Genomic DNA, 57,671 nt, shown 5'->3' with positions numbered 1-57,671 from the left:
TTCTTCACTCCGCCCGCGAGCCTTCCAAGCGCACCCTGACGGATCGGCTCCTCGATGAAGCGCCACGACAGCTCGGCCAGCACAATGGTCGCCGCGACTTGAACCAATGCCCGGATAAGGTGAAACTCGCCCGCTTCCGCCGCTTGCGTCGTCAGCGCAATAACCGGGTAATGATATAAATAGATGCCGTAAGACCGTACGCCAATCCATCGCAGCGGCCCGCATCCGATCACGCGCGAAATCCGGCTTGCCGGATGCGCCAACGAAGCCACTACAGCCGCTGTCGCAACCGACAGCGCCATCATGCCGCCGCGGTATAGGCCGCTGTCATACTCGCCTGCGGTAACGATCATGTACAAGACGACCGCCATCCCGCCGAAGCCTGTAATGTCGAGCACGATCTTCGTTCTGCGAGATGCCATTTCGGACAGCTTCCAGCTCGGCCAGATTGCGGCCAGCGCAGCGCCGATCAACAGCGCGAACGCCCGCGTATCCGTTCCATAATAGACGCGGCTCGGATCAAGCCCCGGCTCATAGAGCACGGCCATCAAACCGGCCGAAACGCCGGCCAAGACCAGAATCGCAAGCGCCAGCTTGCCGCGCTGCGGCAACCACCGCACCAGCAAAGCCAGAGCAAGCGGCCATACCAAATAAAACTGTTCCTCAACGGCAAGCGACCACAAATGGCCTAGCGGCGACGGCGGCCCGAAGCTTTCGAAATACGACACCTCGTGAAAGATCAGCCGCCAATTACTCGTATAGAGAAGGGCCGAGCCGATCTCGCCCCTCAGCCCCATTAGCCGCGCCGGATCGGTCATCAGCAGCCAGACCGTAACGAATCCAAGCATGAGCACCATCGCCGGCAGCAGCCGCCTTGCCCGTCGAATCCAGAAATCGCTTAGGTTCAAACGTCTCGTTTTGCTTTGTTGTTTCAGCAATATATCGGTAATCAAGTAGCCGGATAGGACAAAAAATATGCCGACACCTAACAGCCCGCCCGGCAACCAAGATAAATTGAGATGATATGCGATAACCGCAATAACGGCGATCGCCCGCAGACCATCCAGTCCAGGCATATAACGTCCGCTGTTTCCGATTGGTTTTGGCATAATAGCATTACTCCTTCTGGCTTTAGGGGCCCTGTCCCCACTTGCTGACTAAATTGGCCTGTCTCAAGGCTACATCGTTGATTATAAAACCGCGACGAATCGATATCGTTACAGAAGAGTTACATTTCGGTTTTAAATCCGGAATCATGGGATCGGCAGCCTCATTCAACCAAAACGAATGACATCCAGTACCGCCCTCTCCGCCCATCTCCTGAAATAAAAACGCCCGTCTCCTTGCAGGAGATGAGCGATTACAGGCTGCATTGGATTGCAGTAAAGGAAAATCTAGTTCTACCGTTAATTCTATCGAAATTCAAACCGCTTTTAAACTAGGTGCGAAACAAAATTTTCATCGTTTATGTACAAAAGAAAACACTCCTTTTCAGGAGTGACTGAGTGTCGAGAAAGTCCGATAGGCCTGTCTATTCTCTTGACAGCGAACCTGTAGGCTCTAACGGACATGGATGTCCGTTAGAGCCCTGAAATGATCAATTTCAGTTTATAACGGTCATAAATGACCGTTATAGCTATTTTTATAGGAAAAAATCCTATTTTTCGAATCTAACGGACATTTGTGACCGTTAGATTCGGTTTTTTCGCTTCTATAACGTTTAACGGACATAGATGCCCATTAGATGGTTCCGGTTAGCCCCTCGAGATTTTCTCGACAGCCTGACACTCCTTCTCAGGAGTGTTTCCGATATGTATTATCCGAAATAATTCGCCAGTCCCCGGGCAATCGCCGCCGCCGCCTTCTTCTGGTAGGCCGACCCGCGAACGATCGATTCATCCTTGCGATTGGACAGAAAAGCCAGCTCCACGAGTGTTGCGACGGTATCATTCTCCCGCAGCACGTGAAGATCGCCGAAAGAGACGCCGTGGCTGGGCAGCCCGCCAGCCCCCGCCAGCTCGGCTTCCACCGCTTGGGCGAGCGGCCGGTCCTTCTTCTCCGAGTAGTAGAAAGTGAGCGATCCTGTGTTCTGCCTCTCCGACGAGTTGAAGTGGATGCTCACGAATGCATCCGCATTCGCCGACTCGCTGACCCGAACGCGCTCGGACAGTTCAGGCTTTCTGTCGGTCGTCCGCGTCATAAGAACGGTCGCGCCGAGCCTTTGAAGCTCCTGTTTTAAATAAATGGCGGTGCTGAGCGTAAGGTCCTTCTCTTCCGTCTCATACGTCGTGCCGATCATGCCGGGATCATTGCCGCCATGTCCCGCGTCGACGACGATCACTTTGCCCCGCAGCCCTTTGCCGGCATGCTTCGGCTGCGCAGCGCCTTTGCCTACGTAAGCCTTGGCTACCCAGCCCGTTTGTTTCGCGGAGGTGCGGATTTTGAGCCAGTCGCTCTGACTGCCCGTGATTGAGATTTGCTCCCCTTGCGAGAGAGAACCGATGATCTTATAGCTCGTTCCCGGACCGGAGCGTATCCGCAAGGAGTCGGCCAGCACCGTCGCCGTTGAGCCGGGGCTTGTGCTGACTTTGCCGCTTGAGGGCGGCGAACTGACCGTCGGATTGGATGCTTGGCCTTTACCGTCCAGCTTGCGGAGCAGGTAGCCTGCCACCCAGCCGGATAATTTATTCCGTTTCACCCGCACCCAGCCGTCGCTTTCCTCATCCGTCACGGTTACGATATCGCCATTGCGCAGCTGGCCGACTATCGAGGCTTGCAAGGATGGTTCGCTGCGCACGTTCAACGCAGCCGTGCTTACTTTCGCTTGATAGGGAAAAGAGGATGTTGCCGAGGCCATCGAAAGGCCGAGACTGCCGAGCAGAAGCGTCATAACGATAACTAGGCTGACATATCTACGCATAGAATCTCCTTTCAGTGGATAAAAAAGGTAGACTCTTATTATATCAGCAGTTGCTAGATTAGGGGATACCTATTTTTACAAAATATGAGCTTCTGTCGGATGAAGTCGATGCCTGATTCGATTTCCCTATCCCTTGGGAATATCCAGGCCAAGCTCCGCCGCTCTGGCAAGAGCCTCCGGTGAAAACTTGTTTTTGCCGTACTTCTCCCCGAACTCCTCCGCCGTAAGCGGAATCCAGCGAAAATCCCGGTTCTGGTAGATCCAAACCTTCTTGCCCCAATCCACGTGAATCGTGCGGCTATTCACTTTTTTCACCACGCCGATCTCCGTAATGACGTTGGTGTTGTTGAACGTTTTGACGCATAGCTTATTCAGCATCTGGCTCATAAATTTCCTCCTTTGGGCATTCATAGCGTTGTCCTCATTATACCCGTTATTTAGGCACAATAGCTTAAAGGATAGGGCTGACTATCGCAAAAAAAGGCGTCTCCAAAGAAGCGCCCCTCATCCAAGCCGTTTAATCCTTATAAGGGTCAAACTCATCCGCGCCTGCCATGCAGACGCCGATCGGCTTCAACACGTGGAGCACATCGATCGTCTCGCTGTGCGCGTCGAGTACATCCTGCAGCTTGCGGTAAACGAACGGGCTCTCGTCGGTGCCCGCTCCGCGGAGCTCGACGCCGTACGCCGCCACGGCATGCTTCATCTGCTCCGGCGTAATTTGGCCGCCGCTGCGGGAGCGCGTGCGCCAGTTCATTTTGCCGGCGGCCTGCGTCCGGCTCATGATTCGGCCCGCACCGTGCACCGTACTATAGCACGCATCGCGATTCTCGGCGGTATCCTTCCCCCTCACAATGACGGAGATATCGCCCATGCTCCCGCCGATGAAGCCGAGCTGCCCAGGCGCGGAAGGCGTCGCGCCTTTGCGGACGACGACCGTCTCCTTGCCGCCATGCTGCTCCTTCCATGCGTAGTTATGGTGGTTGTGCACCTCCATCTCCGGCTCCGCTCCGAGTATGGCCAGCACCTGCTTCATGACGTAATCGCGGCCGGCGTAGGCGTAGCGGCCGGCAAGCCGCATCGCGCGGTAGTACATGACGCCAAGCTCGCTGTCCATCTCTAGCAGCACCGGCGGCTGATCCATCTTTTCCCCCGGTGCATGGCCGAGAAAGCCGCGGCCTGCGGCCAAATTAAGAAATCCGCTCGCCGTCTTATGCCCGAATCCTCTGCTGCCAAAATGATTCGCCACCCATAGTCGGCCCGTCGCAGGCTCCTCGAACAGATCCACAAAGTGATTCCCGCTCCCCACCGTGCCCAGCTGATCTCGCGCAAGCGCCAGCAGCTTGTCGTGCTCCTGCTTTCCGACAGCCCGATAAACCGCCCAATCGGGATCGTCAAACAGCTCATGATCGACCCGCTCCTCGTTCACCCGCCCGACGCCGAACGAAACCCGGCGCGATATCGCATTCATAATCCCCGCGATATCGCGCTTCACATCCACTGCCATCAAGCCCGTACGAACCGCTTTATTCCCGCAGCCAATGTCATAGCCGACCCCCGAAGGCGAAATTTGCCCGTCGTACACGACAACGCCGCCGATCGGCTGGCTGTAGCCTTTATGGTGATCCGCCATCAACAGCGTCCGCATGACCCGTCCGGTTTCCGCGCAGGTCCGCGCCTGCGATACGGCCCCGTCATCCGGCGTCCCCCACACGCGAACCCCGCCAATTGTTGCATATGCCATTATTCGTTTCACCCTCCCCAAGCTTCTTTGATTGCCATTCGAAACAGCCGATCCAATTGCTCATCCTGCGTGCTCGGCGCGTTCGGTACGGACGGCGCCTCATGCTCCAGTTCTGCCAGCTGCTTCTCCACAAACGCGTTAATGATCGTGATTTGCGGCTCGTAATCCAGCTCATCGCCTGCGATTTTGCGCGCCAGCAGCTCTTCCACGACGTCCCGTAGTTCCTCTTGATCCGGCAGCATGGCATCTGCTAACTCCTGAAAGGCCATCGGCGGCATCGTATTGCTGGCACGAATCCACAAACAGGCCAGAATCGGACGCAGCACATAAAAATATTTCTTGATCCTCACCTGCTCGCCTTGCAGATACATCCGATAGTTGCCCCGCGCCATATGCAAGTAGTGGTAGAGGCAGGACCGCGGCGAGAACGTCAGCGGCGACAATGCACGGATCCGCTCCGCAGCGCCAGTTGCTTCCCAATACGGAATCGGCGACTGCAGCCATTCCAGCAGCGGCGGATTCGATTTGCGAAACAGATTCAAAGCTTTGCGGATATCCCAGCCGCTTAGATCCAGCCGATCGTTGATCGGCCGCTCGATCACGTCCCGCCGGTCGAAGATCGATAAATACCACTCCGCCGGCCTTACATAGAGGAAACGCACATCGTAATCGCTGTCCTTCGACGGAAAGCCCCATGCCCGGCTGCCGGATTCGCAGGCGTAGAGAATGCGGACCTGCTCTTCCTCTTCAATGCGCCGAAGCTGTTCTTGTATTTGTTCAGTCGTATACATGATCGTCATCGTACCAAGCTCCTTTATCCCGTTGATCCCATTATGGCCGCTTCCGCCTCCCGCGAACACGGCAAAAGTATGGCGACGGCAGAGAAACATTGCCATTTTCCGGCGCTTCCAGCCCTGTTACAATGAAACTATCTGATTGTTCGTGATGAAGAGGAGGCTCCCCCGTGGCTAGAGAGAGCTTTGATAAAGAAATCCAGTTTCTGCGCATGCTCGTCCTTACGAGCGGCGCCTATAACCGCCAGCAATTCGCCGAGCGGCTCGGCATCTCCGTACATACGTTTGATAAAACCATCCGCAGGCTGAAGGAGATCGCTGCCGCCACGCAGCAGCAGACCTCCGAGGAGCAAAGCAAGGAATTTGCCGATGCGGTCCGTTACAGCTATTACGATTCCGCCGACCCGAGGCTGCTGTTCCTGTTCCGGGCCAAATCGCTCAAGGACTCCGAGAGCCAGCGCCTGGCGCTTCTGCTGGCCGCCATGCACGAGAAGCCGCAGACGGCGCTGGAGCTGCTCGACCTATGCTGCAGCGGTCCAACTGCCGATGCCGCCTTATTTCCGGATGAGAAAACGATTCGCTCGGACCTCAAATATTTGGAGGAAGTCGGCGTCGTCAAGCGCGAGCCCGGCGCGCGCCCTTACCGGTACCGCATCCAGAACGACCTCGTGCGCGGCTTGAATGACGACGAGCTGCTCGATCTGCTGCATTTCGTCGATGTGATGGCCAATACGCAGGTGCCGTCGGTTCAGGGCTACCTGCTGCGCGATCAATTGAAGAGGTCCGTCCGGCGCCAAACCGAAGCGAACGCGGATGAAGATAGCGCAGCAGCCGGGTTGTCCTTCCTGTATAAGTACCATTATTACTCCCGTATTTTGGATGAGGCGCATCTCTTCACGCTGCTCGCCGCGATCCGGAATCGCAGCAAAGTCACCTTCGTTTATTTTTCGCCGAAAACCGAGCAAAGCTATGCGTCCAAAAACACCAACCCGTTGTTTGAGCGGGACTCGGGCGGCAAACCGCAAACGGCGCTGCCGATCAAGGTGATCTACGATCATCAATACGGCCGCTGGTATATGCTCGCCAACAACAGCCGAGAAGGAATCCGAAAATACCGGCTGGAGGGCATGACGCAGCTGGCCGAGGGCGAATCGGTGCCGGAAGAGCTGTTTGTCGAGAAGCGGCAGGAGCTGGAGCAGCGCATCAAGCACAGCTGGCTGATCGATACGGGCGGGGCGGTGAAGGTGCGGGCAAGATTTTTCAACCCGGGCGATCAGTCGCCGAACTTCGTCCGGGAACGCGTGCTGCTGCAGGGACAGTGGGGCGAAATCGTGGAGGAGGAGGCGGACAGCTTCATCTACGAGATCATCGTCAACGGCACGACCGAGATCCGGCCATGGCTGCGCAGCTTCGGTTCCAGCTGCGAGGTGCTCGCCCCAAGACAGCTTCGCGAGGAAATGATTGCGGAATGGAAGGAGATCGCCGCGTACTATGAATCCGTTTGAAAAGATTTTTAACTACCAGGTCATCTCAAGGCTGGAGAATTCCGGCACGTTCATGGTAACCTCCCATGAGCGCTCCTGGCTCAAGCTGATGCTGCGGCATCCGGCGGCAGCGGCCGCTTTCTCAGCCGAGACGCTTACGAAGCTGCACGGCATTCTAGGCGAGGAGCAGTCGCTGGAGCTTGAGCTGGAGGAGCATTTCGTGGAGAAAGCGCGCAGTCTGGAGAAGCAAGTTTATCATCCGTTGCTTCGCAGCTTAAGCCGCGCCATTATAGGCGGCAGCGGCCTTACCCTGTCTTACAAGATCAAGAACGATAGAGTCCATGAGAGGCAGCTCGGCGTACCCTACAAGATGGAGTATTCCATGGTGAAGCGGGAGTGGTATCTGCTATGGTACAACCTCAGGCACCGTTCCTTCATGAGAACGAAGCTCGCGAATATTTCGCTAGCCGAACCTGCAGACCTGGCTCCCGAACGAATCAAGCAAGCGATCGCCTTCATCCGCGGGCAGCTCGACAAGCGCAAGGAATATGCGGTCATCGAGGTGATGCCTGCTTATAACCGCGAGCTGTCGCGTATCCTCTACGCGTTCTCCTGTTTCGATAAGACCGTCGATTACGATGAGGACAACGGCGTATATAAAGTCAATTTAGGTTACCTTAGCGACGAAAGCGAGTACGTCCTGTCCAAAATTCGCTTTTTGGGCAAACGCGTACGCGTTGCGGAGAGCGATTATTTGCGCAAGCGCATGCTGGAATCGTCCGGCAAAGCGTTAGCGAGGTACGGCGTGCTGTTGCCGGATCAAGACGAGCAAGCATCCTCCTAACACGCCTCTATATAAAAAGGCCGGTGAGCAGCGGCACGCATGCAGCGTCCCGGCTCACCGGCCTTTTTTCTAATCAACGGAAATATCGATATACTCCGTTACCCTGCCCTTCAGAATATCAATGAGCTCCTCGTCCATAAACTGGTAATCATCGGGAATATCCAGACAAATGAGCCGTTTCCCCGCAAGTTCTCCCCGAAACTTTTCATTGAGCCTCCGAACATGCTTCTTTTCCATCGCAAATACGACGTCTGCCCAACCGATATGGCCGCTCGTAACTTTCACTCTTGCGGCGTCTTCCGTTCCCGCCGATCTGACCTGATAGCCGGACGCGTGCTCGAACACCTTCTCTGCCGTTAGGCCGCGCCACTTATTGCGGCTGCACACGAATAATAGTTTAATGCTCCATCCCTCTCTCAGTTCAGCGCTTTCTCCCAACCATAACGACAAAATTGTAATACTTATACACACAGTCCACATCCGCAAAACTCGCTTGTTCCAGCCAGTCCAGCTGCGTCTGCAAGCCGGCCATCCGGTCCAGCTTGGTGCGCTCGTATGCAGCCGCGATTTCCGCTGCCGACAATCCGCTGGCCTCCACTTTCCGCTTCCAGTCCGTTTTGTAGAGGGCATCCACATACGGCGTATGGCCCAGCACCTGATCCGCATTGATAAAGACGCCGCCCGGCTTTAAATTAGCGTAGCTCGCCTTGTACAACACCCGCTTATCCTCATCCGAGAGATGGTGGATGGAAAGGCCGGACACGATCAGATCGAACGAACATTCCGCTGCGAATTTTGTATAATCTTCACAACGGTACGTGACGCCCGGAACATCCTTGAACCGCTTTCTTGCAATGTCCAGCATATTGTCGGACAGGTCTATGAGCGTTAGTTTCGCCTGCGGATAACGCTGCAGCAGGAAGGAAGAAAGCAACCCCGTCCCGGCACCCAAATCCAGAATGGACGGGGCCTCGGTCTCCGTTTCAGCCAGAGCGGCGGCTATGCCGTAGAAGTCATCAAAGCAGGGAATCAGCTTCCGCCGCTGGCCGTCATACACGGCTGCAGTCTCATTGAACGAGTTGCGGACGTCCCGCGCGTTTTTATCCACGATTAACCATCCCCCTTGCTCATCATGCTGCCCGAATCGACATCTACTCCCATTATAATCCGCTGAATAAAAGCCTTGAAATATCCTGTGCCTATGAGCTCCATTCCTTTTGCCTATACTGACGCCATGCTATAGCCGCGGATCAACCTCTTTCTCTTTGGCCGTCTCGTATAGCAAATTGGCTGCTGCCGCTCCGTAGGCCTGATGATCCGGCGTAATTTCCGCAAATTTGATAGCAAGCATCTGCTGGCCAAGCTTATACTCATTTGCCGAGGTGCGCAGCTTCTGAGCAATGTTTTTCTGCTTCATCAGCTTCTTGTATTTGTACGGAAACCGGTAGTCGTACCCGTAGATGATGGAGAGGTAGCTGCCGTTTCGAACCTTCATATACGGGATGCCGCCTCTCTCGTAGACCTCGGGCTTGATGACGACACCTTCCATATGATTCTCCACGGTCAGCTTGGCAAAGAACGCTTCAGCCTCCTCATAGCTGGCGGGATCGTTCAAATCGATCTTAAGAAAAGCATCGTCGGACAGAAAACGGAACATCTCCGACGCTTCCCATTCCGGCAGCATTTCATCTCCGTTCTCATAAACCACTTTCAGCAGCGCAAACGGTTTATACGCAAGCTCTGCATCCTCCGCGTAAAGCTCAAGCTGTTTCTTGTAGATGCGGTAGGCATCCACATGCTCGGCTAACGGCGCGTACGACTCCAAAATTTCGTTCATATACTTGAAGTTCTGGTAAATCCGATCGCCGTATTTCTCGCTTAGAGCCGACTTTGCCATCGTATGCTGATCCTTGCGGAATCCGCTCTCCGCGTATGCCTCACGCATGTTGCCGAATGCTTCTTCAAACCCGTTCTGCTGGAGAAAGGCAAGCTCGGTTTCCAGCGCTCTCCCGATCGGCTTGAATTGCTTCTCGATCAATCCTTCGCCCAACGCTTTCCATGGCAGCAATTCACCGTCCAAAATCAGCATTTCGGCATGATGCGCCTTCATGTAATCGCCAAACTTGCTCAACAGCTGCTGATAGATCCCCGTCAAATCAACCTGGCCCGGATTGATTTTGTAGCCCCTTCGGCTGACCGCGAAGCACTGGCTGATGTCGCGATGAAGATACACATTGCACCTTGAACCCATGTATTTTGGCTGCAGGACAACCTCGTTCAACCCGCGATCCGCAAAATAGTCCAACCCTTTACGCAGCGACTCCAGTTCATTTCGCGCTTCGTCTTTGTTCGCCGGAGACATCGTACCCGAAATGAAGTTCACCTTGTTGCGCGATACATAACGAAGTCTGCGCGTTTCATCCTCTCCGAGATCCTGCAGCGATACCTGTTTCTCTTCCTGGAATAAAACGGGCAGCTCTTCGATCAGGACGGGCGGCTGGGATTTATGCGATTTATAAAAGGGCTTGAAGGAAATCATGACCGAGGTTAAGCCGTTTCCATGCACGCTTCCGGTATCGATATGAACCTTGTTCTTAATCCGAAAGGCCCGCTTTGCCGCGATATGTCCAAATACATGGAAAGGCTGGTTGCTTACCGCCTCCTCGGCCAGGAAAGCAAGTTGCGGCTCGAGCGGAGCGCTGCGATCGATTCGGAAATTGCGTTGGCGGCGAACCGAATTGCGGTCCAGCTTCCCGATATACTTGTTGCGGCAAGGCGCATGCGTCACGTAGAAGGACGAGCCCGATGTTCCGTTGAATCGGAAGAACGGCTTGGAGAGCGCGACCAACTCGGTGAATTTCGAACGCAGTCCATCGTCGCCGCGAAGCGCCTCGGCAGAATCAAAGTACGTATGGAGAAGTTCATCATCCACGCCTTGAATGTCGCCCTGCAAATACTTATCGACGAAATTTTCGTGATTGCCTAAGACGAACAGGAAGTTCTCCCGATTGCGATAAAGGAACTCGATCGTTTCCTTGGTCCGCTTCCCTTTATCGATCCAGTCCCCCGCCAAAATAATCTTCGTCCGCTGCACGCGCTCCGTGACGGTCAGCTTATCTTCTTCAAGCCCATAGCCGTAACCGCGCAGCAAACCTCGCAGCTCATCGACAGACTCATGAACGTCGCCAACGATCACGTATTTCTGATCCGCGGGCAGCATCGACGCTTGATAGTCGGCCAAATTTTCGATGACAACCCGATAGTCCGGATTCGCTTTCCTTTCCGTGACCGAATAGAAATCCTTTGCCTTTATCCGGTGAATGTTGTCATACCCTTCCCGCGACAATGCGCCCAGAACGTCTTTTTTCAGCCGGTTGATATGGGAGGTAATCAGCTTCTTGGACCGGTCCGAAGCATAATAGTCTTCGCGGTTGCGGTAATCAAAGAGAATGACCTCGAGGTTATAGTTGTTCTCGAAGGCGATCTCCCTGACCCGCTTGCGGAAATCCTCCGCAAGTCCGGTCGTATCGACAATGACAAACTCCGCATTGATCGGATAGGAAGTGACCATTCGCAGCTTCTCGAACAACAAGTGAAACGCCTGCCCGCTTGCTTCAAGCATCACGTTATCGTACTTATCGTAAGCATAGCCAAGCACTTCCTGGCGAAGGTTGTCGGAAGAAATATACTGCACATTGGAGCGGCTGTTCGTCACCGCATCGGAGAATTTGAGCTGAGGCATCAGCACTTCCGCAGCAAAAGTCGTTTTACCGCATTCCGTTGAACCGATTAACATAAATATCGTGTGGATTTTCGTGACCAGCTCCATGCTTAAGCCCCCCTCCTTTGCACAATGGCACCTTGGGTCGTCTGAACCCCATCAACGCCATCGCCTACGGCAATATATTGAACATCCAATGGCTCTTCTTCAATCACGGCACGGAACCATCGCTGAAACGCATTCGAGCCCATTTCCCATTTGTGGTCGTCATGACGAAAGCCGCTTAGCTCGTAATAAACGTTGAAATCGGCATTCGGCGTCGTAATGATAAGCCGGTCAAAGGCGATATTACGGCATATTTGCCGAATTAATCGGGCTGCCTCTTCCTCCGGCATATGCTCGATCACTTCGGTCAGAATGACATCCACCGCTTCGCCATTGTAGGCATCCAGAAAGTGATCGACGGAGCCGAACAGCGCAATGTTTTCTACCTGCTTCGTCTCCGCTTTACGCTTAACAACCTCGAGCGATTCCTCGTTCAGGTCGATCGCGTAGTAGCTGTGCTCCAGCTTTCCCGCAAACGGAAGGGCATAATAACCCTCTCCGCAGCCGATATCGACAATGGCTTTATTAAAGCGCAATGCATTGCCGATGTAGCTGCGTCTCTGAAACGCGGTCCCTCCGAAATCGAAACGAATGTCATACCGGCTTGTGCTTTCCGCCTCAACCTTATATTTATTAAACCGTTCCCGGGAAGACAGGAAGTTCCGGACGAACAAGCTGCGGATATAGAACGGCGCATCGATCACATTGAGACTCTTCATGTATTTATCCAGGATGCTGTCCGAAATATCGATATACTCCTCGCCGAACATCGAAAGGAATAAGCAAAGCACGCATACCACATGCAGCAGCTCGTAGATGCTTCGGCTTGTCGTGATCGACAGGGAATAGCTTTTATAAGCAAGGTGCTCGGTTTGAAACGAATAGTCTTTCAAATGCTTTTGAAAAAACTCAATGTACCTCATCATCTCGATATGGATCATATTGATGTAAAACGTGTGCCGGCAGCCTTCCGTGTCCAGCTCGTTTTGAGCTTTAAGAGGCGCGGAAAAAAATTCGTTGATCACATTTAGCGGGAGAATCGGCGTATTGTACCGGGACACATTCAAATACTCGAAAGACTCGCTTTCATGCTGCTTGAACGAAATCTCATTGTCCGCGTCTTTGAAATAGACGTTAAACGTTTGTTCGTCCCCATACCAGCCGTACGCCATGCCTTTGCGTATGGCCCGAAGCAGCATGCCGGTCTCCGGATTTTTTTTGATGAGGAATGAAAACCTCGGATTGGTGGACGTCAGCTGTACGATAGCCACATTCATCTTCCCCTTAATCGTTCATTTGTTGTCTTCATCATGACAAAAGAGAAGCGAACTGAACATGGCGTAAGTATGGCGACGTCCCCCAAATTACGATCATCGATTATTCCAACCCGTCCAGCGCCTCAAGCGACTGCAGCACATGGTCGATCAGCTCCGGCAGATCCTCTATCTGCTCCTCGTTGATTTTACGGTTGAAATGCAGCTCGATTTCGTTGTGATAGCTGACCGGTTGCTCGCCATAGGCGAAGCTAAGCGTCTGCGTAGGCGGCAGCTCCGGCTGCCATAGCGCCGTCAGCTTCTCTTCGATTGCTTTACACGTCGCCGCCGTATCGTGAATCGGCATAAAGAACCGCAGCCGCAGCGTGCAGCCGGGGTTCCCTCCTTGATCCAGCAGCTCAGCCGCAATATCCTTCAAGGATGCTTCCAGCCGGATTTCGGCCGTAACGCCGGCTCCGTTCGCGAGCGTAAATTGAATGGCGAATACACGCGCCATGACCGCCATTTCCAGCCTGTCAATCCGATGCGTAACCAGGATTTGGCCAGAAATGTTATCCAGATCGTAAACTTGGTTCTCGATCGCTACCTTCAAATTATCGAATACAGTCGGATCAAACATCTCGAATTCACTCCTCTCGCTGTTCGTGTTCTTCCCTACTACGATTACTACGCAAGCAAGCGAAAAACCTTCCAGATCCTTGCAGGAAAGACAAAGTTGACATTCCGGTCCACTTTCGTATAAAGTATTCTCAAGCAATTACAACATAAAGCAATGATGGAAATCAGCAGCGTTTCAAATCCTGCTTCCAGAGAGCCGGCGGTTGGTGCAAGCCGGTACAGGTTGAACGTGAATTACATTCCGGAGCTTCTCGTCCCGAAACTGCAGGCGCCTGCAGAAGGGGCAGACGGCCGTCAGCCGTTACTTGACATGGAGTGGAGAATGCCGCGGCGTTCTCAATTAGGGTGGTAACGCGATGACTCGTCCCTGTCTATGACAGAGGCGGGTCTTTCTTTTGTTTGACACTTTTTTTGGAGGGATTTCCGATGACCAATGATGTACAAAGCAAGTTCGATTTAGTCGATGATCTGGAGTACAGAGGCCTGATTCACCAACTGACCGACGTGGACAATTTCCGCAAAAAGCTGCAAGACGAGAGCGTCACGCTCTACAGCGGGTTCGATCCGACGGCCGACAGCCTTCATATCGGCCACTTGCTTCCGGTTCTATGCCTGCGCCGCTTCCAGCAAGCGGGCCACATTCCGCTCGCCCTGGTCGGCGGCGGCACCGGTTTGATCGGCGACCCGAGCGGCCGCTCTACCGAGCGCTCGCTGAATACGTCGGAAACGGTAGCCGAATGGTCGGAAAAATTGAAAAACCAGCTGTCCCGCTTCCTGGAATTCGACCGTGAAGGCAACCCCGCCAAGCTGGTCAGCAACTACGATTGGCTCGCGCCGCTTGACGTGATCACGTTCCTGCGGGACATCGGCAAAAATTTCACCGTCAATTACATGCTGGCCAAGGACTCCGTCGATTCGCGTCTTGCGAACGGCATTTCGTTCACGGAGTTCAGCTACATGATTTTGCAGTCGTACGATTTCTACAGGCTCAACCAAGACCATAACTGCACCCTGCAAATCGGCGGCAGCGACCAATGGGGCAACATTACGGCAGGTCTTGAATTGATCGGCAAAATGGGCGGCAGCGGCGCTTTCGGCATGACGATGCCGCTCGTCACGAAGAGCGACGGCAAGAAGTTCGGCAAAACCGAGTCCGGCGCCATCTGGCTCGACCGGAACAAAACCTCCGTGTACCAGTTCTACCAATTCTGGATCAACACGGACGACAACGATGTCGTGAAGTTCCTGAAATACTTCACGTTCTTGTCGAAGGCGGAAATCGAAGCATTGGAAGCCGAGCTCCAGCAGCATCCGGAGCGCCGCGCTGCACAGCGCGAGCTTGCCCGCGAGGTAACGAAGCTTGTGCATGGCGCCGATGCCGTCGTCACGGCCGAGAAGATTACGCAGGCGCTGTTCTCCGGCGAATTCGTACAGCTTAGCGAAGAAGAACTGATCGAAGCGCTGCGCGATATGCCGACGACCGTATTCGCTGCAGATCAAGAAGAGAGCCACCTGATGAGCCTGCTGGTTGAAGTCGGCGCAGCTCCTTCGAAGCGCCAAGCGAAGCAGGACATCGACGGCGGAGCCGTTTACGTGAACGGCCAGAAGCAATCGGGCAGCGACACCGTCATTCCGAAAGACCAGCGTTTGCATGGCAAATACCTCGTCATTCGCCGCGGGAAGAAGAACTACTTCCTGGCCCGGTTCGAATAAGACAAAGAAACCCGTCATGATCGCCATGTCGGGTTTCTTTATGAGCGCATATTATTTTTCCCAACCGCTTCTATTCCTCCCCGCTTCTTAATATAGCTTCTACTATTCTAAAGGGCGAGGTGACCGATCATGGAATGGTATTTGAAGGTCTTGAACAACTACGTTGTCTTCGAAGGAAGAGCCCGGCGCAAGGAATATTGGATGTTCGTTCTCTTCAACGTCATCATTTCCCTCGTGCTCTCAGGCCTGGCCCGCATGCTGGGGATGAGCTGGATCTCCTCGATCTACTCGCTGGCCGTTCTGTTGCCGGGCTTAGCCGTAGCGGTTCGCAGGCTGCATGATACTAACCGGAGCGGCTGGTGGCTTCTGATCAATTTCGTACCGCTCATTGGCTTTATTATTTTCATCGTCTTCATGTGTCTGGAGGGCGATCCTGGCGATAATCAATATGGGCCGAACCCGAAAGCTTTCGCGCCATAAGGTTCTGCGGCAAAAAAAGCCGCTGTCCATCTGGACAGCGGCTTTACCTGTTTTAAGGAATGAATTGCTGCACGATCCGTACAACCTTGCCGTTCTTCAACGTGAGATGATACGGAAACTCGCTTATGTCGATCTGGCTATCCGCATGATAGATCGATTCGAACTTCGCGAGAGAAAAGGCTTGGTTCCACTCCGCCTCCTCATTTACGAGGCTGCCGCCGCGATCGTAAATCTGCATAAGGACAGCGGCGTTCGGGTCAACCTCCAGCGTCTCCGCCGTCTCATCGTCGTTCACGATGTAGTAGCCGTCCGGCGCATAGTCTAAGCCGGCATCCGGTTCTTCCTTAACGAAAGCCGCATCCGCAGCTTCACCCTCGTACCACTCGATCGGGTCGGCCTGCAGCAGCAGCTTGCCGTCTAACTGTTCCATCCCATTGATGTAGACCGTAATCATGTCAGGAGTTTGGGTTACAGGCATGTAGCCCTTATTGTCGACTGCGTATGCAGTTGAAATACAGGCCGCCAATCCAAGAATGGTCAGCGCGATGCCTAGCGCATGTCGCTTCATAATCGCCATCTCCTCGCTCGCGAAACGGATGCGAGACTTGCCGTTTCAGCGCGGCCCGCCTCTATCTTTACTATACTTCTTTTAAATAAAAATGATAGATTGAGAGAACTCGAAAACGTTAAAGATTAAGTAAAGCTTTTGTCGCTTCGGAACGAATGCGTCGGCGTTCCCTTTACGCCAGGCTTCCAGGCAAAAAGCCCGCCGGCGTGCGGCTCGCCGCCGCGCGTTTCCTCCGTCAACCCGATGCTTGCCGTCGTAATGTACAGCGTCTCCAGCCCGTCGCCGCCGAAGATGCAGGAGCTTGCTTTGGCCACCGGAACGTACACGGAATCCAGCTTCTCGCCCGTCGCCGGATTCCATCTGGACACCTGCCAGCCGTCCCAATGCGCAATCCAGAGCATGCCTTCGCCGTCGATCGTCATCCCGTCCGGGAAGCCCTCCTCCGGCTGGAAATCAATCGCTAACCGCGGATTGCGGATCGTGCCCGACTCGCGATCATAGTCGAACGCTGTCACCGTCTGCTTCATCGAATCGATATAGTACAGCACCGATTCGTCCAGACTCCACGCGATGCCGTTCGAGACGCCTACGTCCCCGTGCACCTTGCTGCAGCTTAAATCATTGTCGAGCACGTAGAACGACCCTGTGACATCCTCCTCGACATCCTGCATCGTCCCCGCCCAGAAGCGGCCGGCTGAGTCGCACTTGCCGTCATTGAAGCGGTTTTCGGGCAAATGCGCTTCCGGATCGACGATCGGCGTAAGCTCGCCCGTCACGCAGTGATAGCGCTCGAAGCCGTCCCGCGTCGCCAAAATGACGGCGTTGCCGTCGGCAGCGTCACAAACGACGGCGCCTACCGGCTTGCCGATGTTGAACGTCTCGTTGCTCCCCGTAGCCGGGTCAAAGCGGCTGAACGAGCCGCCAGTAATATCGACCCAATAAAGCTTCTGCTGTTCTGCATTCCAGCACGGCCCTTCGCCCAATATGGCTCTGGCGTCGAGCACCAGCTCCGCCTTGCGTGAATGCTGCTGCTCCCGTGACGATTGTGCTTGTGATTGCTGCATCTCCCGTAATCCCCCTTACAGATTGGTTGTCATTCCAATTATTCGCGATGAGCTCGTTCCACCCCTGCAAGCTCATCACCTGCTCCCTTGCCAATGAAGCGAAAAGGCGCCCGCTTCCGGACGCCCTGTCAGCTTCGGTCAGTTTACTTGACCGTTTCGCGTTTTTCCCAGCCCTGCTTGAAGAGCGGCAGCCAATTGCCGACCTGGTACGGATGCTTGTCGATTTCCGCCAAATTCAGCTCGACGCCCAGACCCGGTCCTTCCGGCGGCAGCAAGTAGCCGTTCTGCACCTTAAGCGCGGGCTGCAGCACATGCTCCTCCCAAGGCTCGTTAAACTCATCGAAAATTTCATGCAAATAGAAATTCGGCGTCGCCATGTTCAAATGGCTGCATACGACCGAGCAGACCGGCCCTTGCGCGCTGTGCGGCGCCGTGACGCCGTTATGGGCGTGCACCATGCCGCAAATTTGCTTCGAAGCCGAGATGCCGAGGAACTGCGGCTCCAGCTGAATGATGTGCACCGCGTCATGCCGAAGCAGCTCGGCGAACTGTTCCCGCGAGTAGTAGTCCTCGCCGCAGGCTACCGGCACCGGACTGCGCCGCGCCACCTCGACCATCGAGCTGATCAGATGCGGCGGAACCGGCGCCTCGAACCAGGTCGGCTCATATTTCAGCATCGCATCGGCAAACTGCAGCGCCGTACTTACGCTGAAGCGGTTATGCCCTTCGATGAGAATGTCGACGTCCGGGCCGACGGCTTCCCTGACCGCCGTGATGTTTTCGATCGCCGCCGAGAAGTCTTGGCGGCTGACAGTCCGCCACGCCGCGCCGAACGGATCGAATTTCAAGGCCGTATAGCCTTTATCCACGACGATCTTCGCCTTCTCGAAGAAATTCTCCGGCGTATTCGGACCGCGGTACCAGCCGTTTGCATAGCAGCGAAGTTTATCGTGGCAGCTGCCGCCCAGCAGCTTGTAGAGCGGCTGATTCGTCACCTTGCCCATGATGTCCCAGCAAGCGGTTTCAATTGCCGCCAGCGCTGAGCCTTGAATTTGCCCGCCGTCGGAGTAGACGTCGCGGAACAGCTTAAGGCTGATCGTTTCGGTATCGAACGGGTCGCGTCCGATAACGAGATGCTTCAGCTCATGGATGGCGGCTTCGACGGTTTTGGCAAAGCCGTTCAACGTGCCTTCGCCGAGTCCCGTAACGCCTTCATCCGTGTCGACGAGCACGAACAGCCAGTTTTTCCAAGGGTTGCCGAGAATGTACGTGCGGATATCCGTAATTTTCATCTGCTTGCTATGCCTCCCAATCGCTTGATAGATTCAAAGTAGCATAGCGCCCCAAGAGCGACAAGATGTCTAACTTGTATACATCAACTTCATCAGAGCATGATTTTCTTTACGTACTCGATATGCCGCTGGATGAGCCTCACCGACAGCTCATGGTCCGTGCCCGCCAGCGCGTGCCTGATTTGCCAATGCTCCTCCATGCTTCCGGCTAGCCGCTTCTTATTGCGGTCGAAGGTGGTCCGCACCACAAGCAGAAACTTGTCCTGGATGCGCGACATCACCTCCGTGTATTCCTCGTTATCCAGTCCGGCGATGATCATCGCATGAAATTGCCGATCCAGCTCCACGTAACGGATAATGTCTTCGCGCTCGATCGCTTCGGCCTGCTTCGCCAAGTTGGCGTCCAGCCCCGCGAAGAACCCCGCATCCATCTTCCCCGTCAGCCGCCGGACGGCAAAAGTTTCGAGCGACAGCCGCAGCTCGTAGATTTCGAGAATTTTCTTGAGCGACACCTCTTGCACGGTAACGCCCTGCTTCGGAGAAAGCTTCACGAGTCCCATCATCTCCAGCCGGTCGAGCGCGGAGCGGATCGGCGTCTTGCTCATGCCGAGCAGCTCGCTCAGCATTTTTTCGGACAGAAACATCCCCCCGTGCCACTCGCCGCTAACAATCCGTTTCTTGATCGCCTCGAAGGCCTGATCACGCAGCGTCACCGTAGCAGCTTGCTTCTCCATTTGGCCGCCCCCTTTCGAATCGTCTCTCTATGTTATACTACATCAAATTAGTACTTCACACGCATGTTAACGTTAGTTCGATCGGGCCGCCTGGTTACTATTGCGAGCTACGCGCGAAAACGGCAGCCATATTTCTGGCTGCCGTTTCTACGCCTATCCAAGTCGGTTTATTTTTTACTTGCAACGTAAGCATCATACTGTTTCTGGGCTTCCGCCTGAACATCTCTGATGCCCGCGGCTTCCAATTCCTCCATCATCTTCGGCAAAGTAGTCGCGGGATCAAGCGTTCCGGTATTAAGTCCGCTTGTGTACTTATCTGCAATAACTTTGATGGCAGCAACCTGTGCAGATACATTGGTGATATCGAAAGCAAATCCGATCGAATTCGTAGCTTTCAAATCCTTATAGCTATCGAAAATTTTCTCCCACATTTTCGGATCTACTTCGACGCCTTCGGAAGCCTCTACCGTGCTCAGAGAGTAAGAACCTTGGGAGAAGGCCCATGGAGCGTAGTTATCGCGGCCAAGTTGCGTCCGGACAGCAAGACCTTCCTCATTCTTATTCCAGTGTTCGCCCAGTATGCCATAACGGAGAATGTCGCGATATTCCTGATTGGTGTTGATCAATTCCTGAAGTTTGAGAGCTTCGTCGATATGCTTGGAGTTAGCCGAAATCGCATTCATCGCGCCACGGATGGAAGCGGTGGAGAGGTACGGACCACTGTATTTGGATATCAACTGAGTGTACCCGTCGCCACCGGACCAGATCGCATCCGCTCCATAGAAACCCTGGCCATTCTTGATTGCTGAATATTTGCCTACATCGTCAACGGTAGCTGCATCCTTGTTGATGTAACCGGCCTCGTACCATTTGTGCAGAGCTGTAAGACGGTTGGTAAGGTCAGGATGCTCATACGTGATCACAATTTTGTTTTCGTCGGCTGTTCCGATCGCGGAATACGGAATTCCGAGCATGGCATCATTGTTAATCATGTCATAGCTGCTGGCAATTCCCGCAAAACCGGCCTTAGTCATCTTCAGAGGGTATTCCGCATTGGCAGCAGCTGAATCGCCGGCTTTCCATGCATCCTTAGCAGCCTTGAGGAAAGGTTCGATCTCAAAGAAGTCCATTTTATCATTGACTGTCATCTTCAAGTCATCTACGAACAGAGCCTTATCGAAGCGCCAGTAAATTTCAGCGGCATAGTCCTTCTTGACCGGAATGGCATAAATCTTGTCGTTTACTTTAGCGCCATCCCATACCACTTCAGGCATGGTGTCATAGAGTGCCGGGGTCAAGGTCTTCACTTTATCGGTGATGTCCGCAAAATAGCCTGCCAGAGCTTGTACGGCATAGTTGTTGAACCACTCGCAAGTAAACACCATATCAAATTGTTCGCCGGATGATAGGGCAAGTTTCGTTTTTGCATCATCATAATACAATGTCTTCACTTTTACGTTGATGGCCGGGATGGAGATCTTGTTGAGCGCTTCTTCAACTTTTGCCTGATCTACAGGTACTTTGCCTGGGTCACCCATGATCCAGATCAATTCTACAGGTTCATTCGCGCTCTTCGATCCGCCATCGGAATTAGCAGAAGTTCCAGAGTCATTATTGCTGCCACACCCCGCTGTTGCGAACAAGCCACATGCCAATGTCAGAGCTAATGCTTTCTTTTTCATAGACGCCCTCCTCATAATATATGCACCGGAATAGTCCGGGTACTGCCTCTTCTAAGGCTTATCCCTTCACCGCTCCAATTGTTAGGCCGGAGATAAAATATTTCTGGAAGAACGGATAGGAAAGGGCAATCGGAATCACCACGAGCATGACGATCGCCATGCGCATGGATTCGGATGGAAGTTTGCTGCCAGAGCTGTCCGGTGACATGTACTGGGCGCTGCGGCTCAGAAACTCCATGTTTTTCTCAATGCTGATCAGAACATACTGCAAAGGATACAGCTCCTGATGGCTGGACTGGATGTAAAGCATGGCGCTGAACCAGTCATTCCAATAACCAAAAGAAAGGAACAGTCCAATGGTCGCCAGTACAGGCAGAGAGATGGGCAGCACAATGCTGAAGAAGATTCTCATTTGACTCGCACCGTCGATCTTGGCAGATTCTATAATGGAGTCAGGGATCGTAGTTTGAAAAAAAGTCCTGATGATAATCACGTAGAAAGAGGATACGGCAATAGGCAAGATCAAGGCCCAATAGGTGTTTGAAAGCTTCAGCATCTGGGTGTTGACCAGGTAGGATGAAACCAGACCGCCATTAAAAAGCATAGGAATGAAAATAAAAATCGTAAAAAACTTTTTGAGTTTATAGGTTGGGCGGGATAACACATATCCCATGGTTGCATTGAGGAACAAGCCCACAATCGTTCCAACCACCGTTACAAAAACCGAGACAAAAGTTGCGGTGCCGATGGAACTGCGCTCATGCCACAAATAGGAATATGCATCGAACGACCATTGCGACGGAAAGAAGCTATAGCCTAACTTTTCTATAGACTCATTGGACGTGAGAGAAATAATGCCTACAAATATAAGGGGAATCACCGATATCAATGCAAGTAAGATAAATACCGCACTGAAGATGATGTTGGTCGGAACGGATATACGGTTGAATCTCTCCGTTGCACTCATTTCTCTCCGATTTAATTGCATTCAGTTACCTTCTTTCGGCTAAAATAGCGAGTTCTCGGAGTTCATTCTCTTCACGATCCAGTTGGCTGCCAAAATAAAAATCAAGCCAAGCACCGACTGTAACACGCCGGCTGCGGAAGCAAAGCCGATATTGTTGAGACCCGTAAGCGCCTTGTATACATACACATCAATCGTCTGTGTCACATCTACCAACGGGCCGGAGTTTCGCGGCACCTGATAGAACAAGCCAAAATCGCTGGAAAAAATACGTCCAACCGATAAAATAAACAAGATCAGGATGATAGGCTGCAGCATGGGCAGCGTTATGTATTTGACCTGTTGCCATTTGGTGGCGCCATCGATTATGGCGGCTTCATATAAGGACTCATCAATTCCTGCTATGCTTGCTAAATATACGACCATTCCATACCCTATAGATTTCCACAGGTAAACGATTACCAGAATATAAGGCCAGTATTTGGGCGTCATATACCATTGAATGGAATCTCCCCCGGAATGTTCGAGCATGTTGCTGATCAGGCCGTTCTCTGAACTCAGAAAAGCAAATACGAAGTAACTCACGACCACCCAGGAAAGGAAGTGCGGAAGAAACATGGACGTCTGGGTCCATTTCCGCATCATTTTGGAACGCAGCTGGGAGATCATCAAGGCTAACGCGACAGTGACAAAGGTGCCCAATAGAATAAACACGACATTGTATAAAATCGTATTTCGGAACATGATCCAGGCATCCGGAGTCATAAAGAGGAACTTGAAATTGTCGATGCCTGCAAATTTGCTCTTAAGCAAACTTCCGATAAATCCGTTTCCCGGTATGGGCCTGTAATGTTTAAAGGCAATAATGATCCCGAACATCGGCACATAGCAGAATGCAAGAAACCATATTGCAGTAGGAACAGCCAGAAATGTCAATTCAAAATCATCCTTGTTGAACCGTCGCTTTACACGCAAATAAGTTAGCCTCCTCGCTGTCTAATGGCTCGACACTTCCATTTAAAGCGCTTACATTTTAGATATTAAATATATATTGATACCATAAAAAAATCAAGCAAAATTTACATTTACTATAAAATAATGGTAGGTTAATAGTTAATTCGCTGAATATTTACAAGCTGTTCACAAGTGCTGCCCGACCCGATTCAATGCGCCCCGCGGCACCGCGAACGCCTGCGCCCGCTTCAGATTGACCGGCGCGCCGCGAACGATCGTCAATGCCTTATAATATTCGATGAACGGGAACCCGTACGTTTCTCCACGCGCGTAAGCGTACACGTTCATTGCCTTGACCCAGGTTTCGTAAGCTTCATCTGGAATATCAATGAACACTTCCGGATTAAAGTCGTACGGATCCTCCCAGTTGTCCGCATAATATAATTTGCCGACCCAATGGGCCGGGAGATCGCGCTCGATCGTTTTCAGCCCGGCGTAGAAGCGAGCGTCGTTCACAATATCGAACGTATTCGAATGGTCAATGTGAATGCTGCCTTTCCAGTGCGTGATAATAATATTCGGTTTGATCTCGCGGATGATGTCCGCCACCTGGTACTTCACTTCGTCATTACGGGCAGCTCGGCGTCTTTGTAAGACAAGAAACGAACGTCAGCGCCGACGATTTCGGCGAACTTCTGCGCTTCCTCGATTTTTTGCTTGCCGTATTCGTCCGGAGTCAGCCGCGGGTGCCCTTTCTCCCCCGGCGTCAAATGCAGGAAAGTCGCCCGATGCCCTTCTTGGGTATACTTGGCGATAACAGCCCCCGCCGTCAAATCCATATCCCCCGCATGTCCGCCGATTGCCAAAATATGCGTTTTTTGATCCGTCATCGTTTTTCATCCCTTTCGTTCTATGAGATTAGTTGATGCTAATCCGTCAGCGATGCCGCAATCGCATTATGCATGCGTGCGCGCAAGCCGGCAATCGACTTGTCTCGGCCGAAATGCACCCGATTGGTCAGCAGAATTACCGCTAAGTCGCGCGCCGGGTCAATCCATAGGCTCGTACCGGTAAATCCGGTATGTCCGAAACTGCGCGGGGAAAACAAATCGCCCGACGCATCCATTGGGTCGCCATGCAGCACCCAGCCTAGCCCCCGGGCTGCCCCGCCCAGATGAGCCGTATCATTGCACACGGCCGCCTCCACCGCAGCACGGGAAAACATGGAGCCGCTGCGATCCAGCCAAATGGCAGCGTAGCTTGCCAGATCGGCCGCTGTGGAGAACAAGCCTGCATTGCCGCTGACACCTCCAAGCGCAAACGCATTCTCGTCATGCACGCGCCCCCATCTGAACGTTCCAAGCTCCGGATCGTACTCCGTCGCGGCAATGCGCGGCTTCCACGGCTCCGGCGGGTTGAAGCAGCTATTAAACATGCCGAGTGGCCGAAACAAGCAGGTCTCCGCCGCCTTATCCAGCGTCATCCCAAGCAATCGCGAGACGAGACGCCCGAGCACGATATAACCCAAACAGCTATATACGACTTTCGTAGCCGGCTCGCAAACGAGCGGCTCGGCACAGATAGCAGCCATTATATCGTCAGGCGCAAGTCCGTGTGAATAGAAATCACGATGCGCGGCCATTCCGGAAGTATGCGTAAGCAGCTGCCGCACCGTCACTTCGCCCTTTCCATTCGCAGAGAACGCCGGAAAATAGGCGGATACCTTGTCGCCATGTGCAAGTTTTCCCTGAACGACCAGCTGCAAAATGAGCGGCAGCGTAACGACAACTTTCGTAAGCGACGCGCAGTCGTATACCGTATCCGAAGTGGCGGAAATTCGCGTCTGTCCGTCGATCAGCGAATATCCCGCCGCGTGCATAGCCGTCATGCCGCGCCTTAGCACAAGCACCGTCCCGCCGGGAATCCCGCCTTGTTCGACTTCGCTGTCGAGCAATTGCCAGGCGGCTTCAAGACGCGTTTCATCAATTCCCATCTGCTGAAACTTATCTGCGGTCGCCATCTTATCCGACACCTCCTGTACGCTCGACGCTTTCTTCGAAGTATTTCTAAGCAAACAGATACATGAGCAGGAGTAGAATCAGACTGAGCATTCCAGTATTCACGAGCAAGGACACAAAGCCTGTGTCAAAAATTTCCAACGTAAGCGATTACAACAAAATCATATTCGATCTGAAATTTTATTTCAACACAATTTTGTTTGTTGAATTTTTATGCTACCCCAGCGGCAGGCGGCATTGAAGTTAGCTGACCTGATGGGCTCGGCTTCCTCGTGTTATCATTTCAGCCAATCGACAAGCTAGACGGATGGCGGGGGGACATCATTCATTTTGCTTAATGCCATCATGGCGGCGCCCGCCGCTGCGTCCCGTTTCGGAAGAATGCAGGCCATCTCCGGGTAACGCTGGGCAAGGTTATACAGAAACGCTCCCTGCAAGCGGGCGTTATGAAGAAGTACGCTGCCGTCCATGGCCAACGTCCCCCGCTGCAGGGACAGCCTCTCCGCAACCGGAACAACAAGCCCGACCAGCGATTGTGCGCTCCGATCGGCGATGCGCAAGGCAGCCGGGTCTCCCTGTTCGCAAGCCTCGGATAAGATCGGCGCCAATGCCGCAATTTCTTGCTTGTTCCGATTCCGATCATAAACGAAGCCGACAAGTTCCCCAACCGACTTAAAGCCGAGTCGATCGAACACCATTCGGGTAATGACCGTTGCCGAATCCCGGCCGTCATAGGCTCGAACGACGGCCGTGAGCAGGTCTCGACCGATGCTGTAGCCGCTGCCTTCGTCGTCGATCAGATGCCCGAAACCGCCGGTGCGATGGGATATGCCTGACTCGTTTATTCCATAGCAAATAGAACCGGTTCCGGCGATGACGATCAATCCGTTATTGCGCTCCAGCGCTCCATGCAACGCAGTTTCCTGATCGCCTGCGATCGTGAGGTCACCCATATATCCGCAATCCCGAATCGCGGCGGTCATCCGGGCGGGCACTGACGGATTACTGACGCCCGCCGCTCCTATGCAGACGTGCGCGCAGCGGTTTAGCCCGCCGCACGCCTCCGCCAGTTCCGCAATAATTTCACTGAACGTCCCGCGAATGCTATCATCGTCTTGACCATTGTAGTTGATGGCTCCGGAATCGAAACGTCGAATCGTCCGGCCCTCCTCGTCCACGATGGCGACAGCGGTTTTCGTGCCGCCTCCGTCTAACCCAGCCGCGTATTTCATACGCTCTTCACGTCCTTATCCCAGTCGATACAGGGGAATTGTTCCAGGCGGAGTCTCTGCTCCACTCAGAATTCGGACCAGCGGCCCGATCCGTCATGATCACGAAGGACATCGTCCCCGGCACTTTATTCTTCTCGATCTCCGGTAACAGAATCAATAGAGGTGATAGAGCCGCTTGCGCTCTTCGAACGCCCGGCTTTCTTCCCGGAATTGTTCCAACAGCGCAGGAAGTTCTAGCGACTCATCCCGAATTAGCCGGTCGCCGCACAACAGGTCAATGAACGGCCGCGAGCCTTCCTTTACCGGGGGCAAGAACGCGAACTCCGCGAACATCCGCCGGATCGTATCCAGCAGCGTGACGCCCGTCTCGATGGGCATCACGGAGCGGACGTCCGTCACGTATAACTGCACGCCCCCGCAGCGCTCGCCCTGATGCTTCGAAGCCGTCGGTTTGAAATAAACCGGCCGGAATCGAACTCCCGGCAGCGCATAGCCGTTCATTGCATCCGCCAATCGTTCCGGTTCGATGTACGGAGCCCCGATCATTTCGAACGGGAACGTCGTGCCACGACCTTCCGACAGGTTTGTTCCCTCGAACAGACAGGTGCCGGGATACAGCAGCGCCGTCTCGAACCGCGGGATCCCCAAGGAAGGATGCACCCACGTACGGCCGGTTTCCGGGAACAACATGCCGCGCTCCCAGCCTTCACAGCGCACGACGTGCAGATCGGCGTTCCAGCCCATTTCCGCGTTCGCCATCGTCGCGACTTCCCCAGCCGTCAGACCGTAGCGTACCGCAAGCGGGTAGTTGCCGACGAAGGACTGGTAACCCGGCTTCAGAACGTTGCCCTCTACCGTCACGCCATCCAGCGGATTGACCCGATCGAGCACAACGAAAGGCTTACCGGCTTTCGCGCAATCTTCCAGCGCATACAGCATCGTATAAATAAACGTATAATACCGCGTGCCCACGTCCTGGATATCGTATACGACCATGTCCACCTGGTCGAGCATCTCAGGCGTCAGCCGTTTAGAATCTTTGCGGTACAGACTGTACGCCATAACGCCAGTGATCGAATCTACGTATGTGTCCACCGGATCTCCGGCGTCCTGATCGCCCCGCACCCCGTGCTCCGGCGAGAATAGGGCGGCGAGATGGAACCGCTCGTTCAAGATTTCGATCGTCGAAACGAAATCTTGCGTCAATCCCGTCGGAGACGTGATCAAGCCCAAACGTTTGCCCCGCAGCAGATGGGCGGAGGACTCTATATTGTCGATGCCGTTGCGGACCATGACCATGCGTGTATGGCCTCCTTGAAAAATAATGACTGGGAAAGCCTCTTGTCCCCGAACGATAAAAGGCTGTCCGCAGAAGTGCGTAGACGCTTCAGGACAGCCTTGCGGCAAACGGCTTACAGCTCTCTTCTCATGACGGCAAACTCCCTGACGGTCCGGAACCCGGCCTTCTCGTAAATACGCTTGGCCGGATTTGTTTCACCGGTGTACAAAGACATGTAATCCGTCCCGATGTCCTGGAACGCATCACAAAGCTTGAAAAACAGCAGAGAGCCCAGTCCGTGCCCCTCGTGCTCAGGATGAACCCCCATACCGGTAAAATACCCTCGGCCGTTCTCTTGGCGAATGACCGGCCCGGCAAATCCAGCCGCTTGCCCCCGGCAAGCGGCAAGCACGACTGGCACCCCGTCCCGGAGGCATTCCGGGATTTCCTTAGACCACAGGGGATTGTTTAATCGATCCAGCAAGTCCGACACGTCGTGAACGGAACCCGGATCGAGCAGTCCCACAACGTATCCTTCGGCAAGCGCTTTCATTTCCTTCGCCCGGCTCTCCTCCGGCACAACGAAGTCCGCAAGCGGGAGATACATGGCTTCTTGCCGGGAACGCTCCTTATAACCGCGGCTCAGCAGAAACGGAAACAAAGTGCCGTCGACCGGCACGCCAGGCGCATTGTTGTGCTCATGCTTCGGCGTATCCGGAATATACCAGGGCAGCCTCATCGGGTTGAAAAACAGCACTTCCGCTTGCTTCTTGCCGAGTGTCCGAAAACGCTGTTCCAACGCTTCCAGCATCACCGCGAAATTTTCTTCCGTGGAGCTGTCCTTTGCCAGCACGATGCAGGTGATGTACCCCGCAATGTCCCCCATCGGCAGATCGTCCCCCGTACAGCCGCATGCGAACCCTTTCACTTCGTTGCCATCCTGCAGCACGAACGTATTTTCCGGATCGAAGTAGGGGCTGGACCGGAAAATCTGCCGGAAGGTCTGGTCAGTCAACTCCTTGTAACCTTCCTGGACCGCTTCCGCATTCCATAATGAAATAACAGCTTGCGTAAACCGGTCTTCCCATGTCGAGAGCATCATTATGTCCATCTCCCGTCAACTTCAGTTTTTCCGTCGGAACGAGCCTATGAATGGCACGCGTGGATCGCTGCCTTGAGGTTGCCTTCGCTCAGATCGAGTGCCGCTTGCGCTTCCGGAGCGGAAAGTCCGGTTTCGATCATCAAAATCGCGAGCTTGCAATTCATGGAGGCCTTCTCTAGAGCCGCGGCTGCGCCTTCGGCATCGATGCCGGTCGCGATTTGCAAAATCCGGATCGACCGATCCTCCAGCTTCTGGTTGCTGGGCTTCAAGTCTACCATCAAGTTATTGTACACCTTGCCAAGCTTCACCATCGTAGCGGTCGTCAACATGTTCAAGACCAGCTTCTGAGCGGTGCCCGCCTTGAGCCGCGTAGACCCCATGATCACCTCAGGACCGACGACGGGGGCAATGCAGATGTCACAAACAGCTTCCAGCTTCGTACGCTTGTTATTCACCACGCCAATCGTCGCCGCACCGATCTCTCCCGCTTTCTTCAAAGCCGCGATGACGAACTCCGCGCTGCCGCTGGCCGAGATACCGATGACGACGTCACGATTCGTCACGCCGCATCGCTCGATCAACTCCGCCCCCGCCACCTCATTGTCTTCGAATCCTTCGACGGCAGTCCGAAGCGCGGTGTCCCCGCCCGCGATGTACCCTTGCACCAATTCGGGATCGACGCCGAAGGTCGGAGGGCATTCCGAGGCATCCAGCACGCCCAGCCTTCCGGACGTTCCCGCGCCGACGTAGAACATTCGTCCTCCGTTTTTGAGCGCTCGATGCAGAAGCTCAACCGCTTCCGTGATTTGCGGGATTTCCTCTGCGACCGCAGCAGGAACCTTGGCATCTTCTTGGCTAAGCAGACGCAGAATTTGCTCTGTCGAACTTTCGTCGATCGCCAGCGTATCCCGGTTCGTCTGCTCCGTCGTCAATCCCGCAAGGTACTCGTTCATATGCATTCTCCCGCCCTGTTTTGTTGGTGTCGATCATTCCTTTTGTTTGACGATCTTCCTGACTCTCCTGGCTGTATTTACATGAAATCATCTTAAGGTCTAGCGAACGGTTGCGTCAATGGATTTTGAAATTATTTTTCAATATGAAATATAATATTGTATTATTATTTCATTCAATATAGAGAAAAAGCCGCTCTAAAGCGGCGCCACATCCGGGGAAGCACTTATTTCCTGCGCTTCCCTGCCAGGATGTTATGAGTTTTTGACAAAAACTTCTGGACCTTCTGATACTCGGCGCTGGCCACTCCGGCGAACAGGACATCGATGACGGAGAGCATGGCGATCCGCGAGCCCATTGCCCCGCTTCGCATCGTAATCTCTGGCGTGGAGATGTTGAGCACGATATTCGATAAGTCCGCCAGTTCGCTCTTGTTATATTTCGTCAAGGCGATCGTCGTGGCTCCATTCTTCCGGGCGATTTCGAGCGCGTCCAGGATTTCCGCGGTATCGCCGGAGTTCGACACTAAGAACGCCACATCGCCCTTGCCGAGTAGCGTGGCGGCCGTTAGCTGGCTGTGCCCGTCCGTGTAGGCATGGCACATTTTGTTGATGCGCGAGAATTTCTGTTCCGCATCTATGCACACCAGTCCGGAGGCGCCGATCCCGAAAAAAACGATTCGCGTGCTTTCCCGCAGTACTTTTATCGCTCGGGCGATCTCGTTCCAGTTGATGACGCTGATCGTATCCTCGATCGATTTGATGTTATTTCGGAAAATATTGGCGATAATGACGGGAAGATCATCACCAGGCTGAATGTCGGTGTACGGATCCTTCTGGTCCTCTTCCATGTAGCCGAGCGAAGCCGAAATGCTGACGATGAAGCCGCGGTAGCCGCTGTACCCCATGGTTTTGCAGAAGCGGAGCACCGAAGCATCGCTCGTCTTACTGAATTGAGCCAGGTTTTTAATGGAAAGGTGGGGGATTTCCTCGGTGTTTGCGAGAACGTATTCGGCCACCATTTTCTCAACCGGCGTCAGACTGTCCTTCATGTCCCGGATCTTGATCAGAATATTATCGTGTATCGCCATTACATCTCCCTGCCCATTCTGTTGGATTCTAGCTAAATAGTACGCTTGGCATCGACAATTTACAAGAAACCAATGAAGATTTACCGATCGCGCTATTTTCACGCCGGACGACAGGAATCGCGGCCAGGATAAGCGCATAAGAAAAGGAGTATGCTGCCGGTAAAGCGCATACTCCTTTTTAATCGATACCGCCGTTTATCCGGGAAGCTCCACCCATTGATAAGGGGACTCCGCCGCCTTCATACCGTATTCGATAATCGTGATGATGGCGATCGTTTCCGACTCCTCCACGAGCGGCTTGCTCGTTTCGAAAAACGTAATCAGACCCTCGATGAACGAAGCGAAGAAATCCGATTCGACCTTGATCGATTTCGCATGTCCCGAAGCGTCGTTTAACGTCATGCTGAACGGGCACTCCCAGCCGAAATGGCGCACCTCCGCCTGTTTGCCGTCCCCAAAATCAATAATCAACGCTGGGGAATTGTCCGTTCCGATCCACATGAGCCGCTGCGGACGGTTGCCCATCAGGGACACGATCGGCTCGATTTGGTGAATCGAATAGTTTTCGAACCTGCCTGGTCCCGCACTTGCAATCGTTCTGATCGCTTCACGGTCAATATCCGCATATTCGGAAGCGAACCGGAGCGCGGAACTCGAATACATCGGCGTTCCGTACCGGCGACCCAGTTCAAAGAGTGCCAAGGCGGTTTTCCGGTCCGGCGTGAAGGTCTTATCGATATATGTCGGTTTCCCCGAACGGAGAGGGAGCTGCGAAAGCTCCTCGTGAAATTCAGGATGGTCCGGAGACAGAACGATCAGGCAATCGCTTTTCTCCACGACTTCCTCGATCGTGCCGAGCAGCTCGATTCCTTTGTTCGCGCACCAATCCGCATTGGAGGTGCCGCTCGGAGAATCGGCTTTGCCGTATGCATAGATAACCTTGTATTGTCCTCCGGATGCCTGTTCAAGCCATTCCGGGTACTTTTCCGCATGCCATTCATCAAGAAAATAATCGATAAATCCCACTTTTTTCATGGCAGAGCACCTCAGTCCGCTTAAAGTTTGATTTCCGAGCCGCTCTCCGACGAATCATAGATCGCCTGCATGATTTGTGCAGAGAGAATAACGGTATCAATATGCGAAGCTAACTTCTCCCCGCTTCCGATGCATTGAAGAAACGCGTCGATTTCATTCTGGAACATGTTCCCCATGTTGAATTTCGGAGTCGTTTCCAACAGCGCCCCGTGCTGCGCGCTGTACAGCTTGAAATCGGAGCCGTATTGAAGCCGGATGCCTGCCTTGTCCCCCAGGAAGTCGATATACATTTCGTCTACGCCGATGTTTTGGGCCCAAGCCCCGTTCAGCGTTACAGTCGGGCCTTCCGTGCGAATCATCGCGGTAACGAAATCGTCGACGTCGTACGTACCTTCATAGTTAGGCGGACCTGCCCACATGTTCAAATAAGAATAGTTCTTCATGTCGCGGCCCAATTTACTGTAAGCCTGCCCTGTAACCGTCTTCGGAAGCGGATCTCCCGTGCAATACATGACGATGTCGAGGAAGTGCACGCCCCAGTCGATCAAGGCTCCGCCGCCTGCGATCGCCTTGGTGGTGAAGGCGCCGCCGAGTCCCGGAATAGAACGCTGAGAACGGAAGCTGACGTATACATGGTAAATTTCGCCTAACTCGCCGTTTTCGATCATTTTTTTGATGATGTTAACGCCGGTATTAAACCGGTTTACCACTCCGATATTCAGTACTTTCCCCGTTTCGTGCTGGACCTTCTGCATCTCGAGCGCTTCGGCGTAGGTGCGTGCGGCCGGTTTCTCGCATAAAACGTTTTTGCCAGCGCGCAGGCAGTCGATCGCGATCGTGGAGTGGACATTGTTCGGCGTGCAGATGGATACCGCTTCTATTTCGGGATCGTTCAATACTTCCCGGTAGTTCTCCACAGCCGTACCGCAGCCGTAGTCCTTAACGGCTTTTTCGGCCTTGTCGCGGATAATGTCGCAGAAATATTTGATCTCCGCATCCGGATTGGCGATGTATGCCGGGATATGGGCGGAATTGGCAATCGTGCCGCAGCCGATGACGGCAACCTTAATCTTCTTGGTCATGTTGTACCTCCTGGGTTATTTTTTTCTTTTAACCGTGATTATTGAGAACGTCATCCGGCCAATGGGTCTGAACCCCTTCCCGTTCCAGCAGTTCCAGGAACGATTGCAAATGGCCGGCATCCTCGCGAACCCGATGCGGCGTAATCCCTTGCTTGACCGCATAAGCGGCGAGATAGCCGGCGGATTCGCCGATGTTCCATTCCGTCGGATGCATTCGGTAACAGCCGTTCGAAATTTGCGTTGTCCCGATGTTCTTGCATGCCGGCAGCACGTTCTTAATCCGGACCGGCAGCAGCGCGCCCAGCGGGATCTCATACGGGTAGCTGGGAATGTACCACATCCGGTTTGTTCGCGTGGTCGGGTGCAGGTCCAGGTGATAACTGCCCACTCCGACGCTGTCCTTGTAGTGCCGGATTCCCTGTTCCCCCCGGATTGTCCGGCTCACATCGTTTTCCGTGACCGTCTGTATGGCCTTGATTCGCCGAGATTCCCGAATGTATGGATGCTTGGCCAGTCCGTCCTCCGTCCCCAACACATCCTTGCGCAGCCGGATACCAGGGTAACCCTTTCCGCCATCCGGGCGCGGCGCCTCCGTCTGAAGCCAATAGACGAGCGAAAGGCTCAGCTGCCTTGCGCCTTCCAAATGCCTGCGCCTCTCTTCTTCCGGCACGTTGTAGACCGGCCCCAGAAAATAATCATTCTGGCTCCAATTGACGAGCGTGATATCGCTTTCATAAAATCCTTCCGCAAATAACGACGCGTCCACGATTCGCCGGTACGTCCATAGCGGCATCGGGTCGGTTCCATTTGGCATGAACGCGATTTCTCTCATTCGGTCTGTTGCGTTAACATCCGGAATGGTCCAGCTCAGCAGCGGATTGTTGGAAAAGCCGGGCACGAAGGAACGCCAGAAGTCATATTGCTGCGGCTTCTCTATGGTGAAGTCTTGTCCTTCCAAGTAGTCCAGCGCAAATACGTGAGTGATCGATTGAATGTCATCCGGATCCGATTGCTCGGGAGCATGGGGCTCTCCTGTGTCCGCGCGGGATTCAGCCCCGGTTACGTATTCGATGCCCGCGATCGGCAACAGATCGCCGCATTCGGTGGCATCCAGGAAGCAGGCCGCTTCTATCGTCAGCTCCTTTCCTGTGGCCGTATGGGAAACGGTTACCGATTTCACGAAATCTCCGGCTACTACGGCATCAATGGGCTTATGCTCCATCAGTGTAACTATCCGGCCGCTGCTCACATAAGGGGCAAGCATGTCTTCAATTATCCGAAGCGCTACCTTCGGTTCATGGCAAAGCCGGCTTACCCAACCATTGCCGGGGTTCAGCCTGTCATTTCGGAGTACTTCTTCTTTCATGGGATAATTCTCGCGGTAATAGCGCCTGACGCGCTCGCGAAACTCCCGATAGGTACGCGTGCAGCCCGTGCTTTCGATCCAGGGATGCTCGTCCGGCGGAACCGCCTGGCTGGTCAGTTGGCCGCCAAGCCAATCCGTTTCCTCCGTGAGGATGACACGAAGTCCGCTTTTGGCAGCAGCCAATGCTGCCACGCAACCCCCGAGCCCTCCGCCAATTACCAAAATATCTGCTGTCACTCCTATGTCCATCACCCTTTCAGGTAAAGATTGGATGCTATCATCTTATCACTGATTGGACTATAAGGGAGCAATTAATTGCGGTAATCCTGTAATCCTGATAGAGAATTTGATCGGGGAAGATGTCCGGTGAACACATGAAATTCTTCATGAATTTGGCCTTAGTAGAGATAAAAAAAAACGCCCCATAACTGGAGCGCTTGGTAAAAAGTGCATTTGCATATTTATTAAACGAATGCAAATCTTTTTGTGTTCCTACTTTCCGCTTTCTATTTCCGTTAATACCCTCATGATAAGAGCGGCGGCTTGTGCGCGTGTCGTGACAGCCTTTGGTGCCAACTTGGTTTCGCTCAGACCTCGTATCCATTGTTTCGAGACTGCATAGGAGACGGACGATTTCGCCCAGTCGGTCACATCTATTCTATCGGAAAAATGATCGGGAAGTCTTGAATCCGGCTTCTCAGATTCGCTTAATCCCAAGGCATTTATCAAAAGCACCGCCATTTCCTCGCGGGTAACCGGATCGTTCGGCCGGAATAGACCTAATCCGTCGCCTTTCACCCATCCAAGGGTAGCGGCAAGCTTCATATAACTATAGAACCAATCTTGCTGCCGTACGTCGGATAGCATGGGGGATGGCATGGAATCCGAATTCTCTAGCTTATTTCCAGCCAGTCCAATTACTAGCATTTTAATGAATTCTGCCCGGGTAACGGTACCCTTTGGTTTAAACGTTCCGGTTCCCGTCCCGTTCACGATGCCGCGGGAAGCGAGCGCCTCAATGTCCGCCCTGCCCCAATGACCTGCCAAATCTTCAAAGGTAACCTCCGTCAAGCGTACCGCATATATCCCGGAACGATCGATCTTAGCCGTTAATTGACCGTTTGCCGTATCCGCCCAACCTCCAACATATATCCATTGGGTCGGATCTTCAGTAGAACGGCGAAATAACGCCGCCTTTCGGATGTCGCGGGAACCGGCAGCCGATTGATCGTAACGGAAGGATATCTCAACCGGGGTCTGCCACGGCTGATTTCCAGCCATCCCAATCTGGAACATGTCCGTAAGCCAAGTGACGTTAACTACCGGATCCGCCGGTGGCTTTAACCGATGAATATCTAATTGCACGGGCTCGTTCCAATGCACGAATAAATCCAAATCTTCGCTCGGTTGCGTTGTTCCGCCTCCGCCGCTACTGCCTCCGCCGATGCCTCCACCGTTGCCACCGTTGCCACCACCATCGCCACTGCCTCCACCGTTGCCACCGTTGCCACCACCATCGCCGCTGCCTCCACCGTTGCCACCATCGCCGCTGCCTCCACCATCGCCCGAATCGGAAGAAGATAACGTTCGAACGTTGGCCGTTAATGCCTCAGCCGTCGACTGTCCGGAAGCATTAACGGCATGAAGGCGGAAGGTATACTCCGTTCCCGGCAGCAATCCGGGAATGTCGATTCCCGTCTGATCGCCATCCACCAGAACTTGATTCTCGCCAAATTCGATCAAGTAATGGTCAATTCCTATGAGATCAATTGCAGCAGGCCAACGCAACGACACTCCGGTCACCGAAGCTGTTGCCGTCACTTGCGCGCCGGAAGGCCATTGCGGGAGCTCTTCTTCGCCGGTTTTAGTAGATACAATCAAGCGGGGGAGCCCTTCATTCCATTCGAATCGATCGTTGCCGCCGATAACCTGGTACTCATAGGCAGTACCCGGCTCAAGACCGGTGTCCATAAAGTACGTTTCCTTTTGCAAGCTGATCAGTTCGCCGTTTCGATAAATTTGATAAAAGGCAACATCCGTACCGGTAACGGCCGGCCATTGAAGCATGATGTACTTCGTCCCTTGCTCCGGGGAGGCGAGTGACGCACCTACCGGCCATAAGGGCGGATGTGAGGCGGAAATGAGTTTGCTCGTATCCGCACGATACGTATAACTTGAATTAATGTACTCTAAAGCACGTTCCGGTTCCGCCAAATTGGTTGCATTACTAGCGAATGCCAAGGTTCTCCCGTCGGCACTGCTGCTCAAAGAATCATATAAACCGCTCCAACCGTTGCTAGGCTCTCCCGCAGGCGAGTGCGTGACGAGAACCGGGTCTCCTCCGCCCAGATCGGTATAATAGATTTGATGTTCCCAGTCATAGATGACGCCCGTTCCGCCCGCGGTAATTTGGAGAGTGGGAGCGAATACGGTATTTTCTCCGGGAGTCATAACCACTCTCGTCGTGCTTAATTCCCGATCGTAAACGAATATATTATACGTATAAGACGTATCTCCATTAAACAAATCAGTATCCTTGGAAGCAAAAGCCACATATCGCCCATCCGGACTAATAGAAGGAAAGTACCCGGAAACATTGCCGCTCGAACCGTCCACCTTCGTTCCGACAGGCTTGAACTTTCTTAACTTCGTATCGTAAATGAAGACTCGGTTCTTCTGGTCAAAATCCGCTCCTAACGGATCGATTTTGCTCGTGGTAAACGCAATGTACCGTCCGTCTGCCGACATGGAAATTTCGGATGTATGAAGATTGTAAATGTCGCTGATTGGGTACAACGATTTTACGATTGGCTCCTTTAACCCTGTTTGCCTATCCATCACGATGAGGTCAATTTGCACAGAATGAATAGAATCAATTCTCGTCTGTTCGAAATAAGCGATAAATCTGCCATTCGCGCTGATCGCATACTGTGGTTTCCGTCCTTCATGACTTACATCAGCGATGGGATCAATCATTTGAGTACTGAATGCTATTCTATCTGTGATTAGAATCGTTTATTCGGTATGATCATCATAAAGATATAAGGAATGTTGTTGAAACAACCAGGGGCTATCATCTGCTTCCGAGTATAAAATATATTGTCCGTCATACGAGACAACCGGTAACCATGCACTCGGAACTTCGATGCGTTTATTTTCACCATCACTACTAAAGATACTTATTCCGTAAGTACAGTCGGCCGTGAGACAATTATTGTCCATGCTTACAATGGTCGATCCGTCACCGCTGACTGAAGGGTTTAAGCTTTCGTCGTAAGCCTGATTAATTTCGCCTCCATCTTCATAGAGATACGATATCGGTGACGTCGATGACGGAACATTCACTATCACTTTCAACTCTTGAGATAAAGCACTTGATCCAAAGTGTGCAGATATAGTAACGACGCCCTTCGTCTGTTTCGACGATATATCAAAGGTGGCAATGCGTCCCCCTGCTGGGATCGTGACTATAGAGGGTACTTCGGCAATGGCCGGATCGCTGCTTTCTAATACCACATGGACACCGCCGACGGGCGCTGGGTTATACAAGGTAACGGTTGCGCTGTTCACAGTGTTCACCGGCATTTTGGATTGGAAGGATAAGTTTGCCAACGAACAGGCATCACCGATGGAATCGCCGTCGCTATCCTCTTGCCCAGGGTTGGAGATGACTGGACAATTATCGGTTCTCGTTGTCGTCCCATCGTCATCGAAATCGTCGCCTAAGATAAGTGTTAGATAATCTTTGTTGGTAAGCTCCGGTTCATTGTTTTTGCCAAACTGCGCGTCACCCTTTGCGACTGATCCCCGGAAATCGTAATCCAGATTTCTCCAATCGTCGTGATCAAGCATCTCTTCTACTATCCCATCGTTGTTCAGGTCCTCCATGGTGTCTTCTTCCGGTATGCCGTTCATGTTCCAGTCTATCCCTTGTTCTGCAGGCGCTACGTATTTTACACCTTTTGATTGGAATAAAACATTAGGCCATCCTGCCTGCGGGACTACAATTCCCTCGAATTCATTCAATTCGAGCTCCTTCAGCGGCAGGGCCGTACCCTTCGAATAGTCCAGCGGACGGTTTACTCTTACTTGCCCCGTCGAATCGACCTCACCGATATAGTTTTTTGCCGGTTTACCACGACCGTTGAATTGGTAGGCGTAATTCATGACGCTGAAATAGTTCGGTTTATAATTAGCATCGAAAAAGGGAACCTGGGAGGGAACCAGGGTGCCTCCATGGCCAAGACCAAGCGTATGGCCTAATTCGTGCATAAAGGTAGCCGCTTGCAGATCGATGACTTCCCGATCATAAATCTTCTGAATCTCCTGCGGCGTAGCCGATTTGAATGAATTAGCAACGTCCCTAGCGTACCTTTCAATAAAACCAAGCGCGATAAAGAAATCGTTTCCGGACGATTCTGCTACGCCGGTGTGACCAACCAAAGCATTAGGGTCGTATTCTTCAGCAATATGGTGTCCGAAAATGGCATACCGGAAACTCAAACGTAGCGCTCCTAGAATATTCTCGCAATTGGCGTGATTTTGATCGACCTTTCGATCATCCTGCGTACCGAAATGCGCGTTGCTTTGCTCCCCGCATGCGCTACCTGTCTTCCCCATCTTAAGATCGGCAAATGTAGCGACGGCACCGGGCGTTGAAGAAAGATCAGAGATTGGAAGAATACCAAGATTTCCAAGATTTCCATCTTCAGCGATAGGTTCCATCTCTTCCCCCGGCGTGATATGAAGACTGACTCCATTGCGGTCGAAAGCGTCGATGACCTCTGCGAGCGCTTCATCCTTCGGTTTGTGGCTATGGGGTAAATTGAAGGTTGGATCGTTGAGGTTCGGAGAAGGCCCATTTCCGTTATCGACCATATAATCGACATCAACGTAAATATCCGGCCGATCGGGATTGGCGTCGGTCAATAAAATATCGGAGAAGCCATCTCCATTGTAGTCGATTCCTTTCTTTTCCCAATCGTCACATAACGTATCGCCGTCATTATCGGGATTGCCGTTACGATCCGGATCGCCGCAGACGGCCGAGAATTCCGAAGTCGATCCCGAGGCGGAAGTCGCCGTGGCGGAGACAAAGGAATACCCTGTCGGCAATTGCCCATTGAGCTCCAGTCGCCACGCCCCGTCTTTGGACGGCTTGGTCGAACCCAAATACCGTTCCCCTTCCCCGAAACCTCCGGGATCGAGGGTTTTGACGGCATAGACGTCAACGACGGCGTTATTCGCGCCGCTATGATCCAGCCATCCGCTTACCGTTGTTTTGGCTGTTTTCGTATTGTAATGGGCGGCCACGCCCGTCGGAAAATTCATGAGATCGTTAGGACCGCTGTCGGAATCGTTAGGTACGTCATTCGGCGTTACTTTATTGTCATTCGAGACGTCGCTCCCTGCCAGATTAATGCCTAATCCCTCGTTCTCTCCGATCTCGTTGCCGCGGATAGAATTGCCAATGCTGTCCGGTCCGGATACGGCCACGCCATCATTGCGATTATGGCGAATGACATTGCAATTCGGAGCGCAAGAATACGGCTCTGCGACATCTACGCTGCCCACGGTGTTTTTGCTGGGGCCGTCCAAGATGAGAATGCCGTAAATGTTCGGAAACGCGGCTATTCCGTCTATTCCGGTTCCGATATAATTGCCGTTTATTTTATTTTGCATGGTTCCGGGGTCTTTTAGGAAAACGCCCGGTCCTGCATTTCCTGAGATGAGATTGCATTCGAATTGGCAGAAGCTTGTGCCTCGAAGCCCCCCGATTACGTTATAACTGGCTTGATTGGTTATGAATACGCCACCATCAACCCCATTTGGAAGCGCACCTGTACCGGCTGCATTGACGCCGATATAATTACCGCTTATTTGGTTATCCTTTGTGTTGGGATCCGTGATATAAATGCCTGCCACGCTATTTCCGCTTATGACATTACAGGTCTCTTCGCACTGGGACGTGCTCCGTGAGCCTCCGATCAGATTGTGATGGGCTCCTAATTCGAGCATTACGCCGATATCATTCGGAATAGCCGCTCCGTCCGGGCTAATGCCGATCCAGTTGTTTTTCAGAATGTTGTTGTTGGCGTTCTCGTATATATCGACGCCGATGCCGCGACCTCTCGTTCCACCAACGTCATTTTTTAATCCCGCAATATGATTTCCTTCAACTACGTTGTGATGTGCGTCGAAACCTATATTAATACCGCTGGCTACATGCCCTCTGGATTGACTCTCCAAAGTTAAACCTACGTAATTTCCAATAATCTTGTTTTCGAAAGCACCGGCTTTGTCTATCACAATACCGGATATGGCAAGGTTTTTGATGACATTGTGATCGGAATTGATTCCAAGAGAATAGATATACCACAATTTATTATCGATTATCGTCCAATCAAATGCTTTTAGCATGATGTCGGGTTTTGAGTTGCCGTCGACATCCCCGTCTATCGTCGTGAAAGGAACATCCAACACGGCTGCAGTGTTGTCATACCCCTTATCCGTTAGGGCTAACGTTGGCGTAGGCAGGTCGATCTCTTTCCCCTTAAGCGACGGATCGAACCGAATAGTGTAACCTGGCCCAGTATTATTGACCGCCTTCAGCGCCTCCATAAAAGAGATGGTAGGATCGTTGAGGGGTCCCGGTTCCGCTTTTAGCATGGATACACTGCCAATATTGCCATCGATGATTGCGGATGTGTTCGTTACTACGATTTCCAATGATTCAGCGTGGGCTTTGCTTTGTACAAACTCACCGATCATTGGGAGATTTGATGATAATAAAATGTATACCAAAAATGACAGCGTAGACTTTTTAAGCATAGTGGCCTCCTCGGGTTATTTTTTTGTCTATCGCTTGCTGTACAATGGACGAAGTTAAACTCCAGCTAACTGATGCTGCAACTGCAGTTACACCGGTCAAATCAAACCACTTACATGAACGGGATCAAGGCTGCGGACTTTATCAAATGGTGATTCTTCACATATTTTTGGCTTTCCGAATCTTCCCCAAGCCCGAACGGAACCAATCGCTTATGTACTATCATAAAAAAAAAATACTTCCATATGCGCTACCACCAGACTACCACTTATTTGAGGAGTGACTTCCTACGACAGCTTGGTTGCGGCTGCAATCCATTCCTTATCAAATTGGATCCAATTGCCTTAAAAAACAAGAAAAACCCTTGTATATCAAGGGCTTTTGGGTTAATTCCTATGTTATACTACCACTTAACAACAGGACAGGAGGAGAATGGCCGAACATGTCCCGCCACTCGCTGCGCGATGAAGCGTATCATCGCATCTATGAGCAAATCGTAACGGGCGTACTTGCCAAAGGCAGCGTCACCTCCGAGGTTCAGCTGAGCAGCCAGCTCGACATGAGCCGCACGCCGGTTCGGGCCGCGCTGCAGCAGCTTGAGAACGAAGGCTTCCTGCGCATCATCCCGAAGCACGGCGTGCTGGTGCTGGATTCATCGGCCCAGCGGGTCGGCGATCTGCTGGAACTGGTTGCCGCGCTGCTGCTATTCGCGGTAACCAGTGTTCGCATGCGCGATAAAGCAGCGCTTGGAGAGCTCTCCCGCCAGCTGCTCGAAGAGCTGAACGCGCAGCTGGACGCCGGCGTCGATGAAATCGCGCTATGCCGTCTAGAGCTTGATTTTCTCAGCCGCATTCTGGCCCTCAGCCACAATGAGGAAATGCGGCAAACGCTCGCCCGCAGCGCCTCGCGCCTGTTCTGGTCCGGCAACCGGAGACGCTGGGCCTCACCATACAGCAATGAGATGGCGGATACGCTATGTACGCTGCTTCTTCGGCTGGACGCCGGAACCGACAGCTTCTCGGAAGCGCTTAACCGCTATTTGCGCATGCTTAAGCAAACCTGGGTCTAGCGATTGCGGGTTTGGGAACACTAGATAAAGATCATAAACTTGAATAGGAGCTCGCTTAACTTGAAACTCAAATCGGAACGGATGTCCGCTTTATTAAAAATCATGCTCGGGGCGTTAGTTGTGCTTTCCTTGCTAGACTTGGCCGGCTCGTTCGCGTATGCGGCGAGCGAAAGCTTCTACGCCGATTATGTCATGTCCATTAATGACAAGATTTCGTTTTTGTTAGCCGTACTGTATCTGATTATACTCGTAATCTACCTCATCTGGATTTATCGGGTTCATGCTGACTTGAATCGCCTCATTCCAGGCTACCCCCGCTCTCCGGTAAAGTCGCTTGCTTGCATGTTGATTCCCATCTATAATTTTTACGGCGTTCCTTCCACCTTCTACATCATGGGAAGCCACTTTCAGAAAAACGACATTCAGAAACAGGGCCGATCGATCAGCGCCTTGTCCATTCCGGTCATTATCTTGTTTTTTATGAAGTATGCATCCAATCGATTGATAAACATCAATATAGACGAGCCTAGCGCATCGCTCTATATTTTCGACGGCTTGATCTCGGCAACGATGTATTTCATTTTCTATCGGTTAACGGTCTCGATTGCGCGAGCCCTGTTTCAGTTGAACGGCAGAACATCCGTAGAAGCTTCGCCTAATGAAGAAAACGTCCTCAGCCGCTAAGGCGAGGACGTTTCTATTTTTCATTCATACGAACGCTGCTTTGCCGCCTTCCAACGAAGCAATGCGCGCAAGCGACTCCACGCGGTACCCCTGTTCCAGCAGCTTGCCGCGCCCGGCTTGAAACGATTTCTCGATCACGATCCCGATACCGGCGACTTCGGCGCCAGCCTGCCGGATAATGCGGGCCATGCCGAGCGCCGCCTCCCCGTTGGCGAGAAAGTCATCAATGATGAGCACGCGTTCAGCCGGCGCGAGGAATTTCTTCGACACCGTTACTTCGCTCTCCTCCCTCTTCGTGAACGAGTACACCTTCTCCGTGTACAGATCCTCTTGAAGCGTCAGCGATTTCCGTTTGCGCGCAAACACCATCGGCACGCCCAGCTCGAGCGCCGTCAGCACGGCCGGCGCGATGCCGGAAGACTCGATCGTCATGATCCGCGTCACGCCGCTGTCCCGGAAGAGACGCGCGAACGTCCGCCCGATCTCCATCATCAGCTCCGGGTCCACCTGGTGATTCAGGAACGAATCGACTTTCAGCACGCCGCCGTCCAGTACGATGCCTTCCTGTATGATTTTCTGCTTTAGCAGCTCCACTCCGGTCACGCTCCTTGCACCGTTTTTTACAATGATACCGCATTTCCTGCGGCACTCGCCACTTGCCGCCGCGATCATCGAGACAGGCCGGGCTACGCCAGCTTGCGTCTCAAATGCTCGATCACGCGCCACCTCGCAATCAGGAAATAGACCAGCTGAATGGCCGCGAACGAAGCGAAAATAACAAGCGAATGCGTCACGACGGAATAGTCGACGAGCATCTGCAGCGCAAAGAACGCGACCGAGCTGTGCACCAGGGCCATGGCGAGCGGCACGAAAAACATGAGCAGCAGCTGCCGCGTCATGATCCGGCTCAGCTCCTTGCCGCTCAGACCGACCTTGGCCATCATGCCGTACTGCCTCTCGTCTCGATCCAAATCCGCGTACAGCCGAAAATAGATCGTGCTCGCGGCGAAGGTGAAAAACACAATGCCGACAAGGCCGCTGACGATGAACAGCATGCCGTTCTCCTGCTTGGACGACACCCATTCAAGCGCGAGTGAACGCAAGTAGTCGCCGTCGGCGCCGTCGTTATTGATGCGTTCCGTGAGCAGCCTCGACAAGCCGACGGTCTTCTGCCAATCCGGCACGGTAAAGAGATATTGACTGTAAAGCTGCGAAGTATCGTTAAAGCCTTGAAGCAGCCGGTCATATAACCCGTCCGTCACGACCATCGTACCGGCATAACCGATTTCCGGCACGACGATCTGGGAAGCGTACTTGACGACATGCGGGCTTGCTTTCTGGTCGCCTAAGGCCAGGTTGAAGACAGGCATCGCTGCCTCTCCGTTGCCCGGAGTGAACGTCTCGTCCCCTGGCGGAATGCCGGCTTGATCCCAATCCTCTTTCTGCCACAAGTAAGCCGGCGTGAGGATCATTTCGTCGTCGCCTCTCAGCATTTCGGTTGGATAGCCGAGCTCAGCCGCCAAAGCGTTGTATTCGCTCAATTTGACCAACGTGTAGCTGGTGTCGGTCTGCAGCGCCGTCACGAGGCGCACGTTATACGAGTGGCCGGCCTCGGTCAGCGTTCTGCCGATGACCTCAACCTTCTGCTTCGTGATCTTCTCATCCAGGCCGGCCCTGTAGCTGTAAGCATACGGATTGCTCATAGAGGCCAGCCCGGGGTCGCCGAGCGCGAGCGTCGTGCCGATGCCGGTAAACGCCACCGCCGAGACGACCGACACGATGAAGAACGTAGCCGCGTTGTCTCGCATCCGGTACGTTAGTTCCGACAACGTAAGCATGTTCGTCCTGCGAAAAAACAGCTTCCTGCCTCTTAGCATACGCAGCCCATGCACGCTCGTTTGGGTGAACAACAGGTACGTGCCGGCGATCGTAACGACGACGCCGACGAGCACCTGCAAGAAGGAAAAATGGCGGTTGATCGCAAAATCGAGCACGAGGCCATATCCTCCAGCCAATAGAAAAATCGATAACGCCGATAAGCCGATCGAAGCGACCGGTTCGGGCTTCGGTTTGTCCTCCGCCAGCATCAATTCGGCCACATCTTTCTTGCCCGCCATGACGGAGGTCAGCCACGCGATCATCAGGAACAGCGCGCCAAACGCGGCAATCGTCAGCAGCACAGCTTTCAGCGGGACATAGAAACGCAGGCCGTTCTCGATCGACAGCAGCTGCGCGCTCCCGAGCAGGATCAGCTTGGCGAACACCAGCCCGGCTCCGATTCCGAATAAGAGGGCGGCGAAGCCAAGCCACGCATTCTCGGCGAAGAGCATCCGGTTCAACTGCCGCTTCGACATGCCGAGCAGAATGAGAATGCCGAACTCCTTTTTGCGCAGCTTCAGAAACGCGCCTACCGAATAGAAAAGGAAGAAGAACGAAAAGACGAAAATAATGACTTCCGAAACCTGCAAGCCGATCGTCCCGAGCCTGCTCATCGTTCCGCTCGACGACACCAGCTCCCCTTGCAAATCCGGATGAAACAGCAGCAGTGCGTACGTGAAGAAGATCATGACCGAGAACGCGCTGCTGAGAAAATGCGCCATGTAAATCCGCTTGTTGCGCAGGATGTTATGAATGGCGAACTGGCGAAAATTCATTGTCGTTCCCTCCCATCACCGACAGCAGGTCGATGATCCGCTGGTAGAACGCGGCGCGGCTGTCCCCGCAGTGGATCTCGTTGTACAAGCGGCCATCCTTGATGAAGATGACGCGGTTGCAGTAGCTGGCCGCGGCCGCATCGTGCGTCACTAGCAGCATGGTCGTGCGGTCTTCCGCGTTTCGCTTCTCCAAAATTCCCATCACGTCCCGCGCGGCCTTGGAATCTAAATTGCCGGTCGGTTCGTCCGCCAGCACAAGCTTAGGCCGGTGGATAAGGGCGCGGGCAATCGCCGTCCGCTGAGCCTGTCCGCCGGAAATCTCGTAGGTGCGCTTGCCCATGATCGAAGCGATGCCAAGCTTCTCCGCGAGCTCATCCGCGCGGCGATTCATGTCGGCCAGCGGCAGGCCGTCCAGCACGAGCGGCAGCATAATGTTTTCCTTGACGGTCAGCGTCTGCAGCAGGTTGTAAGCCTGAAACACGAAGCCGAGCTCACGGCGCCGAAATAGTGCCAATTGGTCGTAGGTCAGCTTGAAAGGGTCCTCGCCCGCGATCCGAACTTCGCCGGACGTCGGCCGGTCGATCGTCGATACCATGTTGAGCAGCGTCGTCTTCCCGCTTCCGGACGGCCCCATGATGCCGACGAATTCGCCCTTGTCAACCGTTAGGTTAATATCCGCAAGCGCCTCGTACGAGACGGCTCCTGTATAGATTTTACCGAGATTACGGACGGTTAGCAGATCCATTCTTTTGGTCCTCCTTGAATGCCTGTTGCCACCAGTGTACCCTCTTAGGGCGCCGTGCTCCTATTGCTCAGGCTTTCACCAAGCTTACAACGTTGTAAGGTTGCGGCCGAACACGATGCGCACCGTCGTGCCTGCGCCGACCTCCGATTCCAGCTCCAGCCGCAAGTCGAGCTTCTTCGCGACCTCGCTTGCCAAATACAGCCCCATTCCGGTCGACTCTTTAAACGACCTCCCGTTCTCGCCCGTATAAAAGGCCTGAAACACGCGTTTCAGGTCTGCCTTCGGAATGCCGACGCCACGGTCGCGGACTTCGAATACCGGCGTGCCGTCCCGCTCAAACGCCGTGACTGCGACCTTGCCGCCGCTGCCGGACGAATACTTGATGGCGTTGGATAACAACTGCAGCACAACAAACCGAAGCCATTTGGCGTCGGTTTGCACGATGAAACGTTCGTCGACGTTCACTTCGGGATAGACGTGGCTGCGAATGAACAGCCGCTTGTACTCGTGCACCGCCTCGTTCGCGACTTGCCGCAGCGATACGGCTTCCACGCTGAAATCCTGCTCGAACGTCTCGAGCCTAGCCGTATACAGCATCATTTCGATGCCGTGCCGCATCCGGTCGACCTCTTCCGAAATGCTTTGGAGGCGCTCGTCGTCTTCGTCCTGCGTAATCATCTCGATGACGGACAGCGGCGTCTTCATCTGGTGCGCCCATTGGTTGATGAAGATCAAATGCTCCCGTTGCTTGCGCTCCCACGCCTGGATCTCGTTCCGATAGTGGCTGTACTGGGCGTCCAACAGCCGGCCGAGCGCGGAGGGCAGCGGCGACTGCTCCCGGCGGCCAACCGACTGCCCTAGGGAAGCCAGCCGGTTCGTCAGCCTGGCATAGAAGCCGCGATGCGTAATATAACGGATGGCCAGGTAGCAGCTGAACAGCACCGCGCACAAAAAGACGGCATAAACCGCCGTCGACAGCTTTTCGAAGCCGCCGAGCCTGTAGATGAGCAGCACGACGGCCCATTGCGCCGCAGACCAGCAAACCAGAGGCAGATGCTCTCGCAAAAAAAGCTTCATCGCGCGCCTTCTTCCAACCATATCGGATTCAGGCGGTAGCCTGACCCGCGGACGGTCTCCAGGGCCTGCTCGATTCCCAGCTCCGCCAGCCGCTTGCGGATGCGAGTGATGTTGACGCTAAGCGTATTGTCGTCTACGAACGTATCGTCCCACAGCTTGTCCAAGATCGTCTCCCGGCTCACGACGCGGGGGCTGCGCTCCAGCAGCGTTTCCAGCAGCACGGTTTCTTTCTTGCTTATAACGATTGACTTGCCGTTCAAGTGAAGCTCCATTCGTTCCGGATAAAGCAGAAGGCCGGCTTGGCTAACCACCCGTTCTTTAGCGGCAAATTCGCCGTATGCCCGGCGAAGCTGATTGCGGATTTTGGCCATGACGATCTCGTAATGGAACGGCTTGGTCATGTAATCGTCGGCGCCGTTTTCCAGCGCCATCAATTGGTCCATCTTGCCGCTGCGGGCCGAGATGACAATGATCGGGCAGGTGGATATCGCCCGAATTTGACGGCACCAATAATAACCGTCGAAGCTGGGCAAATTGATGTCGAGCAGCACCATATGGGGCTCGAGCTCCCGAAACCGGTCAAGCACGCGGTCGAAGTCATCGATGACAATGCCGTTGTAGCCATATTTCCGGATATGGGCCTCGAGCATCGAAGCGATTTTGCCGTCGTCCTCGACGATCATGATGTCGTACATGTTCTCCCTCCTTGTTACTGCGGCGCATGAATGCCGGCTCCGGCCAGCGTCTTAGCGGCGGGACGACGCTCCGGCTCGGAGACGAAACGCTTCGCCGCCCGCGTCCCCATCGAACAGACGATTTCGTTCGTAATGGTCCCGGTCCTCATGGCGATCTCGCCTGCGGTAATCCGCTCGGCGCCGTCCTCTCCGATGATCGTCGCGATGTCGCCCTGGCGGACGTCCGGAATGCCGCTGACGTCCACGGTCAGCTGGTCCATGCAGATTCGGCCGATGATCGGCGCTCGTCTTCCGTGGATCAGCACGCTGCCTCCCCGCCCGGAAAGCTCGCGCGGAATGCCGTCCGCATACCCGATCGCAACCGTCGCGACCATCGTATCGGCAGCCGCCGCGAAACTTCTGCCGTAGCCAACGAATTCGCCCGACTTGACGAGGTGAACCCGCGAGACGCTCGCTTTCAGCGAGAGGACGGGCCGCAGGTCAATCTTGGTCCGTGTTGCGCCGCCTTCGGTAGACAGCAGTCCGTAAAGGGCGATGCCGGGACGCGCCAGATCCATCTCAAGGTCGGGAAAGTTCAGGATGCCGTAGCTGCTTTGCAAATGCAGCCGGCCCGGATTAAAGCCCGCCGCCAAGATCAGGTCAACAGCATGCCGAAACCGGTCGATCTGTTTCCGGCTGAATGCGATATCGTACGGATCGAGGCTGTCGGCTTCCGCAAGGTGGCTGTACGTGCCCGTCACCTGAAGCCGGCTGTGCCGGTACATCGACAGTAGTTCCTCTTGGCGGTCGAACTGTTCGCCGAGCCGGTTCATGCCGGTATCGATTTTGACGTGCACCTTGAACTTGCCGCCGTGCGCCTGCAGGCGCTGAGCATCGTCGGCGTGAATGACCGTTTGTGTAATATTATACCAGATTAGCTCATTCAGCCTCTCCGTGGGCGTGTAGCCGAGGATGAGAATGTCGCCTTTCACGCCTGCCTTCCGCAGCTCGACCGCCTCGCCGACTTCCGCGACCGCGAACTGGCGGATGCCTCCGCGCTGCAGCCGTTTGGCGATCCCGACGCTGCCATGGCCGTACGCGTTTGCCTTCACGACCGCCATCAGGCTCGTCCCATCTGGAAGCGCCTGCTTCAGCACGCGCGCATTGTGATCCAAATTCGACAGATCGATTTGCACCCATGCCCTCGGGTTGCCTGGCATCGGCGATGAGCGAGGCACCGAAATGATGGCAAGCATGGCGGCGGGCAGCAGCGATGCGATCGTCACCGCGGCGAAGAACGCGAAGCTGTTGCCGATCACGACCGTCTGGATGCCGAGAAGCTTGGCGGCTCCCCGTACAAGCACGATCGCAAGGGGATGGAGCAAGTACACCGCCGTGCTCATATAGCGAACTCGGCGGTGCCCCCTGACGCTACGGACCGTCAGGAGACGAAACAGAGCATACGCGGCAGGGACGAGCGCCACGTACATGACCTCATGAAGCTGGAGGCCTAGACGATGGAGCGCGGTACCTTCTGCCAGAAGCAGGGAGAACGAGATCAGGAACATTCCGCCGTACCAGCGGGCGGAGCGGCGGCTCGCCGTATTCGACGCGGCGTTCCCGATAAACGCGCCGAGCGCGATGAAGAACGGAGCGAAGAACAGTCCGTTTCGCGTCTGGCCGAAGGCATCGAATAGCTGCGCATAGAAGACCGCCAACGCGTCGACACGGGCAGCGACGCCGTAATAGCTGTCGCCGAACATGCCAATGGCATACAGAGCCCCTGTCACTACCAGCACCGTACGGTCCTGCAGCCGGAGCCGCAACATGTAAACGATCGCGGTTCCGAGCAGCAGCGCGGGCAAGTACCACAGATGATAGAATGTTCCGCCGAATGCGATCTCCTTCAGGATCGCGCCGGCCGTCGAATCGGGGCCGAAATGTCCGGCGTACACGTTCACCGGCAAATACAGCAGGATGCCTAGCGCATACAATCCGCCGATCCGAACCATGAATTTTCTGAGCGACGGTTTATTCCGGATCCCTTCTTTCGCTGCACGAAAGAGGAAGAACCCGGACGCCATGAAGAAGAAGGGCACGGCAAGACGCGAAATGATATTAGTAAGGACAAAGTCGGCTTCCTCGCTCCACGAGGTCAGCGGTCCCGTATGATTGGCGATGACGAGCACCGCTGCGGCTAGTTTTACGAGATCTATCCAACCGTAGCTGCGGTCAGCGGCCATGTCTTCGCGGCTCCTTTCGGTAGGAGGCTGTAACGACGAAGCCATCCACGTTATTGCCGGACACGTCCCATTCCGCGTCTTTATCGTTGGGAACCGGAACAGCCGTAAGGCCGGGTGCCGCTTCCACATAGTAAATCTCGAACCGCCGATCGCCATCTTCGACAATCAAATGTTCCGAGGCGAACGCATGCTTTTTCAGAAACGCCGTGTATTCCTCAAGGCACAGGTTCTTGTCCGTCATGACGGCCGCATGCGGATAGCCGACGTACCGATAATGCCACGGCTCGCAAGCGATGCCCGTGATCGGCGTCTTCTCTTCCTCGTAGCGCTGGATGAAGCCGTACGCCGGCGCCAAGCGTTTGAACCGTCCGGCATCGGCCGATCCCTCACCGAAGGACGGGGCGATGTAATGAAGCCGCCGGCTCGCAAGGCCGACGTCGACGGCCAGGCCGGTTTGATGCTCGCTCGCGCCGGGCAATGCGACGTAGCTTTCGGTATACGCCGGACCGCGTTTCACCAAGGTGTCCATGAAAATCATCCGCTGCACGTCTTTCGAGCGGTAGCCGCTCACGACGACAATCTTTTTTCTCGCGCCGCACGCATCCAGCAGTGCCGTCAGCTGCGCGAGACTGACAGTGTCCAGCGCGACGTCCGGCTCCTCCTTGCCTGCCGCCATTAGCAGTTTACCGGCTACGGGCGCGAGTCGCGGCTCGACTTTCCTTACGGGATGGTCAGCGTTGACCAGAATCAAATTACCGCAGCCTACCTGCTCCTCGTTCAGATAAACCGTCCGGTACGCGTTCGCCAACGGAACGCCGCTTCGCAATGTAATCGTCTTGCTATCTATAGAGTTTCTCGTAATCGGTATCATATGCGGCTCTCCTTCGTTTCATCTTGATTTCACAAGCTAAGTGTAAAACGAACAGCGCGCATCTCCTATTGATCCGGCTTTCAACTCCCTTACAGCGTTGTAAGATGACCGTCGGGCCGATCGTTCAGCGCCTCCGAAACGAGCCTGTCTAGCAGGTCCGGAAATTCGAGCCCCGCCGCACGCATCATGTTCGGATAGCGGCTAGCAGCCGTAAATCCGGGAATCGTGTTCACTTCGTTAAAATACAGCGTGCCGTCATGCGAAAGGAAAAGATCCACGCGCGCGAATCCTCGGCAGCCGAGCGTCCGATAGATCCGCAGCGCCGTCTCCCGCGCCTCTTCCTCCTTTGTGTTTCCGATGCGGGCCGGAAGGTGGATGGACGAGGTATGCAGCGTATATTTCTCTTCGTAGTCGAAGAAGCCGCCTTGCAGCTCGATTTCGTCAAGCTCTCCCACGATGAGATTCGTTCCGCCAAGCACCGCGCACCCGATTTCAACCCCGTCGATATGCGTTTCTAAGACGATTTTATCGTCATGTTGAAAAGCGACATCAATGCCGGCCTTCAGCTCAGTCGGATCGTGCGCCTTGGTGATGCCGATGGAGGAGCCGGAGCGGGCGGGCTTGACATAGACTGGGAACGGCAAATGCTCCAAGCTGGCACGGTCTCCGTTTGCCCATTGTGCCGCGGTCAGCACGACGGCAGGCGGCACTGAGATGCCAGCCGCTTCGACGAGCGTCTTAGCGATCGCTTTATCCATGCAAATCGCCGACGATAGCGAGCCGCAGCCTACGAACGGGAGATCCGCCAGCTCCAGCAACCCCTGCAGCGTGCCGTCCTCCCCGTTCTTGCCGTGCAGCACGGGGAATACGACATCGATTGGCGTGAACCGGTATTCCGTCCCGGCCAGCTCGAATAATCCTTTCATCGACCGGTCCGGCGACAGAAAGGCTGGGATGCAGCCCGGATTCGAGTGCCAGCGATCCTCGCGGATACCTTCTTCGTCGCCGAAGTAACGGAACCAGCGGCCATCTCTCGTGATGCCGATCAGAATCAAGTCGTATTTCGAACGGTCCAGATGCTTGATGACGGCGGCCGCGGATGACAGCGATACCGCATACTCCGTCGATGCGCCGCCAAACAGGACGCCTAGCGCGATTTTCTTATTCATCATTGATCTCTCCTTGGTTGGTCAAATGGTACTGCCGTTGTTCTGTTTCGAGTGTAGCCGGATTCCCCCATTTCACCTATTGATTCGGCTTTCATCAATCTTACAGCCTTGAAAGGATCCTCAACGAAAAAAAAGAGGTAAGGGGAGCCTGATCTCCCCTTACCTCTAATCCGTGATTTTTGCTTTACTCCACAACCTGCACGCCCGGCGGCGCAGTGACATGCGTGCACACCCGGTCGTTCGCATCTACATGCCATCTCACGTTAATCGCCCCATGCGGCGTGTTTACCGTACCGCTGCAAGCGCGGATGCCGCCGACAGGCTTCGGCGAAACCTTCACGGTCTTGTAGCCCGGCTCAAGCGGCTGCACGCCGAGCACGACTTCCCCGATCCATTTGACCGGCGTGCTAGACCAAGCATGGCACAAGCTCATCCGATAGGAGCCATACGCCGTATACGTCGTCAGCGCATCGTGAAAATCGCGCTCTTCGCTTCCTCTCCCGTGCGTGTAGGACTCCCAGAATGTCGTCGCCCCTTGCTTCAGCATTCCGCCCCAAACGACCGAAATGATCTCATATGCCCGCTCATGCTTCCCATATCGCGAATAGCACTCTGCCAGCTGATAGGCCGAGAGCGGCGTGATCGGATCCGCGAGCACGTAGCTGTCCAGGAAAGCTTCGGCCGCCTCCGCCGAAACGTATCCGCTCGCGATGCCGAGCACCTTTACCGCCAGCGCAAATGGCTCCTTTAAGAAATCCTCCGAGGACAGCTTTCTCATCGGCCAATCCAATAGCGGCGCAAGCTCGAGCTCCGGCATATCCGCGGATAGCTTGACCAGATCGGCGTGCGTCAGCGCATAGATCGCCTGCATCGCGGTGACCCGCTCCTCTTGCGTCAGCGGTACCCACTCGATCAGGATGACGTCCTGCTCCAACAGACCTTCGCCAGGCCTTGTATTTTGCCGTACCCATTCGATATGACGCTGCAGCGGTTCCTTCATCTCCAGCACAAATGATTGATCGCCGGTTTGAACATAGTACTCACAGACCGTCTTCAGCCACCACAGCGTATATTCGCAAATGCCGTTCATCCAGTGCCCGCTTGGCGTGCCCTCTCCCAGCTCCCTGACGGCCCGCTGAATGACCTTCGTATCGTCCCAAAGGAAGTAGCAGGATTTCGCCGCCAAATAGAAATCGAACGTCCAGTTCAGCCGGTCCCGCTTAATGCCGTCCCATAACCCGATTTGATGGCAAATCCGACTCGTATGCGCAGACACTTCGAAAATCTCATTCAGCTGCGCATCTTCGCTTTGCAGCCTGCCAACCTGACGCAGTGCCACATGCACCGTTTGGAACGCAAACTCCAGCGCGAAAGGCCTTCCCTGCTCGCCAAGCACGTAAAGCTGAATATATCGGCAACCTTGCGGCAGCGTATAGACGGTCTCCCCGGGAGGCACGACGAGCCATTCCGTGATGCACCCGTCGTAATGGGCGAGCTCCATCAGCGATTCGGCGCCGTTCCAAAGCAGCTTGACCGGCTCTTCGCCTCGGTTGGATACGGCAAACCGGCAATTATGCTCCGCCAATAAATCAACCCTCACCGTAGATGCGCCTTCCAGCTCCATCTTCAACTGCAGCTGCCTCATCGCTTTCCACTCATTCTGCTTGCGCAGGTGGTAGAAAAGCTCCAGCTTCTCCTGTTCAGGCTTGACTAGCCAGCCATCCTGACCATGAAAGCCGCTTACCCGCACACTGCCGCCAGATACGCTCGCCTCCAAGGCCGACGCGTCCAGCACCGTTACGGCTTCAAGGTTGTACGCCGCAATATCGCCGAAGCCCCCCGCCGCAAATGCGGCAGGGCTGTTCTCCAGATCGCCGAACGGCTCCTCCCCAAGCAGGCAGATTCGCGCGGCAGCCGTGTCTTCCGCTTGCCATTCTTCATCCGTCGCGAGCCAAAGCCCTTCGCCCTGCAGGAAGGCGATGACGCCGACTCGGCGGCTCCACAAATAATGATTCACTTCGTAAATCGGAATGATCGCGCTGCAATCCATTTCCAGTCGAAGCTCGTGCTCGCCGGGCGTTATGACACCTATTTCAATTCTCGTAAAAGCCCCCGCATTGCCGGCTCGTTCCGCAAGCTCCGCAACAACGTTTCTATCCAATACGACGCGTACGCCGCCCGTGCATGCCACATGCAAGGTGACTTGACGAATTTCTTGCGCGGCCGTTAACGTGCGGCTCAGCGCGCAGCGGAGTCGCTGCTCCCGTTCCGGGTGCCAAATCCACACCGGCAGTTGTTGCTCTACTTGTAAAGTTTCCATATGATAAGATTCCTCTTTTCACTATGTACATCGTTATTTCTGTCATCTTACCACTCGCTGCGCGCATCTCACAATATGAAAACAACAGGCTTTTTTCAAGCTTCAAAACCGTTGATACGACTGGTTTTTTGCGTATATCGGTTGTAAAACCGGCATAAAACCAGTGCCTAGATGGACGGCTGGATATTAAACGGTTTACACTGCTTTACGAAAAATTCAACTGGCGTCTTAGGCGCCGTGCATATCCAAGGGACGAAACTCATAGTTCATACTAATTAGGTCTTATTCGTGACAGGAGGATGATCGTTCAATGAGCGAGGAGAAGGAGAAGGAGAAGAAGCTGACAACCAGCTGGGGCGCGCCCGTTGGGGATAACCAGAACTCCATGACCGCAGGCGCCCGGGGGCCGACACTCATTCAAGACGTGCATCTGCTGGAGAAGCTGGCACATTTCAACCGAGAGCGAGTCCCCGAGCGGGTTGTTCATGCCAAGGGGGCGGGCGCGCACGGCTATTTCGAGGTAACGAATGATTTAACCCAATACACGCGCGCAAGCTTCCTGTCCGAAGTAGGCAAGCGTACGCCGATGTTCATCCGGTTCTCGACGGTGGCCGGCGAGCTCGGGTCAGCCGATACGGTAAGGGATCCGCGCGGTTTTGCCGTGAAATTTTATACCGAAGAAGGCAACTACGATCTGGTCGGCAACAATACGCCGGTATTCTTCATCCGGGATGCGATCAAGTTTCCGGATTTTATCCATACGCAGAAGCGCCACCCGCAAACCCATTTGAAAAATCCGAACGCCATCTGGGATTTCTGGTCGCTCTCTCCGGAATCGCTGCATCAGGTGACGATTCTTATGTCCGACCGCGGCATTCCGGCGACGCTTCGCCACATGCACGGCTTCGGCAGCCATACGTTCAAATGGGTCAATGCGGCTGGTGAAGCGGTCTGGGTGAAATACCATTTCAAAACGGAGCAAGGCATCCAGAATCTTGATGCCGTGCTGGCCGCGAAGCTCGCAGGCGAAAATCCCGATTACCATATCGAGGATCTGTTCAATGCCATCGCCAGCGGCGACTTCCCTTCGTGGAAGCTGTGCGTGCAGATCATGCCGCTTGCGGATGCCGATACGTACCGGTTCGATCCGTTCGATGTAACGAAGGTATGGTCGCAAAAGGATTACCCGCTCATTGAAGTCGGCCGTATGGTACTTAACCGCAATCCGGACAATTATTTCGCTGAGGTGGAGCAAGCGACCTTCTCTCCGGGCAGCTTCGTGCCGGGCATTGAAGCCTCGCCGGACAAAATGCTCCAAGGCCGGCTCTTCGCCTACTCCGATGCCCATCGTTACCGCGTGGGCGCTAACCACAACGCCCTCCCGATCAACCGGCCGATCGCAGAGGTAAACAATAATCAACGTGACGGTCAGATGCGTCCGGACGGCAACGGAGGCGGTTCCGTCTACTACGAACCGAACAGCTTCGGGGGACCAAAGGAATCCCCCGCCGACAAACCGGCTCCATATGCGGTCTCCGGCCAGGCAGACAGCGTCGGCTATAATCATCATGACCACTATACGCAGCCCGGCGATCTCTTCCGTCTCATGAGCGAAGAGGAACGGGCAAGACTGATCAGTACCATCGTCGGTGCCATGAAGCCTGTCGAGCGAGATGACATCAAGCTGCGCCAGATTGCGCATTTTTATAAAGCCGATCCCGCTTACGGTCAAGGCGTAGCGGATGGACTGGGATTGAGCATTCCAAAAGACGACCAAACTTAAACAAAAGGCAGCTAAGCCGGGTGATCACTCACCTCGGCTAGCTGCCTCTTCAGTTATAAGCAAAAAAAAAAGCCCTTGCCTATGCAAGGAGCTTCGAAGTTTTAGATGGTCGGGATGACACGATTTGAACATGCGACCCCCTGGTCCCAAACCAGGTGCTCTACCAAGCTGAGCTACATCCCGTTATGAAAATGGCGTGCCCTGAGAGATTCGAACTCCCGACCTTTTGATTCGTAGTCAAATGCTCTATCCAGCTGAGCTAAGGGCACATATGGAGCGGAAGACGGGAATCGAACCCGCGACCCTCGCCTTGGCAAGGCGATGCTCTACCGCTGAGCCACTTCCGCAAATAAAAGGTATGGTGCGCGTAGAGGGACTTGAACCCCCACGGTCGCCCGCCAGATCCTAAGTCTGGTGCGTCTGCCAATTCCGCCATACGCGCATATGATCACATTTTCAAACTGAAAATGGTGAGCCATGTAGGACTCGAACCTACGACACCCTGATTAAAAGTCAGGTGCTCTACCAACTGAGCTAATGGCTCGAGTAAAGATGGTGCCGGCGATAGGAGTCGAACCCACGACCTACTGATTACAAGTCAGTTGCTCTACCAACTGAGCTACACCGGCATGTGAATTGAAAAAATGGCGGAGCCGACGGGATTCGAACCCGCGGTCTCCTGCGTGACAGGCAGGCATGTTAGGCCTCTACACCACGGCTCCGCGTAAATAATTGGTTGCGGGGGCAGGATTTGAACCTGCGGCCTTCGGGTTATGAGCCCGACGAGCTACCGAGCTGCTCCACCCCGCGTCATTAAGTTTCCGTGCTTGCGCACATATATGGTGGAGGCTGACGGGATCGAACCGCCGACCCTCTGCTTGTAAGGCAGATGCTCTCCCAGCTGAGCTAAGCCTCCGAAATAATGGTGACCCGTAGGGGATTCGAACCCCTGTTACCTCCGTGAAAGGGAGGTGTCTTAACCCCTTGACCAACGGGCCTTATAAGAAATTTTGCAACGGAGAAGGAGGGATTCGAACCCTCGCACCACTTACGCAGTCTAACCCCTTAGCAGAGGGTCCCCTTGAGCCACTTGGGTACTTCTCCATGAAATGGCTCCCCGAACAGGACTCGAACCTGTGACAACTCGATTAACAGTCGAGTGCTCTACCAACTGAGCTATCAGGGAACGAAATAATCACGGGCAACTTGTCACCCTGAAAACTGGATACGAACCTTTGCGAAGGTTTCTTGCTTTAGCTGTTTATTCAAAGTGTTTAGGATAAGCCCTCGACCGATTAGTATTCGTCAGCTCCACACATTGCTGCGCTTCCACCTCGAACCTATCAACCTGGTCGTCTTCCAGGGGTCTTACTAATTGGGAAATCTCATCTTGAGGGGGGCTTCACGCTTAGATGCTTTCAGCGCTTATCCCGTCCGCACTTG

The 57,671-nt window shown here is 54.0% G+C and carries 44 protein-coding genes, 12 tRNA genes, 1 rRNA gene, 1 pseudogene and 1 other annotated feature (1 of these 59 running past the window's edge); of the genes and pseudogenes, 7 read left to right on the top strand and 51 right to left on the bottom strand.

The window, feature by feature from the left end:
* From DL346_RS16195 to DL346_RS16175, 5 genes are all read right to left on the bottom strand, one after another.
* Positions 1-1,109 carry the 5' portion of an acyltransferase family protein gene (locus DL346_RS16195; RefSeq protein ID WP_112883203.1) on the bottom strand. The gene continues 1,066 nt to the left of window position 1, outside the view, so only the first 1,109 of its 2,175 coding nucleotides appear in the window; the start codon lies at positions 1,107-1,109; the stop codon falls past the left edge of the window.
* A gap of 707 nt (positions 1,110-1,816) precedes the next feature.
* Positions 1,817-2,920 (bottom strand): N-acetylmuramoyl-L-alanine amidase family protein, encoded by a 1,104-nt coding sequence (locus DL346_RS16190; protein WP_112883202.1) that lies wholly within the window; start codon positions 2,918-2,920, stop codon positions 1,817-1,819.
* A 126-nt stretch (positions 2,921-3,046) separates the two neighbouring features.
* A complete protein-coding gene (locus DL346_RS16185; RefSeq protein WP_112883201.1) occupies positions 3,047-3,307 on the bottom strand; it encodes a hypothetical protein in 261 nt (86 codons plus the stop codon).
* 130 nt (positions 3,308-3,437) lie between these two features.
* Positions 3,438-4,664, bottom strand: coding sequence for an RtcB family protein (locus tag DL346_RS16180; protein WP_112883200.1), 1,227 nt, complete (start codon positions 4,662-4,664; stop codon positions 3,438-3,440).
* Between the two features lie 8 nt (positions 4,665-4,672).
* Positions 4,673-5,464, bottom strand: a complete 792-nt coding sequence (locus DL346_RS16175; protein ID WP_240633231.1) for a nucleotidyltransferase domain-containing protein — start codon at positions 5,462-5,464, stop codon at positions 4,673-4,675.
* A gap of 164 nt (positions 5,465-5,628) precedes the next feature.
* On the opposite strand from DL346_RS16175, the gene DL346_RS16170 reads away from it, so the two are divergent.
* Both DL346_RS16170 and DL346_RS16165 read left to right on the top strand, forming a co-directional pair.
* Positions 5,629-6,963, top strand: a complete 1,335-nt coding sequence (locus tag DL346_RS16170; RefSeq protein WP_112883199.1) for a WYL domain-containing protein — start codon at positions 5,629-5,631, stop codon at positions 6,961-6,963.
* Positions 6,950-7,786, top strand: coding sequence for a WYL domain-containing protein (locus DL346_RS16165; RefSeq protein WP_112883198.1), 837 nt, complete (start codon positions 6,950-6,952; stop codon positions 7,784-7,786). Before DL346_RS16170 ends, DL346_RS16165 begins: the two co-directional genes overlap by 14 nt.
* A gap of 69 nt (positions 7,787-7,855) precedes the next feature.
* On the opposite strand, the gene DL346_RS16160 is transcribed toward DL346_RS16165, so the two are convergent.
* The 5 genes from DL346_RS16160 to DL346_RS16140 form a co-directional block, all read right to left on the bottom strand.
* Positions 7,856-8,188 (bottom strand): low molecular weight protein tyrosine phosphatase family protein, encoded by a 333-nt coding sequence (locus tag DL346_RS16160; protein ID WP_112883977.1) that lies wholly within the window; start codon positions 8,186-8,188, stop codon positions 7,856-7,858.
* Positions 8,189-8,207: 19 nt separating this feature from the next.
* Positions 8,208-8,894, bottom strand: coding sequence for a class I SAM-dependent methyltransferase (locus tag DL346_RS16155; protein ID WP_112883197.1), 687 nt, complete (start codon positions 8,892-8,894; stop codon positions 8,208-8,210).
* Positions 8,895-9,023: 129 nt separating this feature from the next.
* A complete protein-coding gene (locus tag DL346_RS16150; RefSeq protein WP_112883196.1) occupies positions 9,024-11,615 on the bottom strand; it encodes a metallophosphoesterase in 2,592 nt (863 codons plus the stop codon).
* A 2-nt stretch (positions 11,616-11,617) separates the two neighbouring features.
* Entirely contained in the window at positions 11,618-12,883 is a 1,266-nt protein-coding gene (locus DL346_RS16145) for a class I SAM-dependent methyltransferase (RefSeq protein ID WP_112883195.1), read from the bottom strand.
* 106 nt (positions 12,884-12,989) lie between these two features.
* Positions 12,990-13,505 (bottom strand): hypothetical protein, encoded by a 516-nt coding sequence (locus DL346_RS16140; protein WP_112883194.1) that lies wholly within the window; start codon positions 13,503-13,505, stop codon positions 12,990-12,992.
* A gap of 144 nt (positions 13,506-13,649) precedes the next feature.
* Positions 13,650-13,876 (top strand) — a binding site (T-box leader).
* A gap of 54 nt (positions 13,877-13,930) precedes the next feature.
* Between DL346_RS16140 and tyrS the strand changes: the two genes are divergently transcribed.
* Together tyrS and DL346_RS16130 are read left to right on the top strand one after the other, a co-directional pair.
* Positions 13,931-15,217, top strand: coding sequence for a tyrosine--tRNA ligase (gene tyrS, locus DL346_RS16135; protein ID WP_112883193.1), 1,287 nt, complete (start codon positions 13,931-13,933; stop codon positions 15,215-15,217).
* Between the two features lie 129 nt (positions 15,218-15,346).
* Positions 15,347-15,697: a DUF805 domain-containing protein gene (locus tag DL346_RS16130; protein ID WP_112883192.1), complete on the top strand. Its 351-nt coding sequence runs from the start codon at positions 15,347-15,349 to the stop codon at positions 15,695-15,697.
* Positions 15,698-15,749: 52 nt separating this feature from the next.
* Here the strand turns inward: DL346_RS16130 and DL346_RS16125 are convergent, their stop codons facing one another.
* From DL346_RS16125 to DL346_RS29975, 19 genes and pseudogenes are all read right to left on the bottom strand, one after another.
* Entirely contained in the window at positions 15,750-16,265 is a 516-nt protein-coding gene (locus tag DL346_RS16125; protein ID WP_112883191.1) for a hypothetical protein, read from the bottom strand.
* 125 nt (positions 16,266-16,390) lie between these two features.
* Entirely contained in the window at positions 16,391-17,329 is a 939-nt protein-coding gene (locus DL346_RS16120) for an SMP-30/gluconolactonase/LRE family protein (protein WP_112883190.1), read from the bottom strand.
* 143 nt (positions 17,330-17,472) lie between these two features.
* A complete protein-coding gene (locus DL346_RS16115; RefSeq protein ID WP_112883189.1) occupies positions 17,473-18,621 on the bottom strand; it encodes a mandelate racemase/muconate lactonizing enzyme family protein in 1,149 nt (382 codons plus the stop codon).
* A gap of 92 nt (positions 18,622-18,713) precedes the next feature.
* The gene (locus DL346_RS16110) at positions 18,714-19,355 is read right to left on the bottom strand and encodes a GntR family transcriptional regulator (protein WP_112883188.1); all 642 of its coding nucleotides are present in this window, start codon (positions 19,353-19,355) and stop codon (positions 18,714-18,716) included.
* Positions 19,356-19,522: 167 nt separating this feature from the next.
* On the bottom strand, positions 19,523-21,037 hold the full coding sequence (locus DL346_RS16105; RefSeq protein ID WP_165822533.1) for an ABC transporter substrate-binding protein: 1,515 nt from the start codon (positions 21,035-21,037) through the stop codon (positions 19,523-19,525).
* 58 nt (positions 21,038-21,095) lie between these two features.
* Positions 21,096-22,025, bottom strand: coding sequence for a carbohydrate ABC transporter permease (locus DL346_RS16100; RefSeq protein WP_112883186.1), 930 nt, complete (start codon positions 22,023-22,025; stop codon positions 21,096-21,098).
* Positions 22,026-22,043: 18 nt separating this feature from the next.
* Positions 22,044-22,976 carry an ABC transporter permease gene (locus tag DL346_RS16095; protein ID WP_240633230.1) on the bottom strand — a complete coding sequence of 311 codons (933 nt, stop codon included), beginning with the start codon at positions 22,974-22,976 and terminating at the stop codon, positions 22,044-22,046.
* A gap of 165 nt (positions 22,977-23,141) precedes the next feature.
* Positions 23,142-23,794: pseudogene (locus tag DL346_RS29815) on the bottom strand (PIG-L deacetylase family protein).
* Between the two features lie 89 nt (positions 23,795-23,883).
* Entirely contained in the window at positions 23,884-24,975 is a 1,092-nt protein-coding gene (locus tag DL346_RS16085) for a serine hydrolase domain-containing protein (RefSeq protein ID WP_240633227.1), read from the bottom strand.
* A 297-nt stretch (positions 24,976-25,272) separates the two neighbouring features.
* Positions 25,273-26,205, bottom strand: coding sequence for an N-acetylglucosamine kinase (locus DL346_RS16080; RefSeq protein ID WP_112883185.1), 933 nt, complete (start codon positions 26,203-26,205; stop codon positions 25,273-25,275).
* Between the two features lie 153 nt (positions 26,206-26,358).
* On the bottom strand, positions 26,359-27,498 hold the full coding sequence (locus DL346_RS16075; protein WP_112883972.1) for an exo-beta-N-acetylmuramidase NamZ family protein: 1,140 nt from the start codon (positions 27,496-27,498) through the stop codon (positions 26,359-26,361).
* 119 nt (positions 27,499-27,617) lie between these two features.
* Positions 27,618-28,586 (bottom strand): GNAT family N-acetyltransferase, encoded by a 969-nt coding sequence (locus DL346_RS16070; RefSeq protein ID WP_338066314.1) that lies wholly within the window; start codon positions 28,584-28,586, stop codon positions 27,618-27,620.
* Positions 28,587-28,630: 44 nt separating this feature from the next.
* Positions 28,631-29,539 (bottom strand): N-acetylmuramic acid 6-phosphate etherase, encoded by a 909-nt coding sequence (gene murQ, locus DL346_RS16065; protein ID WP_112883184.1) that lies wholly within the window; start codon positions 29,537-29,539, stop codon positions 28,631-28,633.
* A gap of 224 nt (positions 29,540-29,763) precedes the next feature.
* Positions 29,764-30,627: a MurR/RpiR family transcriptional regulator gene (locus tag DL346_RS16060; RefSeq protein WP_112883183.1), complete on the bottom strand. Its 864-nt coding sequence runs from the start codon at positions 30,625-30,627 to the stop codon at positions 29,764-29,766.
* Positions 30,628-30,822: 195 nt separating this feature from the next.
* Positions 30,823-31,662, bottom strand: a complete 840-nt coding sequence (locus tag DL346_RS16055) for a Gfo/Idh/MocA family oxidoreductase (protein ID WP_112883182.1) — start codon at positions 31,660-31,662, stop codon at positions 30,823-30,825.
* A gap of 20 nt (positions 31,663-31,682) precedes the next feature.
* Positions 31,683-32,744, bottom strand: coding sequence for a Gfo/Idh/MocA family protein (locus tag DL346_RS16050; protein ID WP_112883181.1), 1,062 nt, complete (start codon positions 32,742-32,744; stop codon positions 31,683-31,685).
* A gap of 28 nt (positions 32,745-32,772) precedes the next feature.
* Complete coding sequence (locus tag DL346_RS16045; protein ID WP_112883180.1) at positions 32,773-34,359, bottom strand: FAD-dependent oxidoreductase; 1,587 nt, start codon at positions 34,357-34,359, stop codon at positions 32,773-32,775.
* A gap of 243 nt (positions 34,360-34,602) precedes the next feature.
* The gene (locus DL346_RS16040; protein ID WP_165822532.1) at positions 34,603-36,906 is read right to left on the bottom strand and encodes an S-layer homology domain-containing protein; all 2,304 of its coding nucleotides are present in this window, start codon (positions 36,904-36,906) and stop codon (positions 34,603-34,605) included.
* Positions 36,907-37,125: 219 nt separating this feature from the next.
* A complete protein-coding gene (locus tag DL346_RS29975; protein ID WP_112883178.1) occupies positions 37,126-40,941 on the bottom strand; it encodes a right-handed parallel beta-helix repeat-containing protein in 3,816 nt (1,271 codons plus the stop codon).
* Between the two features lie 440 nt (positions 40,942-41,381).
* Here DL346_RS29975 and DL346_RS16030 point away from each other — a divergent pair, with 440 nt between their 5' ends.
* Positions 41,382-42,008: a GntR family transcriptional regulator gene (locus DL346_RS16030; RefSeq protein ID WP_112883177.1), complete on the top strand. Its 627-nt coding sequence runs from the start codon at positions 41,382-41,384 to the stop codon at positions 42,006-42,008.
* Between the two features lie 60 nt (positions 42,009-42,068).
* Positions 42,069-42,692: a hypothetical protein gene (locus tag DL346_RS16025; RefSeq protein ID WP_112883176.1), complete on the top strand. Its 624-nt coding sequence runs from the start codon at positions 42,069-42,071 to the stop codon at positions 42,690-42,692.
* A gap of 24 nt (positions 42,693-42,716) precedes the next feature.
* Here the strand turns inward: DL346_RS16025 and DL346_RS16020 are convergent, their stop codons facing one another.
* The 9 genes from DL346_RS16020 to DL346_RS15980 form a co-directional block, all read right to left on the bottom strand.
* Positions 42,717-43,286 carry a xanthine phosphoribosyltransferase gene (locus DL346_RS16020; RefSeq protein WP_112883175.1) on the bottom strand — a complete coding sequence of 190 codons (570 nt, stop codon included), beginning with the start codon at positions 43,284-43,286 and terminating at the stop codon, positions 42,717-42,719.
* Positions 43,287-43,378: 92 nt separating this feature from the next.
* Entirely contained in the window at positions 43,379-45,346 is a 1,968-nt protein-coding gene (locus tag DL346_RS16015) for an ABC transporter permease (protein ID WP_112883174.1), read from the bottom strand.
* Positions 45,318-46,091, bottom strand: coding sequence for an ABC transporter ATP-binding protein (locus DL346_RS16010; RefSeq protein ID WP_112883173.1), 774 nt, complete (start codon positions 46,089-46,091; stop codon positions 45,318-45,320). Before DL346_RS16010 ends, DL346_RS16015 begins: the two co-directional genes overlap by 29 nt.
* An 84-nt stretch (positions 46,092-46,175) precedes the next feature.
* The gene (locus tag DL346_RS16005; RefSeq protein ID WP_112883172.1) at positions 46,176-47,168 is read right to left on the bottom strand and encodes a sensor histidine kinase; all 993 of its coding nucleotides are present in this window, start codon (positions 47,166-47,168) and stop codon (positions 46,176-46,178) included.
* Positions 47,165-47,863 carry a response regulator transcription factor gene (locus tag DL346_RS16000; protein WP_112883171.1) on the bottom strand — a complete coding sequence of 233 codons (699 nt, stop codon included), beginning with the start codon at positions 47,861-47,863 and terminating at the stop codon, positions 47,165-47,167. Before DL346_RS16000 ends, DL346_RS16005 begins: the two co-directional genes overlap by 4 nt.
* A gap of 14 nt (positions 47,864-47,877) precedes the next feature.
* The gene (gene vanT / locus DL346_RS15995) at positions 47,878-50,085 is read right to left on the bottom strand and encodes a serine racemase VanT catalytic subunit (protein ID WP_112883170.1); all 2,208 of its coding nucleotides are present in this window, start codon (positions 50,083-50,085) and stop codon (positions 47,878-47,880) included.
* Complete coding sequence (locus tag DL346_RS15990; RefSeq protein ID WP_112883169.1) at positions 50,075-50,956, bottom strand: D-alanyl-D-alanine carboxypeptidase family protein; 882 nt, start codon at positions 50,954-50,956, stop codon at positions 50,075-50,077. The genes vanT and DL346_RS15990 overlap by 11 nt, the downstream gene beginning before the upstream one ends.
* A gap of 89 nt (positions 50,957-51,045) precedes the next feature.
* Positions 51,046-52,128, bottom strand: a complete 1,083-nt coding sequence (gene vanG / locus DL346_RS15985) for a D-alanine--D-serine ligase VanG (protein WP_112883168.1) — start codon at positions 52,126-52,128, stop codon at positions 51,046-51,048.
* 181 nt (positions 52,129-52,309) lie between these two features.
* The gene (locus tag DL346_RS15980) at positions 52,310-54,445 is read right to left on the bottom strand and encodes an alpha-L-rhamnosidase C-terminal domain-containing protein (protein WP_112883167.1); all 2,136 of its coding nucleotides are present in this window, start codon (positions 54,443-54,445) and stop codon (positions 52,310-52,312) included.
* 310 nt (positions 54,446-54,755) lie between these two features.
* Here DL346_RS15980 and katA point away from each other — a divergent pair, with 310 nt between their 5' ends.
* Positions 54,756-56,228: a catalase KatA gene (katA, locus tag DL346_RS15975; protein ID WP_112883166.1), complete on the top strand. Its 1,473-nt coding sequence runs from the start codon at positions 54,756-54,758 to the stop codon at positions 56,226-56,228.
* Between the two features lie 106 nt (positions 56,229-56,334).
* Here katA and DL346_RS15970 read toward each other — a convergent pair.
* From DL346_RS15970 to DL346_RS15910, 13 genes are all read right to left on the bottom strand, one after another.
* Positions 56,335-56,411, bottom strand: a tRNA-Pro gene (locus DL346_RS15970).
* 9 nt (positions 56,412-56,420) lie between these two features.
* Positions 56,421-56,497: transfer RNA gene (locus DL346_RS15965), tRNA-Arg, on the bottom strand.
* Positions 56,498-56,500: 3 nt separating this feature from the next.
* Positions 56,501-56,575 (bottom strand) — tRNA-Gly (locus DL346_RS15960).
* Between the two features lie 12 nt (positions 56,576-56,587).
* Positions 56,588-56,670: transfer RNA gene (locus DL346_RS15955), tRNA-Leu, on the bottom strand.
* 26 nt (positions 56,671-56,696) lie between these two features.
* A tRNA-Lys gene (locus DL346_RS15950) sits at positions 56,697-56,772 on the bottom strand.
* A gap of 9 nt (positions 56,773-56,781) precedes the next feature.
* A tRNA-Thr gene (locus DL346_RS15945) sits at positions 56,782-56,857 on the bottom strand.
* Between the two features lie 16 nt (positions 56,858-56,873).
* Positions 56,874-56,950: transfer RNA gene (locus tag DL346_RS15940), tRNA-Asp, on the bottom strand.
* Between the two features lie 11 nt (positions 56,951-56,961).
* Positions 56,962-57,038: transfer RNA gene (locus DL346_RS15935), tRNA-Met, on the bottom strand.
* A 30-nt stretch (positions 57,039-57,068) separates the two neighbouring features.
* Positions 57,069-57,144: transfer RNA gene (locus DL346_RS15930), tRNA-Val, on the bottom strand.
* 7 nt (positions 57,145-57,151) lie between these two features.
* Positions 57,152-57,226, bottom strand: a tRNA-Glu gene (locus tag DL346_RS15925).
* 18 nt (positions 57,227-57,244) lie between these two features.
* Positions 57,245-57,332, bottom strand: a tRNA-Ser gene (locus DL346_RS15920).
* Positions 57,333-57,338: 6 nt separating this feature from the next.
* Positions 57,339-57,414, bottom strand: a tRNA-Asn gene (locus tag DL346_RS15915).
* An 89-nt stretch (positions 57,415-57,503) separates the two neighbouring features.
* Positions 57,504-57,671: ribosomal RNA gene (locus DL346_RS15910) — 23S ribosomal RNA — on the bottom strand; the annotation flags it as partial.

The sequence above is a fragment of the Paenibacillus montanisoli genome (assembly GCF_003268025.1).
Taxonomy (GTDB): domain Bacteria; phylum Bacillota; class Bacilli; order Paenibacillales; family Paenibacillaceae; genus Paenibacillus_Z; species Paenibacillus_Z montanisoli.
This window is presented reverse-complemented; position numbering and strand designations above follow the sequence as displayed.

Excerpts from the sequence above, each read along its gene's own strand:
- DL346_RS16190 (WP_112883202.1), bottom strand. The coding sequence starts at position 2,920 with ATGCGTAGATATGTCAGCCTAGTTATCGTTATGACGCTTCTGCTCGGC.
- DL346_RS16185 (WP_112883201.1), bottom strand. The coding sequence starts at position 3,307 with ATGAGCCAGATGCTGAATAAGCTATGCGTCAAAACGTTCAACAACACC.
- DL346_RS16180 (WP_112883200.1), bottom strand. The coding sequence starts at position 4,664 with ATGGCATATGCAACAATTGGCGGGGTTCGCGTGTGGGGGACGCCGGAT.
- DL346_RS16175 (WP_240633231.1), bottom strand. The coding sequence starts at position 5,464 with ATGACGATCATGTATACGACTGAACAAATACAAGAACAGCTTCGGCGC.
- DL346_RS16165 (WP_112883198.1), top strand. The coding sequence starts at position 6,950 with ATGAATCCGTTTGAAAAGATTTTTAACTACCAGGTCATCTCAAGGCTG.
- DL346_RS16150 (WP_112883196.1), bottom strand. The coding sequence starts at position 11,615 with ATGGAGCTGGTCACGAAAATCCACACGATATTTATGTTAATCGGTTCA.
- DL346_RS16140 (WP_112883194.1), bottom strand. The coding sequence starts at position 13,505 with ATGTTTGATCCGACTGTATTCGATAATTTGAAGGTAGCGATCGAGAAC.
- tyrS (WP_112883193.1), top strand. The coding sequence starts at position 13,931 with ATGACCAATGATGTACAAAGCAAGTTCGATTTAGTCGATGATCTGGAG.
- DL346_RS16130 (WP_112883192.1), top strand. The coding sequence starts at position 15,347 with ATGGAATGGTATTTGAAGGTCTTGAACAACTACGTTGTCTTCGAAGGA.
- DL346_RS16125 (WP_112883191.1), bottom strand. The coding sequence starts at position 16,265 with ATGAAGCGACATGCGCTAGGCATCGCGCTGACCATTCTTGGATTGGCG.
- DL346_RS16120 (WP_112883190.1), bottom strand. The coding sequence starts at position 17,329 with ATGCAGCAATCACAAGCACAATCGTCACGGGAGCAGCAGCATTCACGC.
- DL346_RS16115 (WP_112883189.1), bottom strand. The coding sequence starts at position 18,621 with ATGAAAATTACGGATATCCGCACGTACATTCTCGGCAACCCTTGGAAA.
- DL346_RS16110 (WP_112883188.1), bottom strand. The coding sequence starts at position 19,355 with ATGGAGAAGCAAGCTGCTACGGTGACGCTGCGTGATCAGGCCTTCGAG.
- DL346_RS16105 (WP_165822533.1), bottom strand. The coding sequence starts at position 21,037 with ATGAAAAAGAAAGCATTAGCTCTGACATTGGCATGTGGCTTGTTCGCA.
- DL346_RS16100 (WP_112883186.1), bottom strand. The coding sequence starts at position 22,025 with ATGCAATTAAATCGGAGAGAAATGAGTGCAACGGAGAGATTCAACCGT.
- DL346_RS16085 (WP_240633227.1), bottom strand. The coding sequence starts at position 24,975 with ATGGCGACCGCAGATAAGTTTCAGCAGATGGGAATTGATGAAACGCGT.
- DL346_RS16080 (WP_112883185.1), bottom strand. The coding sequence starts at position 26,205 with ATGAAATACGCGGCTGGGTTAGACGGAGGCGGCACGAAAACCGCTGTC.
- DL346_RS16075 (WP_112883972.1), bottom strand. The coding sequence starts at position 27,498 with ATGGTCCGCAACGGCATCGACAATATAGAGTCCTCCGCCCATCTGCTG.
- DL346_RS16070 (WP_338066314.1), bottom strand. The coding sequence starts at position 28,586 with ATGATGCTCTCGACATGGGAAGACCGGTTTACGCAAGCTGTTATTTCA.
- murQ (WP_112883184.1), bottom strand. The coding sequence starts at position 29,539 with ATGAACGAGTACCTTGCGGGATTGACGACGGAGCAGACGAACCGGGAT.
- DL346_RS16060 (WP_112883183.1), bottom strand. The coding sequence starts at position 30,627 with ATGGCGATACACGATAATATTCTGATCAAGATCCGGGACATGAAGGAC.
- DL346_RS16055 (WP_112883182.1), bottom strand. The coding sequence starts at position 31,662 with ATGAAAAAAGTGGGATTTATCGATTATTTTCTTGATGAATGGCATGCG.
- DL346_RS16050 (WP_112883181.1), bottom strand. The coding sequence starts at position 32,744 with ATGACCAAGAAGATTAAGGTTGCCGTCATCGGCTGCGGCACGATTGCC.
- DL346_RS16045 (WP_112883180.1), bottom strand. The coding sequence starts at position 34,359 with ATGGACATAGGAGTGACAGCAGATATTTTGGTAATTGGCGGAGGGCTC.
- DL346_RS29975 (WP_112883178.1), bottom strand. The coding sequence starts at position 40,941 with ATGCTTAAAAAGTCTACGCTGTCATTTTTGGTATACATTTTATTATCA.
- DL346_RS16030 (WP_112883177.1), top strand. The coding sequence starts at position 41,382 with ATGTCCCGCCACTCGCTGCGCGATGAAGCGTATCATCGCATCTATGAG.
- DL346_RS16015 (WP_112883174.1), bottom strand. The coding sequence starts at position 45,346 with ATGAATTTTCGCCAGTTCGCCATTCATAACATCCTGCGCAACAAGCGG.
- DL346_RS16010 (WP_112883173.1), bottom strand. The coding sequence starts at position 46,091 with ATGGATCTGCTAACCGTCCGTAATCTCGGTAAAATCTATACAGGAGCC.
- DL346_RS16005 (WP_112883172.1), bottom strand. The coding sequence starts at position 47,168 with ATGAAGCTTTTTTTGCGAGAGCATCTGCCTCTGGTTTGCTGGTCTGCG.
- DL346_RS16000 (WP_112883171.1), bottom strand. The coding sequence starts at position 47,863 with ATGTACGACATCATGATCGTCGAGGACGACGGCAAAATCGCTTCGATG.
- vanT (WP_112883170.1), bottom strand. The coding sequence starts at position 50,085 with ATGGCCGCTGACCGCAGCTACGGTTGGATAGATCTCGTAAAACTAGCC.
- DL346_RS15990 (WP_112883169.1), bottom strand. The coding sequence starts at position 50,956 with ATGATACCGATTACGAGAAACTCTATAGATAGCAAGACGATTACATTG.
- vanG (WP_112883168.1), bottom strand. The coding sequence starts at position 52,128 with ATGATGAATAAGAAAATCGCGCTAGGCGTCCTGTTTGGCGGCGCATCG.
- DL346_RS15980 (WP_112883167.1), bottom strand. The coding sequence starts at position 54,445 with ATGGAAACTTTACAAGTAGAGCAACAACTGCCGGTGTGGATTTGGCAC.
- katA (WP_112883166.1), top strand. The coding sequence starts at position 54,756 with ATGAGCGAGGAGAAGGAGAAGGAGAAGAAGCTGACAACCAGCTGGGGC.